Genomic DNA, 57671 nt, shown 5'->3' with positions numbered 1-57671 from the left:
TGGCTGCCACTCATAATTTTTCTGCCGTTAGAAGTCATAAAAAAAGACAAATCAGGAAAACGTTGTAACAGGACAGACGCGTTATGCCAACAGGCTTAACGCGAAAACCTGCGAATAAATGGGGGAACAAAGGGGAAGCATCACGGTCGAGCGACTAATGCACAGGCGGGTTCCAGCGATTGCAGCATTTTTTCCAGACGCACATGGAATGCTTGTCTGGCGTTTTCAAGCTGAGCGATCACGTCCTTATCTTCAATTTTCTCTTCGCGCCAGTTGCCGCTTTTATCGTACAGACCAAAATGGTAGTCATAAGTAAAGGTATTTCCCTGATCTTTCAGCGTTAACCACCAACCCCAGAACTCCCGTTTCTCAGGCGCGGGTTTGACGTTGACGCATACGGCCAGACAATCGAAGAAAAAGCGTTCGCCTTCGCACTGTGCTTCACGCAAATACGGCCCCAGCGATATAAAGCTTTTTATGAGCCTGCTCTTTGGGTGTCCACTCGGTAACATCATCGGCAATCTCCTTAGGTTGAACATTCTTTTTAGCAGAGAATGGCGATTTATCAATTCACTGGTTGAGTTTATCCCCTAACCAACCGCTGATTTGCTGCAATGCGCGATGGAAATTTTGATAAACCGGCGAGAAATTAACGGGCAACAGTTTCCCCTGCGCGGACGAATTGGCGATCAGGCTGGCCTCTTCTTTCGGGCTCACCAAATCGTTATCCCAGTAGCCGGCAAGCATCGGCGTAGGACAGCGGCGCCCCAGCAACCCTTGCGTCTTAAGAGAATAACGCCCCAGTTCGATTTTCAGTGCCATATCGGTAGAAAATGGCATTCCCAACCGGCTGGCCAACACATCCATAAACATATCCGGCACCTGTTGCTGGCGCTGCGCATCGCACAGTAAGTGATGAACCACCGGCCCCAGGCAGGCGACAGCGCGTAAACGCTGGGATTCGAGATACGCCAGCCGTACCGCGATATTGGCCCCAAAGCGGAAACCAAATGCGCCGACACGACAGTGGTCAACCCACGGCACGTCAGGTAACGCCCGCAATACCTGTTGATGCAGGAAGCTCGAATCCTGATCCAGTTTCCAGCGAGACGAAAAACCGACGGACGGAACATCGATGGTCAACATCGCCATACCAGCGGGAGCCAGATAATCACGGAACAGGCGGTAATAATCACTTTGCAGCACATCCAGACTGCCGCACATCAGGATCGTCGGGAAAGGCGCTTTGCCCGACTGAGGTAAGTGCAGGAAGCCGATTAAAGAACCGCCGCCTTGAATCGGGAAAGAGAGCTCTTTCAACTCATAGGGTAGATACTTCGCGGCTTCTTCGTAAGCGCGGTTAGCCAGCGTCTGTGCCTGCTCTGCCAGCTCATCACCTTTAATATAAGGATAAGCGGCAATGCTGTAGAGGTTGGCGGCGTTCAGCCACCACTGACCGTTTTGGGCGTCGTCTGTGCCATCCATTGCCTGCTGCTGCCAGCTTGCGCCCTGCTTTACCCACTCATAAATCCAGTTGCCGCTACGGTAACCAATCACGGTATCCAGTAAATGTTCGCGGCTTCTTTCCGCTTTGCTCACCGCGATACGAGACAGCACCTCTTCGATATCCCACGGATCAACGCCCCGCCAGATCCACATCAACCGGTTGAGCATGCGATACCAGCTACGGGTATGCTCGCCTTCCAGCGTGTAGTGCACACCCAGCGCTTCCGAGGTATGACGCGTCCGTTTTACCAGCGTGGAGGTTTCCGCATGTTTAAAGGATGGTTTGAATAGGGTTTCAGACAGATTAGCTTTCGCCAAAGCAGCCTCCGTTAATGTAAACCGCCGTCAGCGGACAACCGGACTATTGCCGTAAAACCAGAGTGTAACGAACTCATGATGTTGAAGACAAACGGCAGAACACAGAAACACACGTTCAGATCAAATCGGCGAGGAGATAAATGGCTCGTTAATCCACGCGAGGTAAACGCAACGTTCAGCCGCCCGCCATAAACAACAATGCCCGGTCAAACCGGGCATAGGAATAGAGGCCAGATAACGTTAACGGCCGGACAATGGCGGAACAAACACCACGCCCATGTCCCACGGCTGCTCAATCCAGGTATCCTGCGGGATATCGACGATATAGTCGTCAACCAGCGGTTTGCCAGCGGGTTTGGCGAAAATGGTGACAAAACGCGCTTTCGGATACATGTCGCGAATCGCTTTAGCCGTACCACCGGTATCAACCAGATCGTCAACCACGATAAAGCCGTCACCCTCTCCCTCCGCACGCTTGAGCACTTTCATTTCGCGCTGGTTATCGTGGTCATAGCTGGAGATGCAAACGGTATCAACATGGCGGATACCCAGCTCACGCGCCAGCAAAGCGGCGGGAACCAATCCGCCGCGGCTAACGGCAATGATGCCTTTCCATTGTTCGGCAGGCACTAAACGCTGTGCCAGTTTGCGAGCCTGGATTTGCAACATATCCCAAGTTACGACGTACTTTTCGCTCATAATATCTATCATCCCAGCCGAATTGAAATTGGCTTAATTTGAGTCTGAGGGGAAAAAGGTTGCGCGAGATTATAGATATCCAACGCCATAAAAACCAGTGTTTCTCAGCCCCGTAACCGGGTTTCCACGCGACCGGCGCCGTCCCAATCAAAATTGGGTGATAAGTCAGTATAAAACCATCGCCGAAGAAAAAGAGATGTCGAAGGCGGCCAATGCAGTTGATTTTGTTTTTCACGCCAATTTGCCCTGCTCGCGGGAGAAAGTGATATTCTGTTCCAACTGCCATATCGGATGGCTGACCGTGATTAATTTTCTCCCTGTCGCGCCTGAGCAAAAGACGCCGACTGGCCTGCTGAAAAGGAGACGCAAAGAGTGTCTGAATTGTCTCAACTTTCCCCACAACCGCTGTGGGACATTTTCGCCAAGATCTGTTCTATTCCCCACCCGTCTTACCATGAAGAAGCGCTGGCGTCGCACATCCTTGAGTGGGCGAAAGAAAAAGGCATTCATGCCGAACGCGATCGGGTAGGCAATATCCTGTTACGCAAAGCGGCAACGTTAGGCATGGAAAACCGTAAACCGGTGGTGCTACAGGCTCATCTGGATATGGTGCCGCAGAAGAATAACGACACCGTGCATGATTTCACCAAAGACCCGATCCAGCCGTACATTGATGGCGAGTGGGTGAAGGCCCGTGGTACGACGCTGGGCGCCGACAACGGTATCGGTATGGCGTCGGCGCTGGCGGTGCTGGCGGATAACGGCGTCAAACACGGCCCGCTGGAAGTCCTGCTGACCATGACCGAGGAGTCCGGTATGGATGGCGCTTTTGGTTTGCAACCAAACTGGCTTCAAGGCGAAATCCTGATTAACACCGATTCGGAAGAAGAAGGCGAAGTCTACATGGGATGTGCCGGCGGCATCGACTTCATTACCCGTTTGCCGCTGGCGCGCGAAGCGCTGCCGGCGGGTTACCAGACGCTGAAGCTGACTATCAAAGGGCTGAAAGGCGGTCACTCTGGCTGTGATATTCATCTTGGGCTGGGTAACGCCAACAAACTGTTGGCCCGTTTCCTGTTTGAACAGGCGGACAAGCTGGATCTCCGTCTTCTTGATCTGAACGGCGGTACGCTGCGTAACGCCATTCCTCGCGAATCCTTTGCTACGCTGGCGTTGCCTGCGGCCAATGTTGATCGGTTGAAAACCGTAAGCCAGGAATATCTATCCACGCTGAATAATGAGCTGTCGGCCGTCGAGAAAAACCTGAACGTACGGGTAGAAACCTCTGACGCTCAGGCAGAAGCACTGACCAAAGACAGCCGCGATCGTCTGCTGGCGTTGCTGAACTCGACGCCGAACGGCGTGATCCGCATGAGTGATACGGTGAAGGGCGTGGTGGAAACCTCATTGAACCTGGGCGTCGTCACCATGAACGAGCAGGAAGCCAAAATTGTCTGCCTGGTTCGTTCACTGATCGACAGTGGCAAAGACTACGTCGTAAGTATGCTTACCGCGTTGGGACAACTGGCAGGTGCGCATACCACGCCGAAAGGCGGCTACCCAGGCTGGCAACCGGATGCAAGCTCACAGGTTATGCAACTGGTGCGCGAAACTTACCAGAAGCTGTTCGGCAAGACGCCAAGCATTATGGTGATCCACGCCGGACTGGAATGCGGCCTGTTCAAGAAACCGTATCCAGATATGGATATGGTTTCTATCGGGCCAACCATTACCGGCCCGCACTCACCCGATGAGCAAGTCCATATCGCCAGCGTCGGTCAATACTGGCAACTGCTAACCGCGCTGCTGAAAGCGATTCCTGAACGCGCTTAATCGCGTGAAGTAAGAAAAACAGAGGCGGCCGGCAAAAGCCGCCTTCTTTATTTTGCGCCACCGCTTATTCCCAGTTAAGCACCAGTTGCCGTTCAATTTGCGGGTCGAGCAGCGTAACGTGCAACCCCACCAGCCGAACGCCGCGCCCCGCGCGCCGCTCCTCCCAGGTTTGCCGCGCCAGCGTAACGAGATCCTGCTTGTTCAATACCGGCCACGCATGCTCCTGCGTCGTTTGCCGAAAATCATCAAACTTCAGCTTCACGCCCTGCCGGGCAATAAGCAGATCCGGTTTAACCCGCTTTAAACGCTGTTCAAGCTCCTGATAAAGCTGCTCGATCAGCCCTTCACACTCATGCCAGTGATGAATATCCTGCACCAGCGTTTTCTCGACGCCCACCGACTTGCGCAATCGGTCGGGCGAGACTGGCCGCTCATCAATGCCATGGCAACGCTCCCACAGAATACGGCCGAATTTGCCGAAACTTTTCAGCAGTTCCGCCAGCTCATAGCGACGCACATCGGCACAGGTCAACATCCCCTTTTCTTCCAGCCGTTTTGCGGTGACTTTACCCACGCCGGGGATTTTCTCCAGCGGCAACTGCGAAATAAACGCATCTACCCGGTCGGGCGGGATCACATATTGGCCATTGGGTTTATTGATCTCGGAGGCGACTTTGGCAAGAAATTTGATGGGGGCCACCCCCGCCGATGCCGTCAGATTCAGTTCCCTGAAAATCGCCTGACGAATTTCTTCTGCTATCAGCGTCGCGGAACCATTGCAATAGGGGCTATCGGTGACATCCAGATAAGCTTCATCCAGAGAAAGCGGTTCAATAAGCGAGGTATAACGGGAAAAAATTTCACGAATCTGGCGGGACGCCGCCTTGTAGACCTCCATTCTGCCGGGAAGCAAGGTCAGATGGGGGCAAAGGCGTAACGCGGCGGCGGTAGCCATGGCGCTGCGAACACCATAACGCCGCGCAGGATAATTCGCCGTGCTGATCACACCGCGCCGATCGGCACTGGCGCCAATCGCCAGCGGGATATCGCGCAGGCACGGGTTGTCACGCATCTCAATGGCTGCGTAGAAGCAATCCATATCCACATGAATGATTTTTCGCATGTACACCCCTTAATTATCTGTATAAACATACAGTCAATTGAGAAGGCAGACAAGTTGTAGAATTAGCATAAACGTTATTAAAAAATGGCGTTCAGGCTTGATTAAAATGGAAGCGATGATAATGTGAATCCGTTTTTCATTCGCCTAAAGGCAAAGGAATACGGGACGCCACTCAACCGTATGTAATACAGTTTTTTATTTCATCAGGACCCATAATGCAAAAAATCGCGTTGTCTTTTGCGATCTGGTTTTTTTTGCCTTCTATTGTGGTTACCAGCGCAGCCAGTGCGCCCGTGCCAATAGCAAAAGCATCAAAACAGCAATTATTAGGCTCGCCGATCTATATTCAGATATTTAAGGAAGAGCGAGTATTAGAACTCTATGCTCAGATAAGCGGTGGATACCGTTTATTAGAGCGTTATCCCATTTGTAAATATTCAGGCGGATTAGGTCCAAAACGCACCGAAGGCGATTTAAAAAGCCCTGAAGGATTTTATCAGGTGAATATTGATCAGCTTAAACCGGACAGCCAATATTACCGGGCGATTAACATCGGTTTCCCTAACGAATATGACAAATCGCAAGGGTATTCCGGCCGGTATCTGATGATTCACGGCGAATGCGTGTCCGTCGGCTGCTACGCCATGACGAATAATTATATCGATGAAATTTATCGTTTTGCTGAACAGGCGCTGCGCAACGGGCAGACGAAAATCGATGTGGCGATTTATCCGTTCCGCATGACGGAACAAAACATGCAGCGCCACCGCAATTCAAACTATTACCGCTTTTGGCGCCAATTGCAGCCGGGTTACGCCTATTTCAACCAGCACTACCAGGCGCCATCAGTCACGGTATTCAACGGTCAGTATGTCGTTAGCCCGCCGCTGACGACCCGCAAGTCAATGTTAAATTACGCGCTCACCAAAGCGGAATAAGACAAACTCGCCTGGCATGATTTGGTGCCAGGTTTCATTTCCAGTCAGCGGCTGTGTTGCCAGCACGGTGACGACATCATTCGGCGTCGTTTGTTGCTGAAAATCGATTTCCACATCCTGATCCAACAGCGTCGCTTTGCCAAACGGCGCGCGGCGGGTGATCCAGTGCAGCCGGGTCGAGCAGTACCCCATCACAAAGCGCCCATCCGACAGCAGCATGTTAAACACGCCCATCTTGCGCAAAACCTCCGCCTGTCTCGCGATATAGCGAAACACCGCCGGCCAGTTTCCCGGCGTACGGGGGTAGCGCTGTGACAATTGATGCAGCAGCCAGCAGAAGGCAAACTCGCTGTCGGTTTGACCGACAGGCCGAAACATCCCCGTTTTTAACGAGTGATAACCTTTCAATTGCCCGTTGTGGGCAAACGTCCAGTTTCTGCCCCACAACTCACGGGTAAAGGGATGCGTGTTTTCCAGCGATACCGCGCCGCGATTGGCCTGGCGGATGTGCGATACCACCGCGCAAGACTTGATGGGATAATCCTGCACCAACCGGGCAATCGGCGAATTGTAGCTTGGCTGCGGATCTTTGAAGGTACGACAGCCATTCCCTTCATAAAAGGTGATTCCCCAGCCGTCCCGGTGCGGCCCCGTACGGCCGCCACGCTGTATCAGTCCGGTAAAACTGAAACAGATATCCGTTGGTACATTCGCGCTCATCCCAAGCAGTTCACACATCTTGACTCTCCTACCTCTTCGGCACGCGCACTTCTTCCTATTTGCCGGCCATCTCTTTTTCAATCAGCTGAATCATGATATGGATCGCCTTGATATGAATTTCCTGAATACGATCCGCGTAGCCGAAGTGGGGAACACGAATTTCGATGTCCGCAGTTCCGGCCATTTTACCGCCGTCTTTTCCCGTCAGCGTAATCACCTTCATGCCTTTAACTTTCGCGGCGGCAATCGCTTTGATGATGTTGCCGGAATTGCCGGATGTGGAAATGCCCAACAACACATCGCCTTCACGCCCCAGCGATTCAACATAACGGGAGAATACGAAATCATAGCCGAAATCGTTGCTGACACAAGAAAGATGGCTGGGATCGGAAATGGCGATCGCCGGATAGCCGCGGCGGTTTTCCCGGTAGCGGCCCGTGAGTTCTTCAGCAAAATGCATCGCATCACAGTGTGAACCGCCATTACCGCAGGAAATGACCTTTCCCCCCGCCTTAAACGCGTCGGCCAGCAATACCGCCGCTTTTTGAATCGATTGAATATTCGCGTTATCGCTCAAAAAGTTATTCAGCGTGAGTGCCGCTTCTTTCAGTTCATTACGGATTAAGTCCTGATACATGGAATCCTCTCATTGTTTCCGGTGGCGTCATTCGGTTCTGCCATGCAGTGTAACGGATCGTGGAAACTGCGAGAAGCGCGCAATCACACGACGCTGACGCTAATCTGAAATCCTTGAACGGCTGCCAAGTTTGTGAGTTAAGTTGTAATTATGATGTAAATAAATTGATAAAAACAAGCCAATGCATTACAACCAATAAAGATTAACAGGTCAGACCTCTTAGATCTCAGTCAATCATTCAATCAACCGCTATGTTCGCTTCAGATGTTGAGCAAATCGCGGGTAAAAGGGTTACGTCGACGCCAACGCGGGAGACGCACTATGGTTGCTGTCAGTATTTTTCTCTTGCTGATTATTATCGGTGCCATGTTCTATCACCGTATCAACCTGACGGTTAGCAGCGCGATGCTTGTTGCCTACTTTGCCGCCATGTCCGCCATGCTGTTGTGGCCAGTCTGGTTGCTGCTCCCGCTGGTGATTGCGCTGATACCGTTTAACGTATTATCGATTCGTCGTCGGCTTTTTTCCACGTCCGCTCTGCGCCTGTTTAAGAAAGTCATGCCACCGATGTCCAGTACGGAAAAAGAAGCCATTGACGCAGGAACCACCTGGTGGGAAGGCGATCTTTTCCGCGGCGCGCCCGTCTGGAAAAAACTGCACGGCTACCCGCAACCACGCCTGTCCCCCGAAGAACAGGCATTTCTTGACGGCCCGGTGGAAGAAGCCTGCCGTATGGCGAATGACTTCGAGATCACCCATGAACGCGCCGATCTGCCGCCGCAACTGTGGGCATTTCTCAAGCAGCACCGCTTCTTCGCCATGATCATCAAAAAGCAGTACGACGGCCTGGCGTTCTCAGCCTACGCGCAGGCACAGGTGCTGCAAAAACTGGCAGGCGTTTCCAGTATTTTGTCGATTACCGTCGGCGTGCCGAACTCGCTCGGCCCCGGTGAACTGCTGCAACACTACGGCACCGACGAACAAAAAGATCGCTATTTGCCACGTCTGGCCCGCGGTGAGGAGATCCCCTGCTTTGCATTAACCAGCCCCGAAGCCGGTTCCGATGCCGGGTCTATCCCGGATAGCGGCGTGGTGTGTTATGGCAATTGGCAGGGTGAACAGTTGCTGGGCATGCGCCTGACCTGGAATAAACGCTACATCACGCTGGCGCCGATCGCCACTGTCCTCGGTCTGGCTTTTAAACTCTATGACCCGGATCATCTGCTGGGTGAGACCGAAGATGTGGGCATAACCTGTGCGCTGATCCCCACGGATACCGATGGGGTGCAGATTGGACGCCGTCATTTCCCGTTGAACATTCCTTTCCAGAATGGACCGACGCAGGGTGAAAATGTTTTCGTTCCGCTGGATTACATCATCGGTGGTCCGGGCATGGCCGGACAGGGTTGGCGGATGCTGATGGAATGCCTGTCCGTCGGGCGCGGCATTACGCTGCCCGCCAACGCCACCGGCAGCCTGAAATCGATCGCGCTCGGTATCGGCGCGTATGCCTATTTACGCCGCCAGTTCAAAGTCTCCATCGGTAAAATGGAGGGGATTGAAGAGCCGCTGGCGCGTATAGCCGGTAACGCCTATGTCATGGACGCCGCGTCTACGCTGATTACCAGCGGCATTATGCAGGGTGAGAAACCTGCGGTGCTGTCCGCGATTGTAAAATATCACTGTACCCACCGTGGTCAGCGATCCGTGATGGATGCGATGGACATTGCCGGCGGAAAAGGGATTTGCCTCGGCCCCGCCAACTTCCTCGCCCGCAGTTATCAGGGTTCGCCCATTGCCATTACCGTGGAAGGCGCGAACATTCTGACCCGCAGTATGATTATATTCGGCCAGGGCGCGATCCGCTGCCACCCGTATGTGCTGGACGAGATGGCGGCGGCGCGAGATAAAGATATGCCACGCTTTGACCGCGCGCTGTTCGGGCACATCGGGCATGTTGGCAGCAATACCATTCGCAGCCTGTGGCTGGGGCTGACCGGCGGCCGCCTGAGTCATGCGCCGGTCAGTGACCAAACGCGTCATTATTATCAGCGTCTGAATCGGCTGAGCGCGAATCTGGCGCTGCTGGCGGATATTTCCATGGTCATGCTGGGTGGCGGCCTGAAGCGCCGGGAGCGCATCTCGGCACGCTTGGGCGATGTTCTCAGCCAGCTTTATCTGGCCTCCGCGACGCTGAAACGCTACGACGAGGAAGGCCGTCAGAAAGCCGATCTGCCGCTGGTTCACTGGGGAGTGCAAAACAGTCTCCATCAGGCCGGGCAAGCGATAGCCGACTTGTTGCGCAACTTTCCGAACCGCGTGGTCGCGGCCCTGCTGAGGTTTATTCTCTTCCCGTTGGGCCGCCATAGCGATCCACCCTCAGATCGTCTGGACCATGAAGTGGCGAAACTGCTGCAAACCCCATCGGCCACGCGCAGCCGTCTGGGACGCGGGCAATATCTGGTCGCCAGCGAACATAACCCGGTTGGTCTGTTGGAAGAAGCGCTGAGGGATATTATCGCGGCGGAGCCCATCCACCAGCATTTATCAAAAGCCAGCGGCACGCACCTGCCGTTTATGCGATTGGATCGGTTGGCGGAACAGGCATTGGCGGAGGGGAATATCACCACCGAGGAAGCCAACACCCTGATCAAAGCCGAAGCCAGCCGTCTGCGTTCGATTAACGTTGACGATTTTGCCGCGGATGCGCTGGCGGCAGGAAAGCCGCAGTCAGCACTGGCACCACAGAAGAAAACGGCGGCGGCGTGATCGGCCACTTTAGGGTTCAAAACTCACCGTTTTGTCATTATCGCCAACAATTACGAGGCGCTTATTTTTGACAAAAATAAAATAATTGTGGCGGTTAGAAGCTAAGACGGCGACGTTCAGAATATATTACTTTCTGTAGGACGCTCTAACTTGTTTGAGCGGAAAAGAAATGGTGTTCTCTGTACCATTTTGTAGCGCGGTATCATTTTGTCAAGCGCGGTTCGTGGTTGGCGCGTTGTCCCATCCGGCGAATCATAATAAACAACATAATCATATGAAATAAATGATATTTTATTTATTTCTTCAAAAGAAAATAGATTATACTTAATAATATTTTTTTTCATCTATGGTAAACCGAGATTAATAAATAAACCAGAGACAACTGCCCCAACCAAAAAAATCAACATAAGCATCATTTTTTTATTAAATTATTCGACCTTAATACCAATAACCTTTTCTACCCCTATGTTATATCCTCAATGTGCATGAATATTTGGCTTCTATTCATAGTATAGGTTGGTTAACGCACTGTATTTAATATTATCGCTAAATACAAAACACCTTAGCCGCATCCTGATTCGATCCGTACGCCGCGTCACGACTAAACACTCCCTTGACGAAAACATATCGTCCTGCACATTTATACCTCTTTATACTGTAGGCCAACCGGATTAAAATGATCGTTCCCTATACAAAAAGACATCACGCCAATGGCCTATATTCCAAAAAACTACGCGAAGCTCGAAAGCGGCTATCGAGAAAAAGCCCTCAAACTCTTTCCGTGGGTCTGCGGCCGCTGTTCGCGTGAGTTCGTTTATTCTAATCTGCGCGAATTAACCGTGCATCATATCGATCATGACCACAGCAACAACCCGGAAGATGGCAGCAACTGGGAAATGCTGTGCCTATATTGCCACGATCACGAGCACTCAAAATATACCGATGCGGATAGTTACGGTTCAACCGTGATCGCCGGCGAGGATGCCCAAAAAGACGTCGGCCTCGCCACCCATAATCCTTTCGCCGATCTGAAAGCGATGCTGGAAAAGGGGAAGAAATAGCCCTTTCTCTTTATATATATATGTCAGGCGTCGCTTTGCCGTACCCGCGCCAGCAAAGCGTCAGCGCTGGCGATATGCGGCGCAGCCAGAATCAGCGTCCGCCCCAGCGATAGCGCATGACGCTGACATTCCGCTCTGGCCTCATCATGTTGAATGTTATCGAGATCGGCCACATGCGCCAGCCCAATCGTGCGGCGAATCAGTTCGGTGCCGCAATAGCCGATGGCATCCTGCCATACCTGCTGTAAAAACAGCTCGGCATAGCCAGGCGCCGCCAGCGAAGGCTCACGGCCATTGTGCCGGCTCAGCGACAGGAAACGCGCCGCAAAGGTCGTCCACAGCGTGCGGATATCCTCCAGCCGCTGCTCGCGGGCAGCCGCCGCTTCACGCGGCGCCAGCAGGCCTGGCAAGCCGCAATAGTTAAGCAGCAGATTCCCAATCGCCGTTCCCACATCAAAGCCTATCGGCCCATAGAAGCCAAACTCGGCGTCGATCGCTTTCAGGCGCCCTTGCGCCACAAAAATCGAACCGCTGTGAATATCCCCGTGCAGCAAGGCTTCCGCCCTGCTCAAAAAGCGATGTTTAAGTTCGGCCACCGCCAATTTCAGCGCATGATCGTCACGCAATGCCTGCACATCCTCAAACAGCACGGCGTCAAAGCGATTCCTTTCGTGGTCGATATACGGATCGGTGAAGAACAGATCTTCGGTGATCTGACACAGTTCAGGGTTGGTGAACCGGTTCACCGCCGCTTTCTTATCGTGAGGAGACTGATAAAAGTCAGAATGATGGAACAGCGCCTGCGCCAGATATTCGCCCAGTTGAGCCGCCGCCTGCGGGTAGTCGGCCCCCTGAATCAATTCGCTACGCCAGATACGGTGATCGGAAAGATCCTCCTGCACCATCACCGCCAGCTCAGCATCGTGATGCAACACCGTTACCGTATGCTGTGGGCAGAACCGGGCATGGGCCAGCAGCGTTTCCGCTTCAATGCGGGCGCGATCCAACGTCAACGGCCACGACTCGCCCACGCAGCGCACGTAGGGAAGCGCCTGTTTAACGATCACCCTGCTGACGCCCTGCGTATCCCGGATTTTAAATACCAGATTTAAATTACCGTCGCCAATTTCCTCAGCCGCGACCAGCGAATGCGGGTCGCTCACCCCACCATACTGGCGGGCATATTCCACGGCGTCATTCGCCGTAAACGTGCGGTAAAGTGACATGCCAACCTCTCATTATTCTGCGCTCATTCGCTGTTTTAGACATAAAAGCGTTTGGACGTCTATACATCCATTGCACATATTGGCAGAATAAGAAAATCGGTGCAATAACGCAACATGGATTTAACCACTCATGCAGACACTCAACACAACCAGCCTGAAAATCCTTGATAATCAGTTGTGGGTTCTCGATCAACAGGCGTTGCCACAAGAGAAACGCTGGTGCCCCTGCCCTGACGTGACGTCGCTGGTGGAACATATTCAGACGCTGCGCGTACGCGGTGCGCCGCTGATCGGCTTATCCGCCAGCCTGCTGCTTGCTCTTCTGGCGGAAGCGGGATTGAGCCAGCCGCAGTTGGCGCTGGCGCTTGAAACGCTGCGCGCGACGCGCCCCACGGCAGTGAATCTGATGAATAATCTGGACCGCATGAAACAGGCGCTGGCACAGCCGCAGTTCGTCAGTGCCATGACGCAGGAAGCGTTACGCCTGGTTGAAGAAGACCGCGCGCTGTGCGAACAGATTGCCGACCACGGCGCCACGCTGGTGAACCCCAATAGCCGCCTGCTGACCCACTGTAATACCGGCGGACTGGCGACCGCCGGGATCGGCACCGCCATCGGCGTGCTGTTGCGGGCCCATCAAGCTGGAAACGTGGCTCAGGTTTGGGTCGATGAAACCCGCCCGTTGCTACAGGGAGGACGATTGACCGCCTGGGAGTTGGGTGAATTGGGCATCCCGTATCAGTTGATTTGTGACTCCATGGCCGCCAGCCTGATGGCGCAAGGCAAAGTCGATGCCGTATGGGTCGGCGCCGATCGCATCGCCGCCAATGGCGACATCGCCAACAAGATAGGCACTTACAATCTCGCGGTACTGGCGCACTATCACCAGATTCCGTTTTACGTCGCCGCGCCGCACACCACACACGATGCGGCCTGCCCGGAGGGTCGCGCCATCCCGATTGAACAACGCGCCGCTGCGGAGGTAACCGGCGTCGCAGGCAGTTTCGGCCGTTGCCAGTGGGCGCCGCAAAACGCCCCGGTGTATAACCCGGCGTTTGACGTCACACCGGCGCGCCTTATCAGCGGCTGGGTACTGGATACCGGCGTGGTGACGCCCCAGGCGGTGAAGGACGGGATATTCAACTCACCGCTGGGCTAAAGAAAGTATGATGGATATCAACGCCAATCGACAGATTGGCGTGTTAGCGCTTTGTGCCGTTCAGCTTCTTGTGTGGGCTGCCGAATCCCCTCGTCGGCAAGGTCATCTCTGTCCCGGACCAGGATGTTTTCCGCTGAAACTTGATATATCAGCCTGTTTGAACATAATTAAAATTACATAAAAAACAATACGCTGTGTCGCTTCAGACTTGGTGTGACACCCAAAATCACGGGGAGCGTCATGAAGAAAGAAATAGCAAAAGCAGATAACGAAATTCTTAAATTCTGGTTTGATGAAATATCTCCCGCCCGGTGGTTTGACGCTGATCCGGCATTTGATGAGCTGATTCGTCGCCGCTTTTCAGAAGTGCATGGCGCCGCGGTGCGCGGAGAACTTTTTGAATGGCGCGAGACGCTTTCAGGACGGCTTGCCGAGATCATTGTCCTAGACCAGTTTTCGCGAAATCTGTTTCGCCATCATCCCGCCGCTTATGCATCCGACGGCATGGCGCTGATTCTGGCGCAGGAACTGGTCAAACAGCCTGACTTTAACCTGCTTCCCGTTGAGAAAAGGGACGTTGCGCTTTTGCCTTACATGCACGCCGAGTCTTCTGCTATTCATGAGATTGCGATCAAACTGTATAAGAAATTCGGGAGTGAAGACTCTCTCAAATTTGAAATAGCGCACAAGCGGACCATCGATAAATTTGGCCGATATCCACATCGGAACAAGGCGCTTAACCGGCGCTCGACGGAAGAAGAGATGACATGGCTGGAAAAGTAGTATGGTCACGAATAAGCCGACATGCGGCGCTATTTAACATAAGCTAAAAAGCGCCAGTCAAACTGGCGCGGATAATGTTTTTCTTTGCAGGTTCAGCCCGCCAGTTTCGGATACGCATCCGCGATCTTATCGCCGGTAAAATGCGCGATCCAACCTTCCGGGTTATCGAACAGACGGATCGCGGTGAAATGCGGCTCCGGCCCCATGTCGAACCAATGCGCGGTGCCGGCAGGCACAGAGAGCAGATCGTTTTTCTCGCACAGGATCTGGAAAATTTTACCTTGCAGGTGCAGGCAAAACAGTCCCGCGCCCTCAACGAAGAACCGCACTTCATCTTCGTGATGGATATGCTCGGATAAAAATTTGGTGCGCAATTCCGCACGCTGCGGGTTGTCCGACCGCATGCTGATCACATCCCAGCTCTGATAACCTTTTTCCGCCACCAGTTTGTCAATCTCATGCTGATAGGCGGCCAGCACTTCTTCAGAAGAAGGCGCATCACTCAGCGTTTGATTTGCCTGCCAACGCTCAAAACGTACGCCAATCCCGGCCAACTGCTGGCGAATGGCGTCAACGTCCTGACTTTGCCAAATCGGTTGGCTCGCATCGCTGTCACTAAAGATGGTTAGTGCACTCATAGGGAATACTCCTGTAAATCGATCTGGTCAAAATGTGTCACCTGTGGGTGACGGCTCAAATGATCAGCATCACGGCGAATGAGCTGACAGGTATGCCATCCCGCCTCTTTTGCGGCATCCAGCTCCTGACGAATATCCGACAGAAACAGCAACTGCTCAACCGGTAAACCAATGGAGTGAGCAATGGCATGGTAAGAGGCGGTTTCGCGTTTTGCGCCAACGCGGGTATCAAAATAATCGCTGAACAGCGGACGTAAATCCCCCGCCTCGCTGTAACCAAACAGTAACTGCTGCGCTTCAACCGAGCCGGACGAATAGACATACAGGCGAATGCCCTGCCGTCGCCAGTCAGCCAGTTGCGTCGCCACCTCCGGGTAGAGATGGCCGCGGAAATCGCCGTTTTGATAACCGGCGCGCCAGATAATGCCCTGTAGCAGCTTGAGCGCGGTCGATTTACGGTCTTCATCCATAAACTGATTCAGCGCCGCAATTAACGCGTCTTGATCCGCATCGGGCGCGGCCAGCTCCTGTCGCAACAGCGTCAGCGCCTGGGCGATCTCCCGATCGTCACCGCGCTGGCGCACGGTATGCGCCAGACGTTCACGGGCATAAGGAAACAACACATCGTGGACAAAACCGATATCGCTGGTAGTCCCTTCAATATCTGTCACGATCGCTTTAATGACGCGGGTCTGGCTCATCTGGCCTCCAGTAGTCGACGTTGCAGTTCGCACTGGAACAGAAACTCAAGCCCTTCCAAATGACGGCGCGCCTCTTGCACCGTCTCTCCCCAGCAATAGAGCCCGTGTCCGCGCACCAGAAAACCGTAACGCAGCGGCGCCTGCTTCGCCACCTGATCGGCCAGCGCCGGAATATCCTGATCGTTATCGAAAATCGGGATCGTCACGCGATCCAAATGGGTGGTCTGTCCGGCCAGCGACTTTTGCATCTCATAGCCGTGCAGCACCAGTTCAGCGCCTTTTTCTACCCGCGATAACACGGTCGCATTCACCGAGTGAGTATGCAGTACCGCCCCAACTCGCGGGTAAGTGCGATATAGTAGCGTATGCAGACCGGTTTCCGCCGATGGCCTCCGGCCGCTGGGGACGTGATTGGTGGCCATATCTACCAGCAGGAGATCATCAGCCTGCAAGCTGCCTTTATCCTTGCCTGATTCGGTAATCAGGCACCGTTGCTCATCAAGGCGCACGGACATATTGCCGCCGGTCGCCGGGCACCAGCCTTTTTGCCCTATCCAGCGGCAGGCGGCGAGCAATGCCGGAATTTGCTGATTTTCAGTCATGATGCTTCTCGTTTTACGGGTACTTAGTCCCTTTGGTTATGACTTAGCACTTAAAGGCATTTAGCCGTTTAAACGTCCAAGCGTCTTGATTGCCAAATACTAACATCGTGTTATATTGTCAAGCAATACAGGTTTGCAGGAGTCCTAACCCGTCATGAGCGCCGCGCTTATTCCCGAAAGTAAACTCCCCTCGTTGGGCACCACCATTTTTACGCAGATGAGCGCACTGGCTCAGCAGCATCAGGCGATCAATCTATCACAAGGCTTTCCCGATTTTGACGGCCCCGCTTACTTGCAACAGCGTCTGGCTTACCACGTCAGCCAGGGGGCGAACCAATACGCGCCCATGACCGGCGTGGCGCCGTTGCGCAGCGTCATTGCCGATAAGACCGCTGAGCTGTATGGCTGGAAGCCCGATGCCGATACCGACGTGACTGTGACCGCAGGCGCCACGGAAGCGCTGTTCGCCGCTGTTGCGGCGCTGGTGCGTCCCGGCGATGAAGTGATCTGTTTCGATCCCAGTTATGACAGCTACGCGCCCGCCGTGGCGCTGGCGGGCGGCGAGTTAAAGCGTCTGTCGCTGCAACCACCCGCCTTTCGCGTCGATTGGGCGGCGTTTGCCGGTTTACTCAGCGCGCGCACCCGATTGGTCATCCTGAATACGCCGCACAATCCGTCAGCGACCGTCTGGCGAAAAGACGATTTCCAACAGCTATGGCAGGCCATCGCCGGGCACGAAATTTATGTGTTGAGCGACGAAGTTTACGAGCATATTTGCTTCACACAGGAAGGTCATGCCAGCGTGCTTGCTCACCCGGACCTTCGCCAGCGCGCCATTGCCGTATCGTCATTTGGTAAAACGTTTCATATGACGGGCTGGAAAGTGGGCTACTGCGTCGCGCCTGCGGCGCTGAGCGCCGAAGTACGCAAGATTCATCAATACCTGACCTTTTCGGTCAACACGCCGGCGCAGTTGGCGATTGCCGACATGCTGCGCGAACAGCCGCAGCACTGGCGTGAACTGCCGGATTTTTATCGCGCCCGCCGCAATCGCTTCATTGATGCGCTTTCAAACAGCCGCTTTGACGTTCTGCCCTGCGAAGGCACCTATTTCCTGCTGGCGGATTACCGCGCCATTTCCGATCTGGATGATGTCAGTTTCTGCCGCTGGCTGACCGAGCATGTCGGCGTGGCCGCGATCCCGCTTTCGGTTTTTTGCGCCGACGCGTTTCCCCATAAGCTGATTCGGCTATGCTTTGCCAAACAGGACGCTACATTGGATGCGGCTGCGGAGCGCTTATGTCGACTTTGAAAATTTCACTACTGCAACAACCTTTGGTATGGCTGGATGGCGCGGCCAACCTTAGCCATTTTGACACCCTGCTGGCCGACCTTGTCGGCCGCGATCTGATCGTGTTGCCCGAGATGTTTACCACCGGCTTTGCTATGGAAGCGGCAAAGCGCAGCCTGACGCAGACGGTCGTCGAGACATGGTTGCATCAATGGGCGAAGAAGACCAATGCCCTGATCGGCGGCAGCATTGCCGTGCAAACGCCGAAAGGCGCGGTGAACCGTTTTCTGCTGGTCGATCCGCTCGGCGCGGTTTATCAGTACGATAAACGCCACCTGTTCCGAATGGCGGACGAACACCAATATTATCAGGCGGGCGCGTCGCGTCTGATCTTTGAATGGCGCGGCTGGCGCATTTGCCCATTGATCTGCTATGACCTGCGCTTTCCGGTTTGGTCGCGCAATCGCCAGGATTATGATTTGGCTTTGTATGTCGCCAACTGGCCGGCGGCGCGCTCATCACACTGGCAGACGCTGCTGGCCGCCCGCGCCATTGAAAATCAGGCTTACGTCGCCGGCTGTAACCGTGTCGGCAACGACGGCAACGGTCACAGTTACCGGGGCGACAGCCTGATCGTTAACGCGCAGGGTGAGATGCTGGCTTCCGCGCCACCGAATCAACCAGCCCGTCTGGATGCGGAACTGTCGCTGGAAACGTTGCAAACTTACCGGGAGACGTTCCCGACATGGCGGGATGCGGATAGGTTTTCGCTATAACATCCGCGTTTAGCCATCCCGATAACTTAGTACCGTACTTGACCACGCCTTCAACGCCAACGCGACATCTCCCGTCATCACTGACTCATCAGGATGATGACTGACGCCGCCCCGACAGCGAACAAACAGCATGGCGACCGGCCAGCGTTCGGCGATGGCTATCGCGTCATGCCCTGCTCCGCTCGGCAGCAGCAGATTACGTCCCTGAACCTCAATCACCGCGTCATTCAAACGCTGTTGTATCGCCGGATCACAGCGGGTTGCCGCAATCCGGTAATATTCTTCCGCGTTGAATCGGCATCCGCGCTGGCGGGCGATGTCATTTGCCAACACCAGCAGACGTTGTAACAAAGCATCCAGCGTCACATCTTGCGGGCCGCGAATATCCAGCGTTAATCGCACTTCTCCGGGGATTACATTGGCCGCGCCCGGCAAACATTCTAGTGTCCCAAACGTCGCCACCAGATACGGATCGCATTCTCTGGTCAGCGTTTCCGCCTGAACCATCCAGCCCGCCGCCGCCATAAGCGCATCCTGACGTTGCGTCATCGGCACCGTGCCCGCATGTCCGGCTAATCCCTTAAAGGTGCAATTCAGCCGCCGGGCGCCGTTGATCGCGGTCACCACGCCTAACGCCAGATTCTCTTGTTCCAGACAAGGCCCCTGCTCGATATGCAGTTCCAGATAGGCGGCAACGTCGCTCACCGGACGCGCCGCCTGCGCGATCGCCTGAGAGTCCAACCCGGCTGCGTCCAGCGCCTGCGCCACGGTGATGCCCTCACTATCCTGACAACCCAGCCAGCTATCCGGCCAGGCGCCGGTCAGACCACGGCTGCCCAGCAAGGTGATGCCGAATCGGGTGCCTTCTTCATCGCCAAATCCGACTATTTCCAGCGCCAGCGGCAGGCGAATTTGCTGTTGATGCAGGAACCGCACGGTTTCAATGGCGGTTAACACCCCTAGCATACCGTCATACCGCCCGGCGTTGCGCACCGTATCAAGATGCGAGCCCATCAACAGCGCAGGAGCGTCCGGCTCAAGCCCTTCATAACGGCCACAAATGTTGCCGACGCTATCCTGCCACACCCGCATGCCGGCTTCGCGCATCCACTCCCCCACCAGCGCATTGGCCCGCAGGTGCTCCACGGACAAATACACGCGGGTAAGCTGACCGGAGGTTTCACTGATTTCCGCCAGCGCGTCGCAGCGCGCCATTATCCGACCTGCCGCGGCAAAGGCAACGGCGTCGGACATCAAGGCATGACTCATGCACATCATGCACATCCCTCATCGCTGGCATAGCAATCCCAGGCCGCCTGCAATGCCGCGCCCTGAACCGAGCGGAAGCCCAGACGATTCAGCACCGCTTCCAGCGCGCTCAGCGTTTGCATCACGCAATCTTTACGGGCGTTGTAGCCCATCGTGCCAATGCGCCAGATTTTTCCCTGTAGCGGCCCAAATGAGGTGCCGATCTCGATCGCAAAGTCATCCAGCAGGATTTTGCGTACCTGCTCGCCGTGAATTCCGTCTGGGATCACCACGCCCAGTACGTTATTCATCTTGTGATTGAGATCGCCAAAGGCGGTCAACCCCATGCCCTGAATACCGGCGACCAGCGCCTTACCGTGCAGTGCATGGCGGGCAATACACTGATCCAACCCTTCTTCCAGAATAATGCGCGCGCATTCGCGGGCGGCAAACAGCATACTGGTGGCTTCCGTGTGGTGGTTCAGACGCTCCGGTCCCCAATAGTCCATCACCATGCCGAGATCGAAATAGTTGGAATAGATCATTTCGTCGTCGCCATCCTGATGGGCATCGGTCCGTATTCCCTGTTCGACGCATTGGCGACGGCGGATCACCGCGTCCATCTGTGGACTGAGGGTAATGGGAGAACTGCCTGACGGCCCGCCCAGACATTTTTGCAACCCGGCCGATACCGCATCCAACCCCCAGGCATCCGTCTCCAGCGGGTTTCCGCCAAACGAAGCGGTGGCGTCGGTATAAAACAGCACGCCATGACGACGGCAGATCTCACCCAGTTCCGCCAGCGGTTGCAGCATGGTGGTGGACGTATCGCCCTGAACCGTCAGTAAGATACGCGGGCGAACGGTTTTAATCGCGTCTTCAATCCGCTCCGGGCTGAAAACTTCGCCCCACGGCGCGTCGAGGGTATGCACCTCCGCGCGGCAGCGGCGGGCGATTTCACACAGCAGATGACCAAAACGGCCAAACACCGGCACCAACACTTTGTCGCCGGGGCGAATGGCCGACAGCAGAACCGCTTCAATCCCAGCCCGCGAGGTGCCATCCACCAGCATCGTCCAGCGATTTTCGGTACGAAACAACTGGCGATAAAGCGCCATCACCTGATTCATGTAGTGGGTCATCGCCGGGTCGTACTGACCAATCAGTTGACTGGCCATCGCCCGTAACACGCGCGGATCGGCGTTAATGGGGCCCGGCCCCATCAGCAGGCGATAAGGGGGATTGATCTGGGCGAACAGCTCATTGCTCATTATGGTTTGTTCCTCTCCTGGAGAGCGTTAGCTCCCCGTATTAATTAGGAAAATCATGTCGATGACGAGAACGTCTCGTGCGTGATAAACAGTGGATTTTCTAAATTCCTTACGCCGGGAAAACCAAGACAGAGAAATAATCCCCCCCTGAGATGGCTTTTATTCATCGGGATTTACGCCTCACCAAGCCCCCGTACTGAGGCGATAAACTGCTTCAGTTCAGCGGTCTGCGGGTTGACGAACAACGTTTTGCTGTCGCCCTGTTCCCAGACTTTGCCCTGATGCATAAACACCACGCGGTCGCCGACTTCGCGGGCGAAGTTCATTTCATGGGTGACCAGAATCAGCGTCATGCCTTCCGCGGCAAGCTGCTCCAGCACCCTCAGCACTTCGCCCACCAGTTCAGGGTCCAGCGCGGAGGTGATTTCATCGCACAGCAACACTTTCGGGTTCATCGCCAGCGCCCGCGCGATTGCCACGCGCTGCTGCTGACCGCCCGACAGATTGGCCGGGTAAGCGTTTATCCGTTCCCCCAGTCCGACCTTGTTCAACACCCGTTCGCCCAGTTCGCGGCATTCCGCTTCGCTTTTCTTCAGCACGCGGCGCGGCGCCAGCATCACATTTTCCAGCGCCGTCATATGGGGAAACAGGTTGAAATTCTGGAACACCATGCCCACGACGCGGCTGATCTCACGCGCCTGTGAATCACGGTCCGTCACCGTCATGCCGCCCAACTTGATACTGCCTTCCTGATACCCTTCCAAGCCGTTCATACAGCGCAGCAGGGTACTTTTGCCGGAACCGCTGCGGCCGATAATCGAAATCACTTCGCCCATGTCAATATCCAGATCGACGCCTTTCAGGACATGGTTCTGACCGTAATATTTCTGTACCTGATTAATAGTGATGAGCGGCATTGAATTTCTTCTCCAGATAGCGGCTGTAATAGGAAAGCGGATAACACATCAGGAAATAGCCGAGCCCCACCAGACCAAAGACCTTAAAGGGCTGATAAGTCGCGTTATTCAGCATGGTTCCCGCCTTCGTCAGCTCGATAAAACCGATAATGGACGCCAATGCCGTGCCTTTAATCACCTGCACGGAAAACCCTACCGTCGGCGCGATCGCGATACGCATCGCCTGTGGCGCAATCACCCGGTAGAGCGTCTGACCGGTGCTTAATCCCAGACAGCGCGAGGCTTCCCATTGCCCTTTCGGCAGCGCTTCCATGCTGCCGCACCAGATATCCACCAGAAACGCGCTGGTAAATAACGTCAGCGCCAGCGCCGCGGCCGTCCAGGGGCTGACGTCGATACCGAACAGCGCCAGACCGAAAAACATCAGAAACAGTTGCATCAGCAACGGCGTGCCCTGAAACAGCTCGGCGTAAACCCGGATAAACCGCGTCGCCCATTTGCGCTTGGTCAACCGCAGCAGCACCAGCGGAAACGTCACCGCGGCGCCGCCGATAAACGCCGTCAGCGACAGCAAAAACGTCCAGCGCGCCGCCAGCAGCAGATTGCGGATAATGTCCCAGTCAGTGAATGTCATCATGATAGTGGCGTCCCCAGGAAGCGCCGACCCGCCAGCAGTAACAGTTGACGCATCAGGATGGACAACGCCAAATAGCACAGCGTGGTCGCCAGATACACTTCAAAACTCAAAAAAGTCCGTGATTGAATCAGGTTGGCGGCGAAGGTCAATTCCTCATAGGAAACCTGCGATACCACCGACGATCCCAGCATCACGATGATGCATTGGCTTACCAGCGCCGGATAAATCCGCTGCAACGACGGCGGCAGCACGATCCGTAAAAATGTCTGGCTGCGCGTCAACCCCAGCACCCGCCCGGCTTCCCACTGGCCTTTGGGCGTCACTTGAATGCCCGCCCGGATAATTTCCGTGCTGTAGGCGCCCAGGTTAATCAGCATGGCCAGTAACGCCGCCTCTCCTGCGGTCAATTTCCACCCCAAACTCGGCAAACCAAACACGATAAAAAACAGTTGCACCACAAACGGCGTGTTGCGTATCAATTCAACATAGATACCCCACAGTTTGCCCGGCAGGGTGGGCTTGCCGCTGCGTAACGCCGCGCCGCCGATGCCGATGGCAATGCCGCCGAGGGTCGCCATCGCCGTCAGCTCGATGGTCACCCACAACCCCGCCAGCAGTTCCGACCAGTGCGGCCATAACGCGGTAAAATCAAGCTGATAGGTCACAGCGTTTCTCCCTTATACCTTGATGCTGTCCGGCAGCGGCGCTTTCAGCCACTTTTCAGACAGGCTGTTGAGCGTGTTGTCTTTCAACGCCTGCTCAATCAACGCATTCACTTTGGCTTTCAGGGCTGGCTCATTTTTTTTCAGGCCGATATAGCACGGCGAATCTTTCAGCATAAATTTCACCACCGGCGCTTTGCCTGGGCTTTGCTCGGCAATGGCTGCCGCCACCAGATTGCCGGTCGCCATATACTCCACCTGACCGGACAAATAGGCGGACAGCGTGGTGGTGTTATCTTCATAGCGTTTAATCTGCGCCCCTTTCGGCGCAATTTCCGTTAACACCATGTCTTCCACCGCCCCACGCGTAACACCAACGCTTTTACCCGGCAGGCCCTCCGGCGCACTTAACTCGCCCTCTTTCGGGCCGAACACCCCCAGAAAGAACGGCGCGTAGGCGCGGCTGAAGTCGATCACTTTTTCACGTTCGGCATTTTTACCCAGGCTGGAAATGACCAAATCCACTTTATCGGTTTGCAGGTAAGGCACCCGGTTGGCGCTGGTAACCGGCACCAGTTGCAACTTTAGTTTCATCTTTTTCGCCAGATAGCCTGCGATATCAATGTCATACCCCTGCGGCTGGAGATCTGTCCCCACGGAGCCGAACGGCGGGAAATCCTGGGGTACGGCCACGCGCAGCACCCCGCGTTTTTCAATATCCTGTAACTGGTCGGCCATCACGCCGCCTGCCGGCGCCATTAACAGCGCTGCGCCCGCCAGCGCTAGTAACCGTTTTTTAATGCTCAGTTTTTTGTGCAACATCGACCTGCCCCTGGTTAAGTAATAATGAAACAAAAGATTCTTTATAAACATATATGAAACTATAGTTGCAAAATAAAGCAAGGAATATGCCAGTATCAAGGCGCGGTGGAAGGAGATGTGAGTTCAGTACGATTTCGTGCGTGAGCGCATCAGTATGCTCATGCAACTGTATTTTCGAGCAACATTGTAGCCCGCACCTGACAGGGGCGCTCAATGATCGCCGCGTATTGACCGGGCTTTTGCGGAACAAGGCCGCTCACGCGGTTCCTTCCCAGGGCGATAACCCCCCTTCGCAAAGATGGAACAAGAACCGAACCAAAATAGTGCAAAAGCACCATTATCGCGCCCAGTTATCGCTGTTCCAGCTCATCCAACTCGGTATAAAGATCGGCGATGTGGTGAATTCTCTGGCGGCCATCACGCAACATTTCATGCAGCAATGCGTTACTGAGCAGATTGACCAGACTCATGGCGGAGGCATAGCTGTCAAAGGCGGACACGCTGTCCAGCGGCGCGCACAGCGACCACTGCGCCAGTGATAGCAGATTGTGTGCCTGTGGTTCGCACAAAAGCAGCACCGGAACCTGCTTTTTACGCAGTTGCGTCAGCAACGGCTGAATCAGGCGGGAGCGACGGCGAAACGCCACAACAATCGCCATATCCTGAGCGTCCAAATCCACCAGTTCTTCCGACAGCGTCTGCCCCGGCTGCGCCAGCAGCATGACGTGCCGGCGGATCTGCAACAGTTGCTGGCGCAGGTGCAGCGCCACCGGATAACTATTGCGTAAACCGACGATACACAGGCGCTGCGCCTGCATCATCGCCTCAATCACCGCCCCAAACTGCACCGGATCAATTTGTTGCATCCACTGCGTCAGATTTGCCATTTCCTGCTTGTAATGGCGGGCCAGCAAGGTATTGCCCTGTACGGCGTCACGGTTATTCGCCAGCGGCATACCACTCTGGCGCAGCGTGCGCAGCTCCTCGCGCATTTCACGGTAGCTGGGATAGCCCAGCCGTTTGAATAAACGGCTTACGGTCGCTTTGGAGACACCGCTGATCCGCGCCAGTTCAGCGCTGTTATAACTGATCAAATCATCGAAATGATCAAAAATAAAATCAGCGACACGCTGCTCCTGCGGAGAAAGCTCGCTATAGCGCCCCCGTAACCGTTCATCAATCTGTTTCATGCCTCTGTCACCCATCACAGCCCCGTCCGTCACTGGCTTAACCTGCAACTTTTGTTTCATTTTTGTCCTTTGTTCAACGCAACATAACACAACCGCGGGATTTTTATACCCATAGGCGCTGGTGAGGAAAAAACTGGAACAGGGTTTGCTTAAAAGCACTACACAAAAACGGCGATAACCTGAAATGATCAAAGGCCGTTTTAACGTCTTCTCCCCCCTTGAGCCGAACCGAGAGAAAAGGAATAACGGCATGATTCAGAGTAATACCGCACCGCTGGGTATGGCCGTCACCCCTCACCATCTGGCCAGCGCCAGCGCGCAGGCCATCCTTCGTCAAGGCGGCAACGCCATCGAAGCGATGGTGGCGGCGGCGGCGACCATCGCCGTGGCGTATCCGCACATGAATGGACTCGGTGGCGATGGATTCTGGCTAATTTTACCCCCACATGGCGACCCCATCGCCATTGACGCCAGCGGCGCCGCAGGTTCCCTTGCCAGCCGCGACTTTTATCAGGGAGATGCCCGCATCCCGCATCGCGGCCCCAAAGCCGCCTTGACGGTTGCCGGCACCGTTGGCGGCTGGCAGGAAGCGCTGGCATTCTCAGAAGAGCTTGGCGGTACGCCTTTACCACTCGTCAGTTTGCTCGCTGACGCGATTCGCTATGCCGCGGACGGCATTCCCGTAACTCAATCGCAGGAGGATGCGCTGACGCAGCGCTGTCACGAGCTGGCGGATTTTCACGAATTCAGCCGAGTTTTTATGCCTCAAGGCGCTATTCCCCGCGCGGGAAGCCGTTTCACTCAGCCCGATCTGGCCGACACGTTAACGTTGCTGACGCTGGAAGGGCTCGACAGCTTTTATCGGGGAACATTGGCCGAGCGCTTTGCCGACGGGATGGTCCAACTGGGCATGCCGCTGACCGGTGGGGATCTGGCGAACTATCGCGCCAAACGCACCACGCCATTGCACCTCAAACACAGTAAGGGCGATATTTATAACCTCGCGCCACCGACCCAGGGGCTGGTTTCCCTCGCCATTCTCGGCTTGACCGATCACCTTGAGATGGAGGATTTAAGCGATAGTCAGACGATCCATCGTATCGTCGAATCCACCAAGCTGGCGTTCGGCCTGCGCGATCGTTTCATCACCGATCCGAAACAGGTAACGCAGGATGTACAGGCATTGCTGGAACCCCACGCGCTCGCAGACATGGCCCGACGCGTCAATACCCGTCAGGCGGCGCCGTGGGGCTCGGGTAAAGGTCCCGGCGACACGGTATGGATGGGGGTCTGCGACAGCAGCGGGCTTTGCGTGTCGTTCATCCAGAGCATCTATCATGAGTTTGGCAGCGGTATGGTCCTGCCGGGCACCGGGGTACTCTGGCAAAACCGGGGCGCGTCTTTCAGCCTCGATCCGCACCATCTGCTGACGCTGGAACCAGGCAAACAGCCGTTCCATACGCTCAATCCCGCCGCGGCGCGCCTGTCCGATGGCCGTATCCTGGTCTATGGCTCAATGGGCGGCGACGGCCAGCCTCAGACACAGGCCGCGCTGTTTATCCGGCATGTGCTTCAGGGGCTGCCGTTGCAACAGGCGATTACCGCACCACGCTGGCTGCTGGGCAGAACCTGGGGGCAATCATCCGATACGCTGAAGCTTGAAGATCGTTTCAAGCCCGCGACCATTGAGGCGCTGCGCTCGCTCGGCCACGATGTAGAACTGCTCGGCAGTTTTAGTGAAACGGTAGGTCATGCCGGCGCGATCATCCGTCATACCAACGGCATGCTGGAAGGGGCGAGCGATCCTCGCGGCAACGGCAGCGCCGCCGGGTTCTAGTTTTATTTACCGGGAGAAAAAAATGTTAACCAAACCAACCGATAACCATGCGCTGGCGGCCTATCTGCAACAAATGGAAACGCTGCTGGCGCTGCAACTTGACCATGAACACCGTCAGGAACTGTTGGTTCAGTTCAGCCGCATTCAGGTCATGGCACAGCCGCTGATGGATTTTCCTCTTGACGATCGACAGGAGATTGCTGGGGTGTACCAGCTATGAGTAATATGCCGTTTCTGTCCATTAAACAGATCCGCCAGGGCCTGCTGACAGGCGAGTTCTCCGCCAGAGAACTCGCGCAGCAAACGCTGGACGCCGTTGAACGCGCCAACCCTGAGATCAACGCCTATACGCAAATAACCCGCCAGCGCATGCTGGATGAGGCCGATCGTCTTGATCAACTGCATTTACGCGGAGAACGCTTGCCGCCGCTGGCGGGCGTGCCCTATGCGGTAAAAAATCTCTTTGATGTCAAAGGGGCGACGACGCTGGCGGGCGCAGAATTATTCAGTCAGCGCCCGCCCGCCTCACAGGATGCATTCGCGATACAACAGTTGACCCGTCAGGGCGCATTGCTCTCCGGTATGCTCAACATGGATGCCTATGCCTACGGCTTTACCACCGAAAACAGTTATTACGGCGCCACACGCAACCCTCTCGATAAACAGCGCGTCGCCGGCGGTTCATCCGGCGGTTCCGCCGCAGCGGTGGCCGCCGGACTGGTCAACTTCTCGCTGGGAAGCGACACAAACGGCTCCATTCGCGTTCCCGCCTCTCTGTGCGGTATTTTCGGCCTGAAACCGACCTTCGGCCGCCTGTCACGCAGCGGCAGCCACCCCTTTGTCGCCAGCCTCGACCATATCGGGCCGCTGGCTCGCGGCACGGAAGATTTGGCGCTGGTGTTTGATGCATTGCAGGGGCGAGACAGGACGGACCGTTTTCAGTCGGCGCGCGCGCCCTTGCACACCGCCGCCTTGTTGGAAGAGGGCGCTCGCGAGTTGCGCAGCACGGTGCTGGAAGGCTATTTCTCCGAGTGGAGCTGCGACGAGGCAAAAACAGCCGTGCGACAAATCGCCAACGCGTTGAATGCACAAGGCGCCCTCACCTTGCCTGACAGTAATCTGGCGCGAACGGCGGCTTTCATTATGTCCGCCAGTGAAGGCGGCAATCAGTATCTCCCTGCCCTGCGGGACAGCCCGGAACGATTTGAACCGCTCTCCCGCGAACGCCTGTTGGCGGGTGCCATGATCCCGGCGGCCTGGTACCTACAGGCGCAGCGTTTCCGCGATCATTTCCGTCAGCAGATGTTAGCCCTGTTTGCGCACACCGACCTGCTGATTGCCCCCGCCACGCCCTGCACCGCTACGCTGATCGGGCAAGAAACCATGCGCATCAACGGCGTTGACCTGCCTGTGCGCGCCAGTATGGGCATGCTGACGCAGCCGATCTCTTTTGTCGGTTTACCCGTGGCGACGGTGCCGGTCATGACCGGCAACGGCTTGCCGATAGGCATTCAGCTCATCGCCGCACCGTGGCGTGAAGATCTTTGCCTGCGCGCCGCCTGGGTGCTGGAGCGGCAGGGCATCACCCATATTCGTTCTTTTTCACAGGAGTCATGTTAATGCTGTATGACAACATTAATCAGCCCGATGTGCTGGCTGAAGTCACTCACGCCTTCCATCGTTATGAAAAAGCCTTGACCGGTAATGACATCGATGTATTGGATGAGTTGTTCTGGCACGATGCCCGCACCGTTCGCTATGGCGCGGGAGAAAACCTGTACGGGATTGATGAAATCCGGGCATTTCGTCTGGCCCGCCCGTCCGCCGGGCTGGATCGCCAGTTGCAGAATACGGTTATCACCGCCTACGGAGAGCATATGGCGGTGGCAAGCACAGAGTTTCGTCGTGAAGGCAGTGCGAAAATCGGACGCCAGATGCAAACCTGGGTGAAAATGCCGGAAGGCTGGCGCATCGTTGCCGCTCACGTCAGCCTGATGAGCGAATAGCGCGTTACGCTTTTCATTTCACGTCTTGCAATAGCCACGCCCCCCGGATCGGTTTGCAGCCGGTCCGGGGGGCGTGTACGCTTCGCCAGCGTCGCGTTTAATCGGGAGATATCGTCTGGTTATTGAGGGAAATAAGGTTTGAGGCCGACCAGCAAGAACGGAAAATTACCGTGCCACCGACAGGAAAATATTGACGAATAATCGATGTCAATACGAAATATATTTTTGTTAGCTGAATCACACTCTATGACGGTTATAATATCGCCGTTTACCACCGCAAAAACGTGATCAATCACACCGGACAGCTCCTTCCGCTAATTTTGCTATACTGGATCACCATGGCGACGATCTGCTCAATAATTTATGCACATAAATCGCTCTATTTGAGTGCCTGTTACCCGATAGACATCAAATATTCAAATTTATATTAACCAAATAAAAACCAGAATAATCAACGATCAATCTCCCGTTGCATAAAATTATTTCCAGCATAAAAGTAAAAAACAATAACCCATTGTTAAATATTAAATTTAAATTAATATCACCATCCTGAATTTATGAAAACCAATGAAAATACAACATGGAAAAGCGTATAAAAATCACATTAATCATCTCTCTTTACGCCCCGTCATTCAGACGGCAAGGGGTTGTCTCAGAATCTCAGTATGGTAGGGTATAACGCGTTTAATCATTACCAGGATGATGTTATAGAATTATAAATGACCATAGGAAAACAATAATTTCATGGCAATTAAACTTGAAGTAAAGAATCTCTACAAAGTATTTGGCGAGCACCCTGAGCGCGCCTTCAAACTGATTGGTATGGGCTTGAGCAAGGACCAGGTATTTGAAAAAACCGGCCTCACAATTGGGGTTAAAGATGCCAGTCTGGCCATTGAAGAAGGCGAGATATTTGTCATCATGGGATTATCCGGTTCCGGTAAATCCACCATGGTACGCCTTCTCAATCGTCTGATAGAACCGACCAGAGGTCAGGTTCTGATTGATGGGGAAGATATCGCTCAGATATCCGATGCCGCATTGCGCGACGTACGCCGCAAGAAAATCAGTATGGTATTCCAGTCTTTCGCACTCATGCCGCATCTGAATATTCTCAACAATACGGCGTTCGGCATGGAACTCGCTGGATTACCCAAAGTGGAGCGTGAGCAAAAAGCGCTGAACGCGCTGCAACAGGTCGGGCTTGACACCTATGCCAACTCCTATCCAGATGAACTTTCCGGCGGGATGCGGCAGCGCGTCGGTCTGGCCCGCGCACTGGCGAATGACCCGGATATTCTGCTGATGGATGAAGCTTTTTCCGCACTGGACCCGTTGATCCGTGCAGAAATGCAGGATGAATTGATCAAGCTCCAGTCCCGCAACCAGCGCACTATCGTCTTCATCTCGCACGATCTGGATGAGGCGATGCGCATCGGTGACCGCATCGCCATCATGCACGGCGGCGAAGTCATTCAGGTCGGCACGCCGGATGAGATTCTGAATAACCCGGCCAACGACTACGTTCGCACCTTCTTTCGCGGCGTGGACATCAGCCACGTGTTCAGCGCCAAGGATATCGCCCGCCGTCGTCCGGTGACGCTTATTCGTAAAACGCCGGGAGTCGGACCGCGTTCCGCGCTGAAAATTTTGCAGGACGAAGACCGCGATTACGGCTACGTGCTGGAACGCGGACAGAAATTTATTGGTATCGTGTCGATTGACTCTCTGAAACAGGCGTTGAAAGACCAACAGCCGCTGGAACAGGCGCTGCTTTCAGAACCGGTTCCTGTGCCCGCCGATATGTCGCTCAATGAGCTGATCTCCCAGGTTGCGCAGGCTCCTTGCGCGGTCCCGGTCATCGGTGAAAACAACGAGTACATTGGCATCATTTCCAAAGGAATGCTGCTACAGGCGCTGGATAAGGAAGGAGTGACCAATGAGTAAATCAACATCGAATCCATGGGAAAACACCAACGCCGTACCTGAACAGGGCACCGATCTGGCGGCGAACCAGAAGGACGCCGCGACACAAAGCGATCCCTGGTCGTCCACAACACAAAACGCGCCAACCGATCAGACGCCGCCGGCCGGACAAGAGGCTGCGCCGCAAACCGATCCCGGGTCCGCCGGCACGGACGCATGGGGCGGCGCGCCGAGTCCCGGAGGCGCGGACGCGGCACAGCAAAGCAGTGACTGGCTGAACAGCGCCACACCAACGACGCCTGAACACTTTAATTGGCTCGATCCGTTCAAGGATACCCTGATCCCGCTGGATAGCTGGGTCACACAGGGAATCGACTGGGTCGTTCTGCATTTCAGACCCGTTTTTCAGGGCGTGCGCATCCCCGTCGATTTCATTCTGAGCGGTTTCCAACAATTGCTGCTCGGCATGCCCGCGCCAATCGCCATTCTGGTGTTTTCACTGCTGGCCTGGCAGATGTCGAGTCTGGGCATGGGCGCGGTCACGCTGATTTCCCTGATTCTCATCGGGGCCATCGGCGCGTGGTCGCAGGCGATGATTACGCTGGCACTGGTGCTGACGGCACTGTTCTTTTGCATATTAATAGGCTTGCCAATGGGGATCTGGCTGGCACGCAGCGAGGGCGCCGCCAGAATTATCCGTCCCTTGCTGGATGCGATGCAGACAACGCCGGCGTTTGTTTATCTGGTGCCGATTGTCATGCTGTTCGGCATCGGTAATGTGCCAGGCGTCGTGGTCACCATTATCTTTGCCCTGCCGCCGATTATCCGTCTCACCATTTTGGGCATTCGTCAGGTTCCGGCCGACCTGATCGAAGCGGCGGAATCCTTCGGGGCCAGTCCGCGTCAGATGCTGTTTAAAGTCCAGTTGCCGCTGGCGATGCCGACCATCATGGCGGGCGTGAATCAGACGCTGATGCTGGCGTTGTCGATGGTGGTGATTGCCTCCATGATCGCCGTAGGCGGTTTAGGCCAAATGGTGCTGCGCGGCATCGGTCGCCTGGATATGGGACTGGCCGCCGTCGGTGGCGTCGGTATCGTTATTCTGGCCATCATTCTCGACCGTCTGACCCAATCACTGGGCCGAGACAGACGCAGCAAGGGCAGCAAAAGCTGGTATACCGTCGGTCCTATCGGCCTGATCACCCGCCCTTTCATCAAGCCGTAACGCAGTACGCCGGTTGTCTGTCGGCATCAAGACAACCGGTAACATCCAATACCAGACTCAGCGCCTGTTATATCAGGCATCCATTCTCGCAGGCCGTTTGAACACGAAACGCGCGCAAATGTCCTGGCGAACGCCAGCGCGCCTGCGAATTGAGAGATAAAACACAACATAGAAAGAGGGAACCATTATGCATAAAACCAGAATCTGGGCAGCAGCCCTGAGCACCGCGCTATTGAGCGCATCGATTTACGCCGCCGACGGCGAACTGCCCGGCAAAGGCGTCCAGGTCATCCCGGTGCAAAGCACCATTTCCGAGGAAACATTCCAGACACTGCTGGTTAACCGGGCGCTGGAAAAGCTGGGCTATGAGGTACAACCGATTCGTGAAGTGGACTACAATGTCGCCTACACGTCGATTGCCTCCGGTGACGCCACCTTTATCGCCGTAAACTGGGACCCGCTTCAGTCTGACATGTATGCTTCCGCTGGCGGCGACGCCAAATTCTATCGTCAGGGTGTATATGTTTCCGGCGCCGCACAGGGTTACCTGATCGATAAAAAAACCGCCGAGCAGTATAAGATCACCAATATTGAGCAGTTAAAAGATCCGAAAATCGCTAAACTGTTTGATACCAACGGTGATGGTAAAGCTGACTTGACGGGTTGTAATCCGGGTTGGGGCTGCGAAGCCGCGATCAATAACCACATCAGCGCCTACGGCCTGACCAAAACCGTCGAACATAATCAGGGAAATTACGCCGCCCTGATAGCCGATACCATTACCCGCTATAAAGAAGGCAAGCCGATTCTTTACTACGCCTGGACACCGTACTGGGTCAGCGATGTGTTGGTTCCGGGACGTGATGTGGCATGGCTACAGGTGCCTTTCTCTTCTCAACCGGGAAAAATGAAAGGAATCAGTACCAAACTGCCTAACGGCGCGGACTATGGCTTCCCGGTCAACAACATGAAAATTGCGGCCAATAAAGCCTGGGCGGAGAAGAATCCGGCAGCAGCGAAACTGTTTTCCATCATGAAATTACCGCTGAGCGACATCAATGCGCAGAACCTGCGTATGCACCAAGGCGAGAATTCGCAGCGGGATATCGAACGTCATGCGGATGGTTGGATCAAAGCTCACCAGCAACAGTTTGACGGTTGGGTAAAAACCGCCGCTGAAGCAGCAAAGTAAGCGATTTACCCTTTAATCTTATAGGCGGCTTAGCCCGCCTAATGCCGACGGTTTAACGTTTCATCTCTCCGGGGAAGCCATTCTCCAGCCTAATGGCAGGGACGCCATTAGGCTTAAAAGCCGCAGAACCGTCTTAATCTGCTTTGTCTGACGCCTTATTGCCACGGCATTGTTTTAAATTATTTTGATATAGAGTTAAAACCCACCTAACCCACCGATCTCCATCACAAAAAATTGGATCAGCGCATTTCCAGAGATGTTTTTTCTTACTTTCTGACACAGAATTAAGTCCGCTTTCTCATTTACCCACGTAATAACATTAGTTACTATACAGACCGTGATTAATGAGGTTCACATAAAAATGGATAGTTCATTCACCCCCATCGAAAAAATGCTAAGCCTGCGAGCTTCACGTAAACCCGATTTTCCCTATCAGGAAGTGCTCTTGCTGCGTTTATGTATGCACATGCAGAGTAAAATTCTGGATCACAGAAATAGGATGCTGAAAGAACAAGGGATTAATGAAACCCTGTTCATGGCGCTCATTACGTTGGAAGCGCAGGAGTCCTACAGTATCCAGCCGTCTGAACTGAGTGCCGCGCTGGGTTCATCGCGCACCAACGCCACGCGTATTGCTGACGATTTGGAGAAAAGAGGCTGGATAGAAAGGCGTGAAAGCAATAGCGACCGCCGCTGCCTGCACTTACACATGACGGAAGCTGGCAAAGCGTTCCTTGACCAGTTGCTTCCGCCGCAACATACAAGCCTCCATTTTCTCTGGTCGACGCTCACCGCTGACGAACGAAAACAGCTGGAAACGCTGATGCGAAAACTGCTGACCCGGCTGGATGAAATGGACGAAATAAGAGACATTTAACAGGTTAATTTTTAAAACAAAAAATATCGTCTCCCTCCTCAAATCTCATCTTTCCCAATGATTATTTCATCAGGAGGACGGGGTTTTTGCTGAAAAAACCGATTGTCGTTTCCCTGCTCCCTATTTACGCCAGGTGAACGTAACGACCGAGATATCCAGGTAAAAAAGCGAACAAAGAGAGCGCCCCCATGAGTGAAAACGTGGAAAATCAGGCCCCGCAACAAACTATGCAGAAAAACAAGAAAAGACAGCGTAAACGAGTACTGACGCTGATGACCCTTATTTTTATTGTGCTTGGCGCTATCTGGGTCATTTACTGGTTCCTGATTCTCAGACCCCACCAAAGGACGGACGATGCCTATATTGCCGGCAATCAGATTCAGGTGATGGCGCAGGTGACGGGCAGCGTCACCCGCGTCAATGTCGATAATACCGATTTTGTCAAACAGGGCGACGTGCTGGTCGAACTGGATCCGACGGATGCGCAGCAAGCCTTTGAACGTGCGAAAACCGCCCTCGCCAGCAGCGTGCGTCAAACGCATCAGTTAATCATTAACAGCAAACAATATCAGGCCAATATCGAACTGCGCCAGACGGAATTAAACAAAGCGCAAAGTGACTTGAACCGCCGGGAGGCCCTGGGCAGCGCCAACGCTATTGGCCGTGAGGAAGTCCAGCACGCCCGTGACGCCGTCGCCAGCGCCAAAGCCTCGCTGGAAGTGGCCAAACAGCAATATCTGGCTAATCAGGCCGTGGTGATGAATACGCCACTGGAGCAGCAGCCAGCGGTGCAACAGGCCGCCGCGGAAATGCGCGACGCCTGGCTGTCCTTGCAGCGCACCAAAATCGTCAGCCCGGTTAGTGGCTACGTTTCACGCCGCAGCGTTCAGGTGGGAGCCCGCATTTCCACCACGTCCGCGCTAATGGCCATTGTTCCTGCCGACCACCTGTGGGTCGACGCCAACTTTAAGGAAACGCAACTGGCCAATATGCGTATCGGCCAACCTGCTACCGTAATCGCCGATATCTACGGCGATGATGTGGTTTATCAGGGCAAGGTGATTGGCCTTGATATGGGAACCGGCAGCGCGTTCTCGCTGCTGCCTGCACAAAATGCCACGGGCAACTGGATCAAGGTTGTCCAGCGTCTGCCCGTACGTATCGAGTTGGAGCCGCAGCAAATTGCCGAGCATCCGTTGCGCATCGGTCTGTCCGCGTGGGTTAATGTCGATACCACCGACACCGGCGGTAGAGCGCTGTCCGAAACGCCACGCGGCACGCCAGCCTATACCAGTGATGCCCTGTCGCTCGATCTCACGCCAGTCAACCAAATGATTAGCAGCATCATTCAGGCTAACGCGGGTTAATCTGTCAGGAGAGAAACGTGCCGAGAGAACCGCTTAAAGGGGCCAGTCTAGCCTGGATGACCGTAGCCTTATCACTGGCGACGTTCATGCAGGTGTTGGACTCCACCATCGCCAACGTCGCCATTCCCACTATCGCCGGTAATCTGGGGGCGTCGAACTCACAAGGCACTTGGGTGATCACCTCGTTCGGCGTCGCCAACGCGATCTCCATCCCGATTACGGGTTGGCTGGCCAAACGTTTTGGTGAGGTTCGCCTGTTTCTGTGGTCTACCACCCTGTTTGCGCTGACCTCATGGCTGTGCGGCGTTTCCAGCAGCCTGGAGATGTTGATTTTTGCCCGCGTCCTACAGGGTATCGCGGCCGGGCCGCTCATCCCGTTATCACAAAGCCTGTTGCTCAACAACTACCCGCCGGCCAAACGCAGCGTCGCGCTGGCGCTCTGGTCGATGACCGTGGTGGTGGCGCCGATCTGCGGTCCGATTCTCGGCGGCTGGATCAGCGACAACTACCATTGGGGCTGGATCTTCTTCATCAACGTTCCACTCGGCGCCGTCGTTGTCTTTATTACCTTGCAAACTTTACGCGGGCGCGAAACCAAAACAGAAATCAAGCCCATTGATACCATTGGGTTGGCGCTGCTGATTATCGGTATCGGCAGCCTCCAGATGATGCTTGACAGGGGAAAAGAGCTGGACTGGTTTAACTCCAGCGAGATCGTCATCCTGACCGTGGTGGCCGTTATCTCGCTGGCTTTTCTGATCGTTTGGGAACTGACAGACGATCACCCGGTCGTGGATTTATCGCTGTTCAAATCCCGTAATTTCACTATCGGATGTTTGTGTATCAGTCTGGCCTACATGTTCTATTTCGGCGCCATTGTTTTGCTGCCGCAATTGTTGCAGGAGGTTTATGGCTACACCGCTACCTGGGCTGGGCTGGCATCGGCCCCGGTGGGGTTGATGCCCGTGGTGCTGTCACCGGTCATCGGCCGTTTTACGCCGCGTCTGGACATGCGCAAGCTGGTTACCTTCAGCTTTATTATGTATGCCGTCTGTTTTTACTGGCGCGCCTACACCTTCGAGCCGGGCATGGATTTTGGGGCATCCGCATGGCCGCAATTCGCGCAGGGATTCGCCGTGGCTTGCTTTTTTATGCCGCTGACCACCATCATGCTATCGGGATTGCCGCCTGAGCGTCTGGCGGCGGCATCTAGCCTGTCGAACTTTACCCGAACGCTGGCAGGGTCGATCGGGACGTCCATCACCACAACCTTGTGGGCGCAGCGCGAATCCTTGCACCATGCGCATCTTACGGAATCAGTGACGCCTTATCATCCGATAGCGCAGGAAACCTATCAACGGTTGCAGGCAATGGGGATGAGTCAATCCCAGGCTTCCGCTTATATTGCGCAAGAGGTTACCGCACAGGGGCTGATTATTTCCGCCAACGAAATATTCTGGGCCGCCGCGGGAGTATTTTTAGTGTTGTTGATTCTGGTGTGGTTCACCCGCCCACCTTTTACCGCCGCCGGCACGGGCGGTGGCGCGCACTGAGTCAACGGATTTGCAACCGTCTGAGGCACCCCAGGGATGCCTCTTCGGTTCAATCTTGCTTCATCAGGCCCGATTCTGGCGCCACCACTCAGAGAGCAGAACGCCGGTTGCCACAGAAATATTCAGACTTTCGACCTTGCCGGTGCCGTCGATGGAAACCTTGACGTCACCCTGTTGCCAGGCGCCGTCAGACAAGCCATCGCTCTCCTGACCCAACACGATCACCGTTCTGGCCGGGAAGGTGGTTTTCGACAGCGGCGTACCTTTATGGCTGGACGTGGTCACAATGGTATAACCCGCATGACGGAACGCATTCAATACCGACAAAAAATCATCCGCATTAATGGCTTTGACATGTTCAGCGCCACCTTCAGCGGTGCGAACCGCCGCACCCGATTCCAACTGAGCCGCATCCTGAATCAGCACGCCTTTCACACCGAAGTGCGCACAGCTACGCATGATTCCGCCGAGGTTATGCGGATTGCCCACCTCTTCCAGCGCCAGCACGCAATCCCGCTCGCCAGCCGCTTGCAAGTACTCATGCACATCCATACCCTGACGCTTCTTAATCAGGAAACAGACGCCGCCGTGGTGCTCCGTGCCAGACGCCTTGATAAGCTCCTCATCCTCGACGACGTGATAGGCTTTCCGGTTCGCCGCCATCCAGCGCAGAGCCTCGCGGAAACGTGGCGTGACCTCCTGTAGGAACCATGCGCGAACAATCGCCTCTGGACGGCTTTTGAACAGCGCATGACAGGCGTTCTCGCCGTAAACACGCGTTTCTTCCTGACGCTGACGGCGAATTTGCGCAGGATCTATCAGGCTTTTGCCACTGATGCCGCCGTGATCCGATTCGGACTCTTCGCCTGGCGCACGAGAAACGGTTTTCCAAGGAGAATCATTAAACGCGCCGCCTTCGTTGTGCGGACGGCGCGACCGTTCGCTACGTTCTTTGCCCCACGGGCTCTTTTCACGCGATTCTCCCTCACGTGAAGGGTTTTCACGCGCATAGCGAGGATTTGTATCGCGAGGATGCCGGGGTTTTTCACGTTTATCCCGTGAATCGCTTCCTTCGCGCCGGCCGCCGCGATTCTCACTGCGACGCTCCTTACCTTCAGGACGCGTGTTTTTATTCTCTTTCTCGCCCTCATCATCGCTACGGACGTACATCACGCGGACTTTGCCGCTCTTGCTATTGAATGAATCGCTCATCGTTCTCTCCACCTACCTACGCGCCGGGCGCGAAGATTACCTTATGTACATCCGCTTAGCCACCGACTTGTCGTAAAAGCCGACAACTATTGTAGCCATTGAGCAAACCACGTTGTTGACCACTGCCTTGCCCGCCATACTTAACTCACTACTAATAAGCAACATATTGTTAATCTTTTACTGCTTATCCGTAACATCGTTCATTAACGAGACACTTATTTTAGCCCTTTTTCCTTTGAGGCCCCATTATGAATACGGTATGTGGATCTTGCCACACAACAAATCGTCTGCCTAAAGAACGTATCGAGGACCACTCTACATGTGGAAGTTGTGGCGAATCCCTGTTCACAGGCGAAGTCGTGAACGCAACAGATGCGACGCTGGATAAATTGCTTCAGGACGATTTACCGGTTGTTGTCGACTTCTGGGCCCCCTGGTGCGGACCTTGCGTCAACTTTGCCCCCGTGTTTGAAAGTGTCGCACAAGAACGCGGTGATAAAATACGCTTTATTAAAGTCAATACTGAATCAGAACCGCAGCTTAGCGCTCGTTTCCGAATTCGCACCATTCCGACCCTGATGCTGTTCAAACAGGGAAAACTGGTGGATATGCTCAATGGCGCACTGCCTAAAACCCCCTTTGAAGCCTGGCTGGATGAATCGCTGTAAAAATAGTCAGAATCCGGGGCATTGTGGCCCCGGCCCCTTTTGGTGGGATGCAGAGTCGATTAGAATGACAGCTTTCTGAATCTGTTTTGCCGACGATGGTCAAAAATGTGGCCGCTTTCCGGCAACATGCAAAGCGTCCAATACTTGATGACCAATAACGCCGTTCTGCGACTACGCCAGCGACGCCTTGAGCAGTCAACCAAACCTTTTCGCGCCCGCGGCTGCCGCGTGGTACGTTGTCAACACTGTCTGCTGCCGCTCACAACCTGTCTGTGCCATACCATTCAGCCGCATGATGCGCGCAGTCGTTTCTGTCTGGTGATGTTTGATACCGAGCCGCTGAAGCCAAGCAACACCGGGCGGTTGATTGCGGATATCTTACCGGACACGCTGGCCTTCCTCTGGTCACGAACTTCACCGGACCCGCAATTGTTGGCCGCCTTAGGCCACCCGGACTATCAGCCTTATCTGGTGTTTCTGGCCGATGGAATGGAAAGCGGACGTCAGGTGCATCACCAATTACCCTCGCAGGGGAAGCCCCCGTTATTCATTTTGCTGGACGGCACCTGGCCGGAAGCACGCAAGATGTTCCGCAAAAGCCCTTATCTGGATGCATTGCCTATTTTGTCGCTGAATGTGGATGCCCTATCCCGCTATCAGCTACGAGAAGCCAGCGCCGCCGGACAACACTGCACGGCGGAAATTGCGATCGCGCTGCTCACGCAGGCCGGGGACGGTATCGCGGCAAACGAACTATCCGCACACTTTGACCGTTTCAGAAAACGCTATCTGGCCGGGAAGCCGCATCACGCCTTGCGGGAAACCTCTCCCGTCGTCACAGCATCATCGGCAGATACCGCTTAATATCTAATAGTCTTATCCTAACAGGAGCGGCTTATGAGTCAGCGCGGATTGGAAGCACTATTACGTCCCAGGTCGATTGCGGTTTTAGGCGCCTCGGAAAAGGCGGGACGGGCGGGTTTTCTGATGATGAGAAACTTGCTGGATGGCAACTTTAGCGGCCCGGTGCTTCCTGTCACGCCGAAATATCGCGCCGTCTGCGGTGTTCTGGCTTACCCGAACGTTGCCAGCCTGCCCATAAAGCCCGATTTAGCCGTGCTCTGCACCAACGCCTGTCGTAACCTGCCGCTGCTGGAGGAATTGGGACAGCGCGGCTGTAAAACCGTCATTATTCTCTCCGCGCCGCCATCGCAGTTCAGCGAGTTACAAGCCTGCGCGTTTCGCCACCAGATGCGCTTATTGGGCCCCAACAGCCTTGGCCTGCTTGCACCCTGGCAGGGGTTTAACGCCAGCTTCTCTCCTGTTCCCATCATGAAAGGCAAACTCGCCTTTATTTCCCAATCCGCCGCCGTCTCCAACACTATTCTGGATTGGGCTCAGCAACGCGGTATCGGATTTTCCTACTTCATCGCCCTGGGCGACAGTTTGGATATTGATGTTGATGACGTGCTGGATTTTCTGGCGCGTGATGGCAAAACCAGTGCGATTTTATTGCATCTGGAACATATCAGCGATGCACGTCGTTTTCTGTCGGCCGCGCGCAGCGCCTCAAGAAACAAACCGATTCTGGTGATAAAAAGCGGGCGCAGTCGGCAAGCGCAACAGTTGCTGAACGACCGGCGTCATGGATTGGACGCCGCCTACGATGCAGCCATTCAGCGGGCGGGTCTACTGCGGGTAAGGGATACGCACGAGCTATTTTCAGCCGTTGAAACTTTGAGCCACCTTCGCCCATTACGTGGCGAACGTCTGTTCATCGTCAGTAACGGCGCCTCCCCCGCTGCGCAGGCTCTGGACCAGTTGCTCAGCCGACAAGGAAAGCTTGCGACCCTCAGCGAATCGACTCAACATCTGCTGCGGGAAACGTTGCCCGCCGATGTCACCATCGGCAATCCGCTCGACCTGCGCGATGACGCCAGCGCGACCCGCTATCTGGATGCCATATCGATACTTCTGGATAGCCATGACCTCGACGCCCTGCTGATTATTCATGCCCCCAGCGCCGCAGCGCCCGTAACCGAAAGCGCCGAACAGTTGATCAAACTGTTTCAACGGCATCCGCGCGGCAAACGAATCACGCTGCTGACCAACTGGTGCGGCGAATTCTCTTCGCAGAAGTCCCGGCGTTTATTCAACGAAGCGGGCATTCCCACCTACCGCACGCCGGAAGGCGCGGTCACCGCTTTTATGCATATTGTCGAGTACCGCCGCAACCAAAAACAGCTGATGGAAACGCCAGCTCTGCCGCAAAATCTAACCATTAATACCCGTCAGGCACATGAATTGATTCATCAGACGCTGTCAGACGGCGTCACTCAGATGGACACGCATGAAGTTCAGCCCATCCTGCAAGCCTATGGCTTACATACCCTGCCGACCTGGATTGCCGGCGACAGTGCAGAAGCAGTGCATATCGCCGAACAAATCGGCTATCCGGTCGCCATCAAGCTACGCTCGCCTGATATCCCCCATAAATCTGAAGTTCAAGGGGTGATGTTGTACCTGCAAACCGCCAGAGAGGTTCAGCAGGCAGCGGATGCCATTCTCGGCCGCGTCAAGCGCACCTATCCTCAGGCAAGGGTTCACGGCTTGCTGGTTCAAGGGATGGCAAACCGTGCAGGCGCTCAGGAACTTCGTATTGCCGTCGAACAGGACCCGGTATTCGGGCCGCTGATTATGCTGGGGGAAGGCGGCGTCGAATGGCGTGAGAAACAGGCTGCCGTTGCCTTGCCGCCACTGAATATGACGCTGGCGCGTTATCTGGTGCTGCATGCCGTCAAGGGCGGCAAAATTCGCGACAGCAGCGCGCTACGGCCTTTGGATATTCCAGCCCTCAGCCGTCTGTTGGTACAGGTTTCCAACCTGATTCTTGATTGTCCGGAAATCTTCCGGTTGGATATCCATCCGCTACTTGCTTCAGGCGATGAATTCACGTTACTGGATGTCTCTCTTCATCTGCGGCCTTTTAGCGGAGATCCGCAATCGCGGCTGGCGATTCGTCCCTACCCGCAAGAACTGGAAGAGACGGTAATGCTCAAAAATAGTACCGCCTGTCTGTTCCGGCCTATCCTCCCGGAAGACGAGCACCTGCTGAGCATATTCATTGCCAAAGTGACGAAAGAAGACCTTTATTACCGTTATTTCAGCGAAATTAATGAATTTAACCACGAAGACTTAGCCAATATGACCCAGATTGACTACGATCGTGAGATGGCGTTTGTTGCCGTACGCCAGACACAAGAAGGAACAGAGATTATCGGTGTTACGCGCGCAATTTCAGACCCTGACAATATCAATGCAGAATTCGCCGTTTTGGTACGTTCGGATTTAAAAGGGCTGGGTTTGGGCAGGCGATTACTGGAGAAGCTCATCCATTATGCACGGGCGCATGGGCTGGGACGGTTGAACGGCATCACTATGCCGCATAATCAAGGCATGATAACGCTGGCTAAGAAACTGGGCTTTCATATCGATGTCCAACTGGAAGAGGGCATTGTGACGCTGGAATTGCCGTTGAAAGATTAATCACGCTTCGTGATGCCGCTCCCGCGTCAGACAATGATCTGGCACTCGATGGTAAAACTTACTCACAACAGCCGAAAAGTAATGCTATTATCGCCCGATTCGGCTATTCCTTAACTTTTTACGGTGGCCATGGGTCATACACTGATGAGAGAAGAAACGCACTGTGATGTTGTCAAAATTTAAACGCAATAAATACCAACAACACCTTGCACAATTGCCTAAAATCCCTCAGAAAGCTGATGATGTTCAGACACTTCACACACCTGAACTTTTCCGCACAACGCTGGTGAACGCGATTCTGAGTGCCAGAAAACGTGTTTATCTGGTGGCGCTGTATCTTGAGCGTGACGATGGCGGTATGGGTATTTTGTCTGCGCTATATGAGGCTAAACGGCAGTGCCCTGAACTTGATATTCGCATTCTGGTTGACTGGCATCGTGCCCAACGTGGGCGGATAGGGGCCGCGGCAGAAAATACCAATGCTGACTGGTATTGCGACATGGCGCATAAATATGCAGATAGCCACTTCCCTATCTATGGTGTACCCGTCAATACCCGCGAAGCATTAGGCGTACTGCACCTAAAAGGCTTCATTATTGATGACACCGTCATCTATAGCGGCGCCAGCCTGAACGACGTCTATCTGCATCAACACGACAAGTATCGCTATGACCGCTATCAGGTCATTCGTAATTCGTTACTGGCTGATACCATGGCGCATTACATCCTGACGATCCTGTCGGCTCCGGCGATCCAACGGCTTGATCATGACAATCGTCCCAAAAGTCTGGAAATTAAAAATGAAACCAAACAGTTTCGCCAGGCGCTACGCACGACGACCTATAATACCCCGGACTACAATACCGCTGACGATGAGCTGACCGTCACGCCACTGGTTGGCTTGGGTAAACAGAGCCCGCTAAACAAAACCATTCACCATTTGATGTACTGCACAGAGAATCATCTTGTGTTGTGTACACCGTATTTCAACCTCCCCGCCCTGCTAGTTCGGAATATCATCCGTTTATTACGGGAAGGGAAAAAAGTCGAAATCATTATTGGCGATAAAACCGCCAATGACTTTTATATTCCAGAAGATCAACCCTTTAAAATCATCGGCGCACTGCCTTATCTTTATGAAATTAACCTGCGCCGCTTCCTGAGCAGGCTACAGCGCTATATTGATACTCGACAACTTGTCGTCAGATTATGGAAGGATGGTGATAACAGTTTCCACCTGAAAGGTATGTGGATAGATAATAAATGGCAGTTGCTGACGGGTAATAACCTCAATCCACGCGCCTGGCGTCTGGATTTGGAAAACGCCATATTGATTCACGATCCCAAACAGCTTCTGTTAGCTCAGCGTCAGGAAGAGTTGGACAACATCAGAGTCCACACTCAGATCATCAAAAGTTATATGGAACTGGAAAGCATTGCGCAATATCCGATAAAAGTCCGCAAACTGATTCGACGCTTGCGCCGTATTCGTATAGACAGGCTGATTAGCCGCATTCTCTGATAGTTACGCTATAACACGAAAAACCCCGGAATCTGAACTGACTCCGGGGTTTTTCGTGTTGGATTCCGCTGCAAACGGAGATGTAGCCAGCGTAACCACCGGTTATATTATACAAATCGCCCAAGACTAAAGCTTAATGCCCTTATCTTTACGGTGCAGGCTTAGCGACACAACAAACGCAATCGCCCCCATCACGGAAACATACCAAAAGAAAGCCGTTTCCGAGCCTAAGGACTTCAGTGACAATGCGACATACTCAGCAGAGCCGCCAAACAGCGCATTGGCAACGGCATAAGACAATCCGACACCCAGTGCACGGACTTCTGGTGGGAACATTTCCGCTTTCAGTATTCCACTTATTGAGGTGTAAAAGCTAACGATCACGAGTGAGAGCATCACTAAAGAAAACGCCACAACAGGGTCGGTGACACTTTGCAATACCGTCAGAATCGGAACTGTCAGCAGCGCAGCGAGCGCGCCGAAACAGAGCATCGAATTACGACGGCCAATTTTATCCGACAACGCACCGAAGAAAGGCTGCAATACCATAAATACAAACAGGGCGAGCGTCATTAACCCACTTGCTGTCTTGGCATCCATTCCCGCCGTGTTCACCAGATATTTTTGCATGTATGTCGTGAAAGTATAAAATGTTAACGACCCCCCGGCAGTGAAACCAAGCACGGTAATGAACGCACGTCTATTCTTCCACAAGCCTATGAGAGAGCCTGCGTCTTTATGATCGCGGGTGGATTTGTCCGATGTCTCGTTGAGCGAACGACGTAAAAAGAGTGCGACAACCGCCAATATCGCGCCAATCGCAAAAGGAATGCGCCATCCCCAAGCATGCAATGCTTCATCACTCAAAATGTGTTGCAGAACAACCACAACCATCAGAGCTAATAGCTGGCCACCAATTAGAGTGACATATTGAAAAGAAGCATAAAAACCTTTGCGACCTTCAACGGCCACTTCACTCATATAAGTCGCACTGGTGCCATATTCCCCGCCAACGGAAAGTCCCTGAAACAAACGCGCAATCAGCAATAATAAGGGTGCCCATGTGCCGATAGTGTCATATCCCGGCAAACAGGCGATAACTAACGATCCAAAGCACATCATACAGACCGAAATCAGCATTGAATTTTTACGACCATGCTTGTCTGCAATATAACCGAATAACCAGCCGCCGATCGGACGCATCAAAAAGCCTGCTGCAAAAACTCCTGCTGTTTGTAACAATTGCGTTGTTGTATTTCCTGTAGGGAAAAAGATATGGGCAAAATAAATTGAGCAAAATGAATAAACATAAAAGTCAAACCACTCAACCAGATTACCTGATGAAGCACCAACTATAGCCCGGATGCGTTGACGTGTATCTTTCGCATTTTCCGTTAGACCAGTCATCTTATTTTATTCTCCTGTCTTTATTTCCTGGGCATAAACCATGCCTATTATAGTAAAACAGTTGTTAAACCAAGAGGCAAAAGATTCCTGATTGTAATAATTGGTTAAATATCAATCAATAACGGATATGCGTCTTTTAATCGTTGATATCAAAGGTAATAAAAACCGGAGTACCATTCAACATTATAATCATTGGGTAATAATTTCATTGGGGATAATCATTTTAATAATTCATGCATATCCCGGAAAATATCGATAAAACATGGAATACAAGATAAACAAAAGGCCACCCTTATAGGATGGCCTTTTGTCGTTATTGAAACCTGGCAGTTTCCTACTCTCACATGGGGAGACCCCACACTACCATCGGCGCTACGGCGTTTCACTGCTGAGTTCGGCATGGGGTCAGGTGGGACCACCGCGCTATCGCCGCCAGGTAAATTCTGTTTTAACCGAAACTTTAACCCATATCACTGGTGCTGATACCCAGAGTCGAACTGGGGACCTCACCCTTACCAAGGGTGCGCTCTACCAACTGAGCCATATCAGCGCACCTGAATGTTTGATGCCTGGCAGTTCCCTACTCTCACATGGGGAGACCCCACACTACCATCGGCGCTACGGCGTTTCACTGCTGAGTTCGGCATGGGGTCAGGTGGGACCACCGCGCTATCGCCGCCAGGCAAATTCTTTTCCGTCCCGACCGTCATGCGCCTTTCCTCTCGCACAACCACCAGAACCTATCACGGAACAAGCTGACTATCTCTTCTCTCTCAAAACACCTTCGGCGTTGTAAGGTTAAGCCTCTCGGGTCATTAGTACTGGTCAGCTCAACGTATCGCTACGCTTACACATCCAGCCTATCCACGTCGTCGTCTTCAACGGCCCTTATGGGGACCTAAAGTCCCAGGGAAGACTCATCTCGAGGCAAGTTTCCCGCTTAGATGCTTTCAGCGGTTATCTCTTCCGCACTTAGCTACCGGGCAATGCAATTGGCATCACAACCCGTACACCAGCGGTGCGTTCACTCCGGTCCTCTCGTACTAGGAGCAACCCCTCTCAGTCTTCCAACGCCCACGGCAGATAGGGACCGAACTGTCTCACGACGTTCTAAACCCAGCTCGCGTACCACTTTAAATGGCGAACAGCCATACCCTTGGGACCTACTTCAGCCCCAGGATGTGATGAGCCGACATCGAGGTGCCAAACACCGCCGTCGATATGAACTCTTGGGCGGTATCAGCCTGTTATCCCCGGAGTACCTTTTATCCGTTGAGCGATGGCCCTTCCATTCAGAACCACCGGATCACTAAGACCTGCTTTCGCACCTGCTCGAGCCGTCACTCTCGCAGTCAAGCCAGCTTATGCCTTTGCACTAACCTCCTGATGTCCGACCAGGATTAGCTGACCTTCGTGCTCCTCCGTTACGCTTTGGGAGGAGACCGCCCCAGTCAAACTACCCACCAGACACTGTCCGCGACCCCGCTCAGGGGCCCACGTTAGAACATCAAACATTAAAGGGTGGTATTTCAAGGTCGGCTCCACGCAGACTGGCGTCCGCATTTCGCAGCCTCCCACCTATCCTACACATCAAGGCTCAAGGTTCAGTGTCAAGCTATAGTAAAGGTTCACGGGGTCTTTCCGTCTTGCCGCGGGTACACTGCATCTTCACAGCGAGTTCAATTTCACTGAGTCTCGGGTGGAGACAGCCTGGCCATCATTACGCCATTCGTGCAGGTCGGAACTTACCCGACAAGGAATTTCGCTACCTTAGGACCGTTATAGTTACGGCCGCCGTTTACCGGGGCTTCGATCAAGAGCTTCGCCTTGCGGCTGACCCCATCAATTAACCTTCCGGCACCGGGCAGGCGTCACACCGTATACGTCCACTTTCGTGTTTGCACAGTGCTGTGTTTTTATTAAACAGTTGCAGCCAGCTGGTATCTGCGACTGGTCTCAGCTCCGTCCGCGAGGGACTTCACCAAATCCAGCGTGCCTTCTCCCGAAGTTACGGCACCATTTTGCCTAGTTCCTTCACCCGAGTTCTCTCAAGCGCCTGAGTATTCTCTACCTGACCACCTGTGTCGGTTTGGGGTACGATTGCGTGTTACCTGGTGCTTAGAGGCTTTTCCTGGAAGCGTAGCATCGGTTACTTCGCCACCTTGGTGGCTCGTCGTCACGCCTCAGTGTTAATGACGACCCGGATTTTCCAGGGTCATCCACCTTCACGCTTAAACCGGGACTACCGTCGCCCGGCCAACCTAGCTTTCTCCGTCCCCCCTTCGCAGTAACACCCAGTACAGGAATATTAACCTGTTTCCCATCGACTACGCTTTTCAGCCTCGCCTTAGGGGTCGACTCACCCTGCCCCGATTAACGTTGGACAGGAACCCTTGGTCTTCCGGCGAGCGGGTTTTTCACCCGCTTTATCGTTACTTATGTCAGCATTCGCACTTCTGATACCTCCAGCAGCCCTCGCAGGCCACCTTCGCAGGCTTACAGAACGCTCCCCTACCCAACAATATCGCTATTGCTGCCGCAGCTTCGGTGCATGGTTTAGCCCCGTTACATCTTCCGCGCAGGCCGACTCGACCAGTGAGCTATTACGCTTTCTTTAAATGATGGCTGCTTCTAAGCCAACATCCTGGCTGTCTGGGCCTTCCCACATCGTTTCCCACTTAACCATGACTTTGGGACCTTAGCTGGCGGTCTGGGTTGTTTCCCTCTTCACGACGGACGTTAGCACCCGCCGTGTGTCTCCCGTGATAACATTCTTCGGTATTCGCAGTTTGCATCGGGTTGGTAAGTCGGGATGACCCCCTAGCCGAAACAGTGCTCTACCCCCGAAGATGAATTCACGAGGCGCTACCTAAATAGCTTTCGGGGAGAACCAGCTATCTCCCGGTTTGATTGGCCTTTCACCCCCAGCCACAAGTCATCCGCTAATTTTTCAACATTAGTCGGTTCGGTCCTCCAGTTAGTGTTACCCAACCTTCAACCTGCCCATGGCTAGATCACCGGGTTTCGGGTCTATACCCTGCAACTTAACGCCCAGTTAAGACTCGGTTTCCCTGCGGCTCCCCTATTCGGTTAACCTTGCTACAGAATATAAGTCGCTGACCCATTATACAAAAGGTACGCAGTCACCCCCCATTAAGAGAGGCTCCCACTGCTTGTACGTACACGGTTTCAGGTTCTGTTTCACTCCCCTCGCCGGGGTTCTTTTCGCCTTTCCCTCACGGTACTGGTTCACTATCGGTCAGTCAGGAGTATTTAGCCTTGGAGGATGGTCCCCCCATCTTCAGACAGGATGTCTCGTGTCCCGCCCTACTCATCGAACTCACCGTCTGTGCCTTTTCGTGTACGGGGCTGTCACCCTTTGTTGCGCGACTTTCCAGACGCTTCCACTAAGGCACAAACTGATTCAGGTTCTGGGCTTCTCCCCGTTCGCTCGCCGCTACTGGGGGAATCTCGGTTGATTTCTTTTCCTCGGGGTACTGAGATGTTTCAGTTCCCCCGGTTCGCCTCGTTTGACTATGGATTCATCAAACGATGATGCACTAGTGCACCGGGTTTCCCCATTCGGGTATCGTCGGGTATTACGGCTCATATCGCCTTGCCGACGCTTATCGCAGATTAGCACGCCCTTCATCGCCTCTGACTGCCTAGGCATCCACCGTGTACGCTTAGTCGCTTAACCTCACAACCCGAAGGTGTCTTTGATTCTTCAAAGCCTCTTCGCGCCGTGATTATTGAGAGACTCTGATGCGACCGCCTTTTTATCGCTAAAGACTCATGCCGCCGCATCGTTTCAATTTTCAGCTTGTTCCAGATTGTTAAAGAGCAAAATACTTCGCAGCATACTGTCGCCAATACGCTCTGAAGTCTTTTTAATGGTGGAGCTATGCGGGATCGAACCGCAGACCTCCTGCGTGCAAAGCAGGCGCTCTCCCAGCTGAGCTATAGCCCCAAATCAGTCATACCTCTCTCCACTCGCTTAGCCGACGAAAGGTTCGTTGCGAGTAGCCCTGCTGTGCGCAAACGCACATGAGCAACGCAGCAGCGAAGATTTCAAGGATAAGTAGAGTTGGTAGGCCTGAGTGGACTTGAACCACCGACCTCACCCTTATCAGGGGTGCGCTCTAACCACCTGAGCTACAAGCCTATTAAGGTATTTCTGCTCGTTATTTTCATCAGACAATCTGTGTGAGCACTTCACTCAATCCGCTCTGCTGGTAAGGAGGTGATCCAACCGCAGGTTCCCCTACGGTTACCTTGTTACGACTTCACCCCAGTCATGAATCACAAAGTGGTAAGCGCCCCCCCGAAGGTTAAGCTACCTACTTCTTTTGCAACCCACTCCCATGGTGTGACGGGCGGTGTGTACAAGGCCCGGGAACGTATTCACCGTAGCATTCTGATCTACGATTACTAGCGATTCCGACTTCATGGAGTCGAGTTGCAGACTCCAATCCGGACTACGACGCACTTTATGAGGTCCGCTCACCCTCGCAGGCTCGCTTCTCTTTGTATGCGCCATTGTAGCACGTGTGTAGCCCTACTCGTAAGGGCCATGATGACTTGACGTCATCCCCACCTTCCTCCGGTTTATCACCGGCAGTCTCCTTTGAGTTCCCGACCGAATCGCTGGCAACAAAGGATAAGGGTTGCGCTCGTTGCGGGACTTAACCCAACATTTCACAACACGAGCTGACGACAGCCATGCAGCACCTGTCTCAGAGCTCCCTAAGGCACAACCTCATCTCTGAAGTCTTCTCTGGATGTCAAGAGTAGGTAAGGTTCTTCGCGTTGCATCGAATTAAACCACATGCTCCACCGCTTGTGCGGGCCCCCGTCAATTCATTTGAGTTTTAACCTTGCGGCCGTACTCCCCAGGCGGTCGACTTAACGCGTTAGCTCCGGAAGCCACGGTTCTGGACCACAGCCTCCAAGTCGACATCGTTTACGGCGTGGACTACCAGGGTATCTAATCCTGTTTGCTCCCCACGCTTTCGCACCTGAGCGTCAGTCTTCGTCCAGGGGGCCGCCTTCGCCACCGGTATTCCTCCAGATCTCTACGCATTTCACCGCTACACCTGGAATTCTACCCCCCTCTACGAGACTCCAGCCTGTCAGTTTTGAATGCAGTTCCCGGGTTAAGCCCGGGGATTTCACATCCAACTTAACAGACCGCCTGCGTGCGCTTTACGCCCAGTCATTCCGATTAACGCTTGCACCCTCCGTATTACCGCGGCTGCTGGCACGGAGTTAGCCGGTGCTTCTTCTGCGGGTAACGTCAATGAAAAAGTCTCTTAAACCTTTCCCCTTCCTCCCCGCTGAAAGTGCTTTACAACCCGAAGGCCTTCTTCACACACGCGGCATGGCTGCATCAGGGTTTCCCCCATTGTGCAATATTCCCCACTGCTGCCTCCCGTAGGAGTCTGGACCGTGTCTCAGTTCCAGTGTGGCTGGTCATCCTCTCAGACCAGCTAGGGATCGTCGCCTAGGTGGGCCATTACCCCGCCTACTAGCTAATCCCATCTGGGTTCATCCGATGGCGTGAGGCCCGAAGGTCCCCCACTTTGGTCTTGCGACGTCATGCGGTATTAGCCACCGTTTCCAGTGGTTATCCCCCTCCATCAGGCAGATCCCCAGACATTACTCACCCGTCCGCCGCTCGCCGGCAAAGTAGCAAGCTACTTCCCGCTGCCGCTCGACTTGCATGTGTTAGGCCTGCCGCCAGCGTTCAATCTGAGCCATGATCAAACTCTTCAATTTAAGAATGGTTTGATTCGCTAAGTGAATAGCTTTGCTCAAAGAATCAATAACTGTTTATTCGTAATGAATTTACTGTCAGTCACTCTTCAAGACTTGGTATATCTTTGAGATACGGTCTTGTGAGTGCCCACACAGATTGTCTGATTAAATTGTTAAAGAGCGGTGCCGCATTATCCTGCGGCGCGGGCCGCATAATCTACGCGGTTCCGCTGTAAAGTCAAGCCATTGATGCCCGACTTCATGCTGCCCTCACAACCGCGTTGCCGCTGTTCCCGGGTCAGTGGAGGCGCATTATAGGGACTTCACGGCGGCTTACAAGCGCTAAATGCGAAAAAATCATCGATCGCTTAAAAATAAACCGAATCATCGTCATACGTGTAACTTACACGCAAGAAATGCGGGTTAGATGCATGCAAGCACCTGACCACTAGTCCTGCTGATATATGTCATCATGGTTGATGAGCAACGATATTCTCACCCTCAACGTCCAGTGTTACCGGCTTACCTGGAAGTAATTTCCCGGAAAGTATTTCCTGAGCGAGCGGGTTTTCAATCAGTTGCTGTATTGCCCTTTTTAAAGGACGAGCACCATAAACGGGATCGAACCCTATTTTCCCAAGTAACTCCAGCGCCGGTTCAGTAATTGTTACGCTATATCCTCGCTCTTCAAGACGTTTATACAAACGCTGTAACTGTATCTGAGCAATCGACGTTATATGGGCCCTCCCTAATGGATGGAACACAACGACCTCATCAATGCGGTTAATAAACTCGGGACGGAAGCTATGGCTGACAACTTCAAGCACCATGTCTCTCATTTCGGCATATCCGCGCTCACCAAAGCGTTCTTGAATAAGGTCTGAGCCTAAGTTTGAAGTCATGATGACCACAGTGTTACGGAAATCCACCGTACGACCTTGTCCATCCGTCAAGCGGCCGTCATCAAGCACTTGCAGCAGGATATTGAACACATCGGGATGCGCTTTTTCAATTTCATCCAGCAGGATTACCGAATAAGGGCGACGACGGACAGCCTCTGTCAGATAGCCGCCTTCTTCGTATCCCACATATCCTGGAGGTGCGCCAACCAAACGCGAAACGGAATGTTTCTCCATAAACTCCGACATATCGATACGCACCATGGCATCATCACTATCAAACAGAAATGAAGCCAGCGTTTTACACAGCTCTGTTTTACCAACCCCTGTCGGCCCAAGAAACAAAAAAGAACCGATGGGGCGATTAGGATCAGATAGCCCGGCACGGCTACGACGAATCGAATTCGATACCGCTTCAACCGCCTCATTCTGTCCGATCACCCGCTGGTGTAATTCCTGCTCCATTCGCAGCAGTTTTTCACGTTCACTTTCCAGCATTCTGGACACGGGAATTCCCGTCCAACGAGCGAGCACTTCTGCAATTTCGGCATCTGTCACACGATTACGTAACAAATGCATGGTCTTACCTTCTAGTAAGGTCGCGGCAGATAATTGCTTTTCCAATTCAGGGATCTTACCGTATTGCAGTTCGGACATTCGACCCAAATCCCCCTGACGACGAGCCTGCTCCAGCGAAATCTTGGCCTGTTCCAGAGATGCCTTAATATTTTGCGTGCCAGTGAGTGATGCCTTTTCAGCTTTCCATTCCTCCTCCAGCTTGGAGTAATCACGCTCTTTCCGTTCGAGTTCGGTATTCAGCAATTCCAGGCGCTTCTGACTGGCTTCGTCAGATTCTTTCTTCAATGCCTGCTGTTCCAGCTTTAACTGGATAATCCGACGTTCCAGACGATCCAGCGGTTCAGGTTTCGAGTCGATTTGAATACGAATACTGGAAGCAGCCTCATCAATCAGATCAATTGCTTTATCCGGCAACTGACGATCGGAAATATAACGATGAGACAGCATGGCGGCAGCGACAATAGCCGGGTCAGTAATCTGCACATGGTGATGTAGCTCATAGCGTTCTTTGAGCCCGCGCAAAATTGCAATCGTATCCTCAACGGTAGGTTCAGCAACAAACACTTTCTGGAACCGACGCTCTAAAGCGGCATCTTTTTCAATATATTGCCGATACTCATCCAGCGTTGTGGCACCGACACAATGCAACTCACCACGAGCCAACGCGGGCTTAAGCATATTACCGGCATCCATTGCACCATCGGCTTTACCTGCCCCGACCATCGTATGAAGCTCGTCAATGAACAAGATGACGTTGCCTTCCTGTTTGGATAAATCGTTGAGCACGCCTTTCAGACGCTCTTCAAATTCACCACGATATTTGGCTCCCGCCACCAGCGCGCCCATATCCAGCGAAAGCACTCGCTTGTTTTTCAATCCCTCAGGCACTTCGCCATTTACGATGCGCTGCGCCAGCCCTTCCACAATCGCGGTTTTACCCACCCCCGGTTCACCAATCAGTACCGGGTTGTTTTTGGTCCGGCGCTGTAAAACCTGAATAGTGCGGCGAATTTCCTCATCACGGCCAATAACTGGATCAAGTTTGCCTTGTTCAGCGCGCTCAGTCAGGTCAATAGTGAATTTTTTCAAAGCCTGCCGCTGATCTTCCGCTCCTTGATTGTTCACTTGATCACCACCTCTCAGCTGATTGATAGATTCGCTCACACTTTGCTGACTCGCCCCCGCATTTTTCAGCATATCGGTTAACATACTGCGCGATTCTAAAACGGCCAGCACAAAAAGCTCCGAGGAGATAAAAGTATCTCCTTGCTTTTGAGCTAGTTTGTCACACACATTCAGAGTACGAACCAATTCGCTTGACGGCTGAACATCACCGCCAGTCCCTTCAACTTGGGGTAAACGTGCAATCGCCTGATCAACCTCATTTTTCAGTCGGGATACGTTGACGCCTGCGGCTGTCAATAACGGACTTACCGTACCGCCTTCCTGATTAAGCAATGCGCTCATCAGATGAAGTGGTTCAATAAATTGATGGTCGCGCCCAAGGGCTAGAGATTGAGCATCGGCGAGAGCAAGTTGAAATTTGTTGGTAAGACGATCCAGACGCATAACTCCTCCCATTCACTGGTCAAAATTGCTACTGGAGATTAAATGAGGTCATCCCTCAAAAATTTCAAGGTTATTTTGCCAGTCATGATGGGGTTTAAATGTTACTTGCCATGGATCGTCTTAATTCAATAGGTTATATCAGCCAGATTAAACTTGCCATACGACCGGTTACGCGATCACGTCGATAAGAGAAAAATTTTTGCGAATCGCTCACAGTACAAAAATTTCCGCCAAAAATTTGGACTACACCGCTGGCATGCAAACGCTGTCTCGCGAGCTGGTATATATCGGCAAAAAACTTCTTATTGTAAGGCTTAAACGCAGATGCCGCCATCGCATCATTCTTGATAAACGCTTCTCGTACCTCCAATCCGACTTCAAATGCATCAGGCCCGATCGCAGGTCCCAGCCAAGCCATAATTTGTGATGGTTCAGCCCGGAAACGGGAAAGCGTTTCCTCCAGCACACCTTCACACAGCCCACGCCAGCCAGCGTGGGCTGCTGCCACTTCGTCACCGGCAACAGAGCAAAATAATACCGGCAGACAGTCGGCGGTCATTACCGCACAAACCTGACCTTTATGCGTCGTATAAGCAGCATCTCCACGGACAGAAAGCGGCGGAGTATCATCGATATGAATTACCTCCGTACCATGTACCTGCTCCAGCCAGTGCGGCATAGACGGCAACGCGGCTCCATCAACCAGTATTAGCCGATTCAGCATTACTTTTTCGAGATCGTCGCCGACATGACTTCCCAAATTGAGCGAATCATATGGAGGCAAACTGACACCACCATCGCGGGTAGTACTCAACGCCCGGACATTTTCCGGTAAAGGCCACTCAGGATGTATCAGCATGGTTTCATCACCAATCAAGTTGATCCTGGAACGCTTCCGTATCCGATTTTAGTGCATTTATCAGATCGATCATATCCTGCGGCAGAGGAGCATGCCATTCCATTTGTACTCCGCTGACCGGATGATACAAACGCAGCATGGTGGCATGCAGAGCCTGCCGATCAAAATTGCGCAACACGGAAATGAACGCATCCGATGCGCCCTTAGGCGGGCGAGGACGACCACCATATAAAGGATCACCGACCAACGGGTGGTTAATATGCGCCATATGCACACGAATCTGGTGGGTACGCCCAGTTTCCAGACGCAAACGTAACCGGGTATGCGCACGGAAATGTTCCATAATGCGATAGTGTGTCACCGCAGGCTTCCCCATCGGGTGAACAGCCATATGCGTCCGTTTGGTTGAATGTCGGGCAATTGGTTCATCAACCGAGCCACCCGCGGTCATATTGCCAATGGCGACAGCTTCATACTCACGGGTAATTTCCCTCGACTGCAACGTCTCAACAAGACGAGTCTGTGCCGGTATGGTCTTCGCCACCACCATCAGCCCCGTGGTGTCTTTATCCAGACGGTGCACAATACCAGCCCGAGGAACATCAGCAATTTCAGGGTAATAGTACAGCAACGCATTCAGCACCGTACCATCCGGGTTACCCGCTCCAGGATGCACAACCAGGTCACGGGGCTTATTGATGACGAGAATGTCCTGATCTTCATACACGATATCCAATGCGATATCCTGCGCTTCCCAGCGCGCTTCTTCCTCAATCAGCGCATCAATTGCCACCAATTCGCCGCCCAGCACTTTCTCTTTTGGCTTGTTGATCATAGCGCCGTTAATCTTTACCCGGTTCTCAAGAATCCACTCTTTTATACGAGATCGTGAATAATCAGGGAACAATTCGGCCAAAGCCTGATCTAAACGTTGTCCGAGTTGAGATTCGGCCACCGTTGCGGTGAGTTGTACTTGTTGTGCCATAAGTTGCAGCTTCTTCGTTAACGTTGGGTTTTCACGGCGATGCCGTTTAAAATAATGTACTATTGTAGCTGGTCTAAATCGGGAGCTTAACGGACAGTTTCCCGGAATAACACTCTGAGGATAATCAAAACGTCATGACGCGTATGAAATATCTGGTGGCTGCCGCCACGTTGAGCCTGGCGCTGGCTGGTTGCTCCAGCAATTCCAAGGATGCGGTTCCTGACAGTCCGCCATCTGAACTGTATGCCAACGCTCAACAAAAACTACAGGACGGCAACTTTAAAGCAGCCATCACGCAGTTGGAAGCGCTGGATAACCGCTATCCATTTGGCCCGTATTCACAGCAGGTACAGTTGGATTTGATTTATGCCTACTACAAATCAGCTGAGTTACCGCTGGCTCAAGCCTCTATCGATCGTTTCCTGCGATTAAATCCTACCCATCCAAACGTTGATTATGTCCTTTACATGCGCGGCCTGACGGACATGGCTCTGGACGACAGCGTTCTGCAAGGCTTCTTTGGTGTTGATCGCTCCGATCGCGATCCCCAATATGCCCGCGCCGCTTTCCGGGACTTTAGCAGGCTGATTCAGGGTTATCCCAACAGTCTGTATGCGACCGACGCCAATAAGCGTCTGGTCTATCTGAAGGAACGTTTGGCTAAATATGAGCTTTCTGTCGCGCAATACTACACGAAACGTAGTGCTTATGTGGCAGTAGTTAATCGCGTTGAGCAAATGCTACGTGATTACCCGGACACCAAGGCCACGAAAGATGCACTGCCGCTAATGGAAAATGCCTATCGCGAGCTCCAGCTTGCCGCGCAAGCAGACAAGGTGGCTAAAATCATCGCGGCCAACCCGTCGTAAGCACCTGGCGCAGGAGCTTTGAAACGGCAGCTCAGGTTGTAATGCCAGTCAGTTAAGCAACTGACTGGCCCTTTTTCGGGGCTGAGGTGTATTTCCAGGGCCTCTCCTTTACCACTCTCGGGAAGGCCCTTTCCCTTCTTGTCGGTAACTTTACCAGTTGCCCCATACTTTCAAGATCACCCATCAACTCCGGGATTCGCCCCGGTGAAGCGCCCTGCAGGGTCATCAGCATTCTCATTACCATTCCGCATGACTCTTAGAAGCTCAGCTGATTCGGCCAGTATCCTTT

General features: G+C 53.6%; 46 protein-coding genes, 3 tRNA genes, 4 rRNA genes and 1 pseudogene (2 of these 54 running past the window's edge). 23 read left to right on the top strand and 31 right to left on the bottom strand.

Features of this window, described 5'->3' with window-relative positions:
* The 4 genes from proB to gpt form a co-directional block, all read right to left on the bottom strand.
* Positions 1–14: the 5' end (the start) of a glutamate 5-kinase gene (gene proB / locus EH207_RS04305; RefSeq protein WP_137712885.1), read on the bottom strand. Its footprint begins 1090 nt before the window's first position; the window shows 14 of its 1104 coding nt (coding positions 1–14); it begins with the start codon at positions 12–14; its stop codon lies beyond the left edge, outside the window.
* 126 nt (positions 15–140) lie between these two features.
* Positions 141–515 carry a sigma factor-binding protein Crl gene (crl, locus tag EH207_RS04300; RefSeq protein WP_137712884.1) on the bottom strand — a complete coding sequence of 125 codons (375 nt, stop codon included), beginning with the start codon at positions 513–515 and terminating at the stop codon, positions 141–143.
* Positions 516–570: 55 nt separating this feature from the next.
* Entirely contained in the window at positions 571–1824 is a 1254-nt protein-coding gene (gene frsA, locus EH207_RS04295; protein ID WP_137712883.1) for an esterase FrsA, read from the bottom strand.
* Between the two features lie 240 nt (positions 1825–2064).
* Complete coding sequence (gpt, locus tag EH207_RS04290; protein WP_137712882.1) at positions 2065–2523, bottom strand: xanthine phosphoribosyltransferase; 459 nt, start codon at positions 2521–2523, stop codon at positions 2065–2067.
* 372 nt (positions 2524–2895) lie between these two features.
* Here gpt and pepD point away from each other — a divergent pair, with 372 nt between their 5' ends.
* Positions 2896–4356 (top strand): beta-Ala-His dipeptidase, encoded by a 1461-nt coding sequence (gene pepD / locus EH207_RS04285; RefSeq protein ID WP_137712881.1) that lies wholly within the window; start codon positions 2896–2898, stop codon positions 4354–4356.
* A 64-nt stretch (positions 4357–4420) separates the two neighbouring features.
* Here the strand turns inward: pepD and dinB are convergent, their stop codons facing one another.
* Complete coding sequence (gene dinB, locus EH207_RS04280) at positions 4421–5479, bottom strand: DNA polymerase IV (protein WP_137712880.1); 1059 nt, start codon at positions 5477–5479, stop codon at positions 4421–4423.
* A gap of 215 nt (positions 5480–5694) precedes the next feature.
* Here dinB and dpaA point away from each other — a divergent pair, with 215 nt between their 5' ends.
* Positions 5695–6417, top strand: a complete 723-nt coding sequence (dpaA, locus tag EH207_RS04275; protein ID WP_137712879.1) for a peptidoglycan meso-diaminopimelic acid protein amidase — start codon at positions 5695–5697, stop codon at positions 6415–6417.
* On the opposite strand, the gene EH207_RS04270 is transcribed toward dpaA, so the two are convergent.
* Positions 6388–7155 carry a class II glutamine amidotransferase gene (locus EH207_RS04270; RefSeq protein ID WP_137712878.1) on the bottom strand — a complete coding sequence of 256 codons (768 nt, stop codon included), beginning with the start codon at positions 7153–7155 and terminating at the stop codon, positions 6388–6390. The two genes, dpaA and EH207_RS04270, sit on opposite strands and share 30 nt — an antisense overlap.
* A gap of 37 nt (positions 7156–7192) precedes the next feature.
* The gene (gene lpcA, locus EH207_RS04265; RefSeq protein WP_137712877.1) at positions 7193–7774 is read right to left on the bottom strand and encodes a D-sedoheptulose 7-phosphate isomerase; all 582 of its coding nucleotides are present in this window, start codon (positions 7772–7774) and stop codon (positions 7193–7195) included.
* A 321-nt stretch (positions 7775–8095) separates the two neighbouring features.
* Here lpcA and fadE point away from each other — a divergent pair, with 321 nt between their 5' ends.
* Both fadE and yajD read left to right on the top strand, forming a co-directional pair.
* Positions 8096–10543, top strand: coding sequence for an acyl-CoA dehydrogenase FadE (fadE, locus tag EH207_RS04260; RefSeq protein WP_137712876.1), 2448 nt, complete (start codon positions 8096–8098; stop codon positions 10541–10543).
* Positions 10544–11253: 710 nt separating this feature from the next.
* Positions 11254–11604 (top strand): HNH nuclease YajD, encoded by a 351-nt coding sequence (gene yajD / locus EH207_RS04255; protein ID WP_137712875.1) that lies wholly within the window; start codon positions 11254–11256, stop codon positions 11602–11604.
* A 23-nt stretch (positions 11605–11627) separates the two neighbouring features.
* Here the strand turns inward: yajD and mtnK are convergent, their stop codons facing one another.
* Positions 11628–12830 (bottom strand): S-methyl-5-thioribose kinase, encoded by a 1203-nt coding sequence (mtnK, locus tag EH207_RS04250; protein WP_137712874.1) that lies wholly within the window; start codon positions 12828–12830, stop codon positions 11628–11630.
* A gap of 130 nt (positions 12831–12960) precedes the next feature.
* On the opposite strand from mtnK, the gene mtnA reads away from it, so the two are divergent.
* Both mtnA and EH207_RS04240 read left to right on the top strand, forming a co-directional pair.
* Positions 12961–13989: an S-methyl-5-thioribose-1-phosphate isomerase gene (mtnA, locus tag EH207_RS04245; protein ID WP_137712873.1), complete on the top strand. Its 1029-nt coding sequence runs from the start codon at positions 12961–12963 to the stop codon at positions 13987–13989.
* 240 nt (positions 13990–14229) lie between these two features.
* Positions 14230–14772 (top strand): DUF924 family protein, encoded by a 543-nt coding sequence (locus tag EH207_RS04240; RefSeq protein WP_137712872.1) that lies wholly within the window; start codon positions 14230–14232, stop codon positions 14770–14772.
* A gap of 92 nt (positions 14773–14864) precedes the next feature.
* Here the strand turns inward: EH207_RS04240 and EH207_RS04235 are convergent, their stop codons facing one another.
* Genes EH207_RS04235 through EH207_RS04225 form a run of 3 tightly spaced genes read right to left on the bottom strand, consistent with a single transcriptional unit; the run spans position 14865 to position 16713 of the window.
* Positions 14865–15410, bottom strand: a complete 546-nt coding sequence (locus EH207_RS04235; protein WP_137712871.1) for a 1,2-dihydroxy-3-keto-5-methylthiopentene dioxygenase — start codon at positions 15408–15410, stop codon at positions 14865–14867.
* On the bottom strand, positions 15407–16111 hold the full coding sequence (mtnC, locus tag EH207_RS04230; protein ID WP_137712870.1) for an acireductone synthase: 705 nt from the start codon (positions 16109–16111) through the stop codon (positions 15407–15409). The genes EH207_RS04235 and mtnC overlap by 4 nt, the downstream gene beginning before the upstream one ends.
* Positions 16108–16713, bottom strand: a complete 606-nt coding sequence (locus EH207_RS04225) for a methylthioribulose 1-phosphate dehydratase (protein WP_137712869.1) — start codon at positions 16711–16713, stop codon at positions 16108–16110. The genes mtnC and EH207_RS04225 overlap by 4 nt, the downstream gene beginning before the upstream one ends.
* Positions 16714–16867: 154 nt before the next feature.
* Between EH207_RS04225 and EH207_RS04220 the strand changes: the two genes are divergently transcribed.
* Entirely contained in the window at positions 16868–18025 is a 1158-nt protein-coding gene (locus tag EH207_RS04220; RefSeq protein WP_137712868.1) for a pyridoxal phosphate-dependent aminotransferase, read from the top strand.
* Positions 18013–18780, top strand: a complete 768-nt coding sequence (locus EH207_RS04215; RefSeq protein WP_137712867.1) for an amidohydrolase — start codon at positions 18013–18015, stop codon at positions 18778–18780. Before EH207_RS04220 ends, EH207_RS04215 begins: the two co-directional genes overlap by 13 nt.
* Positions 18781–18789: 9 nt before the next feature.
* Here EH207_RS04215 and hpxK read toward each other — a convergent pair whose 3' ends face one another.
* The 7 genes from hpxK to EH207_RS04180 form a co-directional block, all read right to left on the bottom strand.
* Positions 18790–20049: an allantoate amidohydrolase gene (gene hpxK / locus EH207_RS04210; RefSeq protein WP_137712866.1), complete on the bottom strand. Its 1260-nt coding sequence runs from the start codon at positions 20047–20049 to the stop codon at positions 18790–18792.
* A gap of 5 nt (positions 20050–20054) precedes the next feature.
* The gene (locus EH207_RS04205; RefSeq protein WP_137712865.1) at positions 20055–21299 is read right to left on the bottom strand and encodes a pyridoxal-phosphate-dependent aminotransferase family protein; all 1245 of its coding nucleotides are present in this window, start codon (positions 21297–21299) and stop codon (positions 20055–20057) included.
* Positions 21300–21472: 173 nt separating this feature from the next.
* Positions 21473–22216: an amino acid ABC transporter ATP-binding protein gene (locus EH207_RS04200; RefSeq protein WP_137712864.1), complete on the bottom strand. Its 744-nt coding sequence runs from the start codon at positions 22214–22216 to the stop codon at positions 21473–21475.
* The gene (locus EH207_RS04195; protein ID WP_137715260.1) at positions 22197–22850 is read right to left on the bottom strand and encodes an amino acid ABC transporter permease; all 654 of its coding nucleotides are present in this window, start codon (positions 22848–22850) and stop codon (positions 22197–22199) included. The genes EH207_RS04200 and EH207_RS04195 overlap by 20 nt, the downstream gene beginning before the upstream one ends.
* Positions 22850–23518 carry an amino acid ABC transporter permease gene (locus tag EH207_RS04190; protein ID WP_137712863.1) on the bottom strand — a complete coding sequence of 223 codons (669 nt, stop codon included), beginning with the start codon at positions 23516–23518 and terminating at the stop codon, positions 22850–22852. Before EH207_RS04190 ends, EH207_RS04195 begins: the two co-directional genes overlap by 1 nt.
* 12 nt (positions 23519–23530) lie before the next feature.
* The gene (locus EH207_RS04185; RefSeq protein WP_175413721.1) at positions 23531–24316 is read right to left on the bottom strand and encodes a transporter substrate-binding domain-containing protein; all 786 of its coding nucleotides are present in this window, start codon (positions 24314–24316) and stop codon (positions 23531–23533) included.
* 371 nt (positions 24317–24687) lie between these two features.
* Entirely contained in the window at positions 24688–25527 is an 840-nt protein-coding gene (locus tag EH207_RS04180) for a MurR/RpiR family transcriptional regulator (protein WP_137715259.1), read from the bottom strand.
* Between the two features lie 250 nt (positions 25528–25777).
* Here EH207_RS04180 and EH207_RS04175 point away from each other — a divergent pair, with 250 nt between their 5' ends.
* The 10 genes from EH207_RS04175 (at position 25778) to emrB (ending at position 37510) form a co-directional block, all read left to right on the top strand.
* On the top strand, positions 25778–27364 hold the full coding sequence (locus EH207_RS04175; protein ID WP_137712861.1) for a gamma-glutamyltransferase family protein: 1587 nt from the start codon (positions 25778–25780) through the stop codon (positions 27362–27364).
* Between the two features lie 22 nt (positions 27365–27386).
* A complete protein-coding gene (gene hpxX, locus EH207_RS04170; protein ID WP_137712860.1) occupies positions 27387–27584 on the top strand; it encodes an oxalurate catabolism protein HpxX in 198 nt (65 codons plus the stop codon).
* Complete coding sequence (locus tag EH207_RS04165) at positions 27581–28984, top strand: AtzE family amidohydrolase (RefSeq protein ID WP_137712859.1); 1404 nt, start codon at positions 27581–27583, stop codon at positions 28982–28984. Before hpxX ends, EH207_RS04165 begins: the two co-directional genes overlap by 4 nt.
* Positions 28984–29370, top strand: coding sequence for an oxalurate catabolism protein HpxZ (gene hpxZ, locus EH207_RS04160; protein ID WP_137712858.1), 387 nt, complete (start codon positions 28984–28986; stop codon positions 29368–29370). The genes EH207_RS04165 and hpxZ overlap by 1 nt, the downstream gene beginning before the upstream one ends.
* A 744-nt stretch (positions 29371–30114) precedes the next feature.
* A complete protein-coding gene (gene proV / locus EH207_RS04155; protein ID WP_137712857.1) occupies positions 30115–31317 on the top strand; it encodes a glycine betaine/L-proline ABC transporter ATP-binding protein ProV in 1203 nt (400 codons plus the stop codon).
* The gene (proW, locus tag EH207_RS04150; RefSeq protein WP_137712856.1) at positions 31310–32521 is read left to right on the top strand and encodes a glycine betaine/L-proline ABC transporter permease ProW; all 1212 of its coding nucleotides are present in this window, start codon (positions 31310–31312) and stop codon (positions 32519–32521) included. The genes proV and proW overlap by 8 nt, the downstream gene beginning before the upstream one ends.
* A 187-nt stretch (positions 32522–32708) precedes the next feature.
* The gene (gene proX / locus EH207_RS04145; RefSeq protein WP_137712855.1) at positions 32709–33713 is read left to right on the top strand and encodes a glycine betaine/L-proline ABC transporter substrate-binding protein ProX; all 1005 of its coding nucleotides are present in this window, start codon (positions 32709–32711) and stop codon (positions 33711–33713) included.
* A gap of 361 nt (positions 33714–34074) precedes the next feature.
* Positions 34075–34590, top strand: coding sequence for a transcriptional repressor MprA (gene mprA, locus EH207_RS04140; RefSeq protein ID WP_137712854.1), 516 nt, complete (start codon positions 34075–34077; stop codon positions 34588–34590).
* A gap of 188 nt (positions 34591–34778) precedes the next feature.
* Positions 34779–35957 carry a multidrug efflux MFS transporter periplasmic adaptor subunit EmrA gene (gene emrA, locus EH207_RS04135; protein WP_137712853.1) on the top strand — a complete coding sequence of 393 codons (1179 nt, stop codon included), beginning with the start codon at positions 34779–34781 and terminating at the stop codon, positions 35955–35957.
* Between the two features lie 56 nt (positions 35958–36013).
* The gene (emrB, locus tag EH207_RS04130; RefSeq protein WP_425456725.1) at positions 36014–37510 is read left to right on the top strand and encodes a multidrug efflux MFS transporter permease subunit EmrB; all 1497 of its coding nucleotides are present in this window, start codon (positions 36014–36016) and stop codon (positions 37508–37510) included.
* 63 nt (positions 37511–37573) lie between these two features.
* Here emrB and EH207_RS04125 read toward each other — a convergent pair whose 3' ends face one another.
* Entirely contained in the window at positions 37574–38722 is a 1149-nt protein-coding gene (locus EH207_RS04125; protein ID WP_137712851.1) for a tRNA/rRNA methyltransferase, read from the bottom strand.
* Between the two features lie 248 nt (positions 38723–38970).
* Here EH207_RS04125 and trxC point away from each other — a divergent pair, with 248 nt between their 5' ends.
* From trxC to pssA, 4 genes are all read left to right on the top strand, one after another.
* On the top strand, positions 38971–39390 hold the full coding sequence (gene trxC, locus EH207_RS04120) for a thioredoxin TrxC (RefSeq protein ID WP_137712850.1): 420 nt from the start codon (positions 38971–38973) through the stop codon (positions 39388–39390).
* Between the two features lie 147 nt (positions 39391–39537).
* A complete protein-coding gene (locus tag EH207_RS04115; RefSeq protein ID WP_137715258.1) occupies positions 39538–40254 on the top strand; it encodes a tRNA-uridine aminocarboxypropyltransferase in 717 nt (238 codons plus the stop codon).
* A gap of 33 nt (positions 40255–40287) precedes the next feature.
* Positions 40288–42936: a bifunctional acetate--CoA ligase family protein/GNAT family N-acetyltransferase gene (locus tag EH207_RS04110; RefSeq protein WP_137712849.1), complete on the top strand. Its 2649-nt coding sequence runs from the start codon at positions 40288–40290 to the stop codon at positions 42934–42936.
* A 166-nt stretch (positions 42937–43102) separates the two neighbouring features.
* Positions 43103–44458, top strand: coding sequence for a CDP-diacylglycerol--serine O-phosphatidyltransferase (pssA, locus tag EH207_RS04105; RefSeq protein ID WP_137712848.1), 1356 nt, complete (start codon positions 43103–43105; stop codon positions 44456–44458).
* Between the two features lie 126 nt (positions 44459–44584).
* On the opposite strand, the gene EH207_RS04100 is transcribed toward pssA, so the two are convergent.
* From EH207_RS04100 to rluD, 11 genes are all read right to left on the bottom strand, one after another.
* Positions 44585–45865, bottom strand: a complete 1281-nt coding sequence (locus EH207_RS04100; RefSeq protein ID WP_137712847.1) for an MFS transporter — start codon at positions 45863–45865, stop codon at positions 44585–44587.
* Positions 45866–46186: 321 nt separating this feature from the next.
* Positions 46187–46302 (bottom strand): 5S ribosomal RNA (rrf, locus tag EH207_RS04095).
* 37 nt (positions 46303–46339) lie between these two features.
* A tRNA-Thr gene (locus EH207_RS04090) sits at positions 46340–46415 on the bottom strand.
* Positions 46416–46432: 17 nt separating this feature from the next.
* Positions 46433–46548 (bottom strand): 5S ribosomal RNA (gene rrf / locus EH207_RS04085).
* Between the two features lie 111 nt (positions 46549–46659).
* Positions 46660–49565 (bottom strand): 23S ribosomal RNA (locus EH207_RS04080).
* 194 nt (positions 49566–49759) lie between these two features.
* Positions 49760–49835: transfer RNA gene (locus tag EH207_RS04075), tRNA-Ala, on the bottom strand.
* A gap of 118 nt (positions 49836–49953) precedes the next feature.
* Positions 49954–50030: transfer RNA gene (locus EH207_RS04070), tRNA-Ile, on the bottom strand.
* A gap of 71 nt (positions 50031–50101) precedes the next feature.
* Positions 50102–51643, bottom strand: a 16S ribosomal RNA gene (locus EH207_RS04065).
* The 16S, 23S and 5S rRNA genes sit together here with 3 tRNA genes alongside, the layout of an rRNA operon.
* 449 nt (positions 51644–52092) lie before the next feature.
* Positions 52093–54669, bottom strand: a complete 2577-nt coding sequence (gene clpB, locus EH207_RS04060; protein WP_137712846.1) for an ATP-dependent chaperone ClpB — start codon at positions 54667–54669, stop codon at positions 52093–52095.
* Positions 54670–54802: 133 nt separating this feature from the next.
* Entirely contained in the window at positions 54803–55528 is a 726-nt protein-coding gene (yfiH, locus tag EH207_RS04055) for a purine nucleoside phosphorylase YfiH (RefSeq protein ID WP_137715257.1), read from the bottom strand.
* A 7-nt stretch (positions 55529–55535) separates the two neighbouring features.
* Positions 55536–56513: a 23S rRNA pseudouridine(1911/1915/1917) synthase RluD gene (gene rluD / locus EH207_RS04050; RefSeq protein WP_137712845.1), complete on the bottom strand. Its 978-nt coding sequence runs from the start codon at positions 56511–56513 to the stop codon at positions 55536–55538.
* Between the two features lie 134 nt (positions 56514–56647).
* Here rluD and bamD point away from each other — a divergent pair, with 134 nt between their 5' ends.
* Positions 56648–57382: an outer membrane protein assembly factor BamD gene (gene bamD / locus EH207_RS04040; protein ID WP_137712844.1), complete on the top strand. Its 735-nt coding sequence runs from the start codon at positions 56648–56650 to the stop codon at positions 57380–57382.
* 52 nt (positions 57383–57434) lie between these two features.
* Here bamD and EH207_RS04035 read toward each other — a convergent pair.
* Positions 57435–57671, bottom strand: a pseudogene (locus EH207_RS04035) (IS4 family transposase); it runs 1092 nt beyond the window's last position.

Source organism: Brenneria rubrifaciens, from assembly GCF_005484945.1.
GTDB lineage: Bacteria > Pseudomonadota > Gammaproteobacteria > Enterobacterales > Enterobacteriaceae > Brenneria > Brenneria rubrifaciens.
The sequence above is the reverse complement of the archived record's forward strand: the minus strand, read 5'-3'. Positions and strand labels throughout refer to the sequence as shown.

Bases quoted from the DNA above. Each gene is read 5' to 3' on its own strand.
- EH207_RS04100 (WP_137712847.1), bottom strand. From the start codon at position 45,865: ATGACTGGTCTAACGGAAAATGCGAAAGATACACGTCAACGCATCCGG.
- EH207_RS04215 (WP_137712867.1), top strand. From the start codon at position 18,013: ATGTCGACTTTGAAAATTTCACTACTGCAACAACCTTTGGTATGGCTG.
- EH207_RS04180 (WP_137715259.1), bottom strand. From the start codon at position 25,527: ATGAAACAGATTGATGAACGGTTACGGGGGCGCTATAGCGAGCTTTCT.
- hpxX (WP_137712860.1), top strand. From the start codon at position 27,387: ATGTTAACCAAACCAACCGATAACCATGCGCTGGCGGCCTATCTGCAA.
- EH207_RS04240 (WP_137712872.1), top strand. From the start codon at position 14,230: ATGAAGAAAGAAATAGCAAAAGCAGATAACGAAATTCTTAAATTCTGG.
- proW (WP_137712856.1), top strand. From the start codon at position 31,310: ATGAGTAAATCAACATCGAATCCATGGGAAAACACCAACGCCGTACCT.
- trxC (WP_137712850.1), top strand. From the start codon at position 38,971: ATGAATACGGTATGTGGATCTTGCCACACAACAAATCGTCTGCCTAAA.
- emrB (WP_425456725.1), top strand. From the start codon at position 36,014: ATGACCGTAGCCTTATCACTGGCGACGTTCATGCAGGTGTTGGACTCC.
- mtnA (WP_137712873.1), top strand. From the start codon at position 12,961: ATGCAGACACTCAACACAACCAGCCTGAAAATCCTTGATAATCAGTTG.
- dinB (WP_137712880.1), bottom strand. From the start codon at position 5,479: ATGCGAAAAATCATTCATGTGGATATGGATTGCTTCTACGCAGCCATT.
- yajD (WP_137712875.1), top strand. From the start codon at position 11,254: ATGGCCTATATTCCAAAAAACTACGCGAAGCTCGAAAGCGGCTATCGA.
- rluD (WP_137712845.1), bottom strand. From the start codon at position 56,513: ATGGCACAACAAGTACAACTCACCGCAACGGTGGCCGAATCTCAACTC.
- proV (WP_137712857.1), top strand. From the start codon at position 30,115: ATGGCAATTAAACTTGAAGTAAAGAATCTCTACAAAGTATTTGGCGAG.
- EH207_RS04125 (WP_137712851.1), bottom strand. From the start codon at position 38,722: ATGAGCGATTCATTCAATAGCAAGAGCGGCAAAGTCCGCGTGATGTAC.
- EH207_RS04225 (WP_137712869.1), bottom strand. From the start codon at position 16,713: ATGACTGAAAATCAGCAAATTCCGGCATTGCTCGCCGCCTGCCGCTGG.
- crl (WP_137712884.1), bottom strand. From the start codon at position 515: ATGATGTTACCGAGTGGACACCCAAAGAGCAGGCTCATAAAAAGCTTT.
- fadE (WP_137712876.1), top strand. From the start codon at position 8,096: ATGGTTGCTGTCAGTATTTTTCTCTTGCTGATTATTATCGGTGCCATG.
- EH207_RS04270 (WP_137712878.1), bottom strand. From the start codon at position 7,155: ATGTGTGAACTGCTTGGGATGAGCGCGAATGTACCAACGGATATCTGT.
- EH207_RS04220 (WP_137712868.1), top strand. From the start codon at position 16,868: ATGAGCGCCGCGCTTATTCCCGAAAGTAAACTCCCCTCGTTGGGCACC.
- emrA (WP_137712853.1), top strand. From the start codon at position 34,779: ATGAGTGAAAACGTGGAAAATCAGGCCCCGCAACAAACTATGCAGAAA.
- EH207_RS04205 (WP_137712865.1), bottom strand. From the start codon at position 21,299: ATGAGCAATGAGCTGTTCGCCCAGATCAATCCCCCTTATCGCCTGCTG.
- pssA (WP_137712848.1), top strand. From the start codon at position 43,103: ATGTTGTCAAAATTTAAACGCAATAAATACCAACAACACCTTGCACAA.
- lpcA (WP_137712877.1), bottom strand. From the start codon at position 7,774: ATGTATCAGGACTTAATCCGTAATGAACTGAAAGAAGCGGCACTCACG.
- mtnK (WP_137712874.1), bottom strand. From the start codon at position 12,830: ATGTCACTTTACCGCACGTTTACGGCGAATGACGCCGTGGAATATGCC.
- hpxK (WP_137712866.1), bottom strand. From the start codon at position 20,049: ATGAGTCATGCCTTGATGTCCGACGCCGTTGCCTTTGCCGCGGCAGGT.
- EH207_RS04165 (WP_137712859.1), top strand. From the start codon at position 27,581: ATGAGTAATATGCCGTTTCTGTCCATTAAACAGATCCGCCAGGGCCTG.
- mtnC (WP_137712870.1), bottom strand. From the start codon at position 16,111: ATGAGCCAGACCCGCGTCATTAAAGCGATCGTGACAGATATTGAAGGG.
- EH207_RS04115 (WP_137715258.1), top strand. From the start codon at position 39,538: ATGACCAATAACGCCGTTCTGCGACTACGCCAGCGACGCCTTGAGCAG.
- proX (WP_137712855.1), top strand. From the start codon at position 32,709: ATGCATAAAACCAGAATCTGGGCAGCAGCCCTGAGCACCGCGCTATTG.
- hpxZ (WP_137712858.1), top strand. From the start codon at position 28,984: ATGCTGTATGACAACATTAATCAGCCCGATGTGCTGGCTGAAGTCACT.
- EH207_RS04175 (WP_137712861.1), top strand. From the start codon at position 25,778: ATGATTCAGAGTAATACCGCACCGCTGGGTATGGCCGTCACCCCTCAC.
- mprA (WP_137712854.1), top strand. From the start codon at position 34,075: ATGGATAGTTCATTCACCCCCATCGAAAAAATGCTAAGCCTGCGAGCT.
- bamD (WP_137712844.1), top strand. From the start codon at position 56,648: ATGACGCGTATGAAATATCTGGTGGCTGCCGCCACGTTGAGCCTGGCG.
- EH207_RS04195 (WP_137715260.1), bottom strand. From the start codon at position 22,850: ATGACATTCACTGACTGGGACATTATCCGCAATCTGCTGCTGGCGGCG.
- gpt (WP_137712882.1), bottom strand. From the start codon at position 2,523: ATGAGCGAAAAGTACGTCGTAACTTGGGATATGTTGCAAATCCAGGCT.
- EH207_RS04235 (WP_137712871.1), bottom strand. From the start codon at position 15,410: ATGAGTGCACTAACCATCTTTAGTGACAGCGATGCGAGCCAACCGATT.
- clpB (WP_137712846.1), bottom strand. From the start codon at position 54,669: ATGCGTCTGGATCGTCTTACCAACAAATTTCAACTTGCTCTCGCCGAT.
- yfiH (WP_137715257.1), bottom strand. From the start codon at position 55,528: ATGCTGATACATCCTGAGTGGCCTTTACCGGAAAATGTCCGGGCGTTG.
- EH207_RS04200 (WP_137712864.1), bottom strand. From the start codon at position 22,216: ATGCCGCTCATCACTATTAATCAGGTACAGAAATATTACGGTCAGAAC.
- dpaA (WP_137712879.1), top strand. From the start codon at position 5,695: ATGCAAAAAATCGCGTTGTCTTTTGCGATCTGGTTTTTTTTGCCTTCT.
- EH207_RS04110 (WP_137712849.1), top strand. From the start codon at position 40,288: ATGAGTCAGCGCGGATTGGAAGCACTATTACGTCCCAGGTCGATTGCG.